The 54,362-nt window shown below is 68.9% G+C and carries 62 protein-coding genes (1 of these 62 running past the window's edge); 31 read left to right on the top strand and 31 right to left on the bottom strand.

Annotated features, from left to right (window positions below; all coding sequences use genetic code 11):
* Together aztC and aztD are read left to right on the top strand one after the other, a co-directional pair.
* Window positions 1–22, top strand: the 3' end of a protein-coding gene (aztC, locus tag E3O60_RS12355; protein ID WP_134498239.1) for a zinc ABC transporter substrate-binding protein AztC. The gene continues 899 nt to the left of window position 1, outside the view; the window shows 22 of its 921 coding nt (coding positions 900–921); the start codon falls outside the window, past its left edge; the stop codon is at window positions 20–22.
* 30 nt (window positions 23–52) lie between these two features.
* The gene (gene aztD / locus E3O60_RS12350) at window positions 53–1,282 is read left to right on the top strand and encodes a zinc metallochaperone AztD (protein ID WP_134498237.1); all 1,230 of its coding nucleotides are present in this window, start codon (window positions 53–55) and stop codon (window positions 1,280–1,282) included.
* Between the two features lie 70 nt (window positions 1,283–1,352).
* On the opposite strand, the gene E3O60_RS12345 is transcribed toward aztD, so the two are convergent.
* The 3 genes from E3O60_RS12345 to E3O60_RS12335 form a co-directional block, all read right to left on the bottom strand.
* On the bottom strand, window positions 1,353–1,586 hold the full coding sequence (locus E3O60_RS12345; protein WP_103460201.1) for a tautomerase family protein: 234 nt from the start codon (window positions 1,584–1,586) through the stop codon (window positions 1,353–1,355).
* A 56-nt stretch (window positions 1,587–1,642) separates the two neighbouring features.
* The gene (locus tag E3O60_RS12340; RefSeq protein ID WP_088457699.1) at window positions 1,643–2,374 is read right to left on the bottom strand and encodes a fumarylacetoacetate hydrolase family protein; all 732 of its coding nucleotides are present in this window, start codon (window positions 2,372–2,374) and stop codon (window positions 1,643–1,645) included.
* Between the two features lie 79 nt (window positions 2,375–2,453).
* Window positions 2,454–3,914: a glycoside-pentoside-hexuronide (GPH):cation symporter gene (locus E3O60_RS12335; RefSeq protein ID WP_088457700.1), complete on the bottom strand. Its 1,461-nt coding sequence runs from the start codon at window positions 3,912–3,914 to the stop codon at window positions 2,454–2,456.
* 430 nt (window positions 3,915–4,344) lie between these two features.
* Here E3O60_RS12335 and kduI point away from each other — a divergent pair, with 430 nt between their 5' ends.
* On the top strand, window positions 4,345–5,175 hold the full coding sequence (kduI, locus tag E3O60_RS12330) for a 5-dehydro-4-deoxy-D-glucuronate isomerase (RefSeq protein WP_088457701.1): 831 nt from the start codon (window positions 4,345–4,347) through the stop codon (window positions 5,173–5,175).
* 4 nt (window positions 5,176–5,179) lie between these two features.
* Here the strand turns inward: kduI and E3O60_RS12325 are convergent, their stop codons facing one another.
* From E3O60_RS12325 to E3O60_RS12315, 3 genes are all read right to left on the bottom strand, one after another.
* On the bottom strand, window positions 5,180–6,418 hold the full coding sequence (locus E3O60_RS12325) for an LCP family protein (RefSeq protein ID WP_240632305.1): 1,239 nt from the start codon (window positions 6,416–6,418) through the stop codon (window positions 5,180–5,182).
* Window positions 6,419–6,543: 125 nt separating this feature from the next.
* On the bottom strand, window positions 6,544–6,999 hold the full coding sequence (locus E3O60_RS12320) for an SRPBCC family protein (protein ID WP_088458170.1): 456 nt from the start codon (window positions 6,997–6,999) through the stop codon (window positions 6,544–6,546).
* A 202-nt stretch (window positions 7,000–7,201) separates the two neighbouring features.
* Entirely contained in the window at window positions 7,202–7,696 is a 495-nt protein-coding gene (locus E3O60_RS12315; RefSeq protein WP_088457703.1) for a Dps family protein, read from the bottom strand.
* Between the two features lie 340 nt (window positions 7,697–8,036).
* On the opposite strand from E3O60_RS12315, the gene E3O60_RS12310 reads away from it, so the two are divergent.
* On the top strand, window positions 8,037–8,546 hold the full coding sequence (locus E3O60_RS12310) for a septum formation family protein (RefSeq protein ID WP_088457704.1): 510 nt from the start codon (window positions 8,037–8,039) through the stop codon (window positions 8,544–8,546).
* 223 nt (window positions 8,547–8,769) lie between these two features.
* On the opposite strand, the gene E3O60_RS12305 is transcribed toward E3O60_RS12310, so the two are convergent.
* A complete protein-coding gene (locus E3O60_RS12305; protein ID WP_166788992.1) occupies window positions 8,770–9,102 on the bottom strand; it encodes a hypothetical protein in 333 nt (110 codons plus the stop codon).
* 354 nt (window positions 9,103–9,456) lie between these two features.
* On the opposite strand from E3O60_RS12305, the gene kdpF reads away from it, so the two are divergent.
* The 7 genes from kdpF to E3O60_RS12265 all read left to right on the top strand — a co-directional run bounded on the left by kdpF (window position 9,457) and on the right by E3O60_RS12265 (window position 18,724).
* Window positions 9,457–9,546, top strand: coding sequence for a K(+)-transporting ATPase subunit F (gene kdpF / locus E3O60_RS12295; protein ID WP_103430925.1), 90 nt, complete (start codon window positions 9,457–9,459; stop codon window positions 9,544–9,546).
* Window positions 9,546–11,219, top strand: a complete 1,674-nt coding sequence (gene kdpA, locus E3O60_RS12290) for a potassium-transporting ATPase subunit KdpA (protein WP_134480966.1) — start codon at window positions 9,546–9,548, stop codon at window positions 11,217–11,219. Before kdpF ends, kdpA begins: the two co-directional genes overlap by 1 nt.
* A gap of 3 nt (window positions 11,220–11,222) precedes the next feature.
* Entirely contained in the window at window positions 11,223–13,406 is a 2,184-nt protein-coding gene (kdpB, locus tag E3O60_RS12285; RefSeq protein ID WP_134480967.1) for a potassium-transporting ATPase subunit KdpB, read from the top strand.
* A 49-nt stretch (window positions 13,407–13,455) separates the two neighbouring features.
* Window positions 13,456–14,088: a potassium-transporting ATPase subunit KdpC gene (gene kdpC, locus E3O60_RS12280; RefSeq protein ID WP_134480968.1), complete on the top strand. Its 633-nt coding sequence runs from the start codon at window positions 13,456–13,458 to the stop codon at window positions 14,086–14,088.
* An 8-nt stretch (window positions 14,089–14,096) separates the two neighbouring features.
* A complete protein-coding gene (locus E3O60_RS12275) occupies window positions 14,097–16,634 on the top strand; it encodes an ATP-binding protein (RefSeq protein ID WP_134498235.1) in 2,538 nt (845 codons plus the stop codon).
* Window positions 16,631–17,332, top strand: coding sequence for a response regulator (locus E3O60_RS12270; RefSeq protein WP_103460188.1), 702 nt, complete (start codon window positions 16,631–16,633; stop codon window positions 17,330–17,332). The genes E3O60_RS12275 and E3O60_RS12270 overlap by 4 nt, the downstream gene beginning before the upstream one ends.
* 99 nt (window positions 17,333–17,431) lie before the next feature.
* Window positions 17,432–18,724 carry an EAL domain-containing protein gene (locus E3O60_RS12265; protein WP_166788991.1) on the top strand — a complete coding sequence of 431 codons (1,293 nt, stop codon included), beginning with the start codon at window positions 17,432–17,434 and terminating at the stop codon, window positions 18,722–18,724.
* On the opposite strand, the gene pepE is transcribed toward E3O60_RS12265, so the two are convergent.
* Window positions 18,663–19,430: a dipeptidase PepE gene (gene pepE, locus E3O60_RS12260; protein WP_134480971.1), complete on the bottom strand. Its 768-nt coding sequence runs from the start codon at window positions 19,428–19,430 to the stop codon at window positions 18,663–18,665. The genes E3O60_RS12265 and pepE overlap by 62 nt on opposite strands.
* Window positions 19,431–19,589: 159 nt before the next feature.
* Here pepE and E3O60_RS12255 point away from each other — a divergent pair, with 159 nt between their 5' ends.
* From E3O60_RS12255 to E3O60_RS12245, 3 genes are all read left to right on the top strand, one after another.
* Window positions 19,590–20,480 carry a D-hexose-6-phosphate mutarotase gene (locus tag E3O60_RS12255; protein WP_166788990.1) on the top strand — a complete coding sequence of 297 codons (891 nt, stop codon included), beginning with the start codon at window positions 19,590–19,592 and terminating at the stop codon, window positions 20,478–20,480.
* Window positions 20,481–20,805: 325 nt separating this feature from the next.
* Window positions 20,806–21,939: an SDR family oxidoreductase gene (locus E3O60_RS12250; protein ID WP_134498231.1), complete on the top strand. Its 1,134-nt coding sequence runs from the start codon at window positions 20,806–20,808 to the stop codon at window positions 21,937–21,939.
* A 39-nt stretch (window positions 21,940–21,978) separates the two neighbouring features.
* Window positions 21,979–22,344, top strand: a complete 366-nt coding sequence (locus E3O60_RS12245; protein WP_134498229.1) for an SdpI family protein — start codon at window positions 21,979–21,981, stop codon at window positions 22,342–22,344.
* Window positions 22,345–22,348: 4 nt separating this feature from the next.
* Here the strand turns inward: E3O60_RS12245 and E3O60_RS12240 are convergent, their stop codons facing one another.
* Complete coding sequence (locus tag E3O60_RS12240; protein WP_134498227.1) at window positions 22,349–22,645, bottom strand: helix-turn-helix transcriptional regulator; 297 nt, start codon at window positions 22,643–22,645, stop codon at window positions 22,349–22,351.
* A 63-nt stretch (window positions 22,646–22,708) separates the two neighbouring features.
* Here E3O60_RS12240 and map point away from each other — a divergent pair, with 63 nt between their 5' ends.
* The gene (gene map, locus E3O60_RS12235; protein ID WP_103460182.1) at window positions 22,709–23,509 is read left to right on the top strand and encodes a type I methionyl aminopeptidase; all 801 of its coding nucleotides are present in this window, start codon (window positions 22,709–22,711) and stop codon (window positions 23,507–23,509) included.
* A gap of 91 nt (window positions 23,510–23,600) precedes the next feature.
* A complete protein-coding gene (gene nhaA / locus E3O60_RS12230) occupies window positions 23,601–24,968 on the top strand; it encodes a Na+/H+ antiporter NhaA (protein ID WP_134498225.1) in 1,368 nt (455 codons plus the stop codon).
* Window positions 24,969–25,021: 53 nt separating this feature from the next.
* Here the strand turns inward: nhaA and E3O60_RS12225 are convergent, their stop codons facing one another.
* The 3 genes from E3O60_RS12225 to E3O60_RS12215 all read right to left on the bottom strand — a co-directional run bounded on the left by E3O60_RS12225 (window position 25,022) and on the right by E3O60_RS12215 (window position 27,494).
* Window positions 25,022–25,372: a VOC family protein gene (locus E3O60_RS12225; protein WP_088457720.1), complete on the bottom strand. Its 351-nt coding sequence runs from the start codon at window positions 25,370–25,372 to the stop codon at window positions 25,022–25,024.
* An 89-nt stretch (window positions 25,373–25,461) separates the two neighbouring features.
* Entirely contained in the window at window positions 25,462–26,760 is a 1,299-nt protein-coding gene (locus tag E3O60_RS12220; RefSeq protein WP_088457721.1) for an ABC transporter permease, read from the bottom strand.
* Window positions 26,757–27,494, bottom strand: a complete 738-nt coding sequence (locus E3O60_RS12215; protein WP_103460180.1) for an ABC transporter ATP-binding protein — start codon at window positions 27,492–27,494, stop codon at window positions 26,757–26,759. The genes E3O60_RS12220 and E3O60_RS12215 overlap by 4 nt, the downstream gene beginning before the upstream one ends.
* Before the next feature lie 320 nt (window positions 27,495–27,814).
* Here E3O60_RS12215 and E3O60_RS12210 point away from each other — a divergent pair, with 320 nt between their 5' ends.
* Together E3O60_RS12210 and E3O60_RS12205 are read left to right on the top strand one after the other, a co-directional pair.
* Window positions 27,815–29,152, top strand: coding sequence for a sensor histidine kinase (locus E3O60_RS12210; protein WP_166788989.1), 1,338 nt, complete (start codon window positions 27,815–27,817; stop codon window positions 29,150–29,152).
* Window positions 29,149–29,820 (top strand): response regulator transcription factor, encoded by a 672-nt coding sequence (locus E3O60_RS12205; RefSeq protein ID WP_088457724.1) that lies wholly within the window; start codon window positions 29,149–29,151, stop codon window positions 29,818–29,820. Before E3O60_RS12210 ends, E3O60_RS12205 begins: the two co-directional genes overlap by 4 nt.
* A gap of 21 nt (window positions 29,821–29,841) precedes the next feature.
* Here the strand turns inward: E3O60_RS12205 and E3O60_RS12200 are convergent, their stop codons facing one another.
* Window positions 29,842–30,414, bottom strand: a complete 573-nt coding sequence (locus tag E3O60_RS12200; protein ID WP_134498221.1) for a YdeI family protein — start codon at window positions 30,412–30,414, stop codon at window positions 29,842–29,844.
* A gap of 139 nt (window positions 30,415–30,553) precedes the next feature.
* On the opposite strand from E3O60_RS12200, the gene E3O60_RS12195 reads away from it, so the two are divergent.
* Window positions 30,554–30,976, top strand: a complete 423-nt coding sequence (locus E3O60_RS12195; protein WP_088458171.1) for a hypothetical protein — start codon at window positions 30,554–30,556, stop codon at window positions 30,974–30,976.
* Between the two features lie 62 nt (window positions 30,977–31,038).
* Here the strand turns inward: E3O60_RS12195 and E3O60_RS12190 are convergent, their stop codons facing one another.
* Entirely contained in the window at window positions 31,039–31,386 is a 348-nt protein-coding gene (locus E3O60_RS12190) for a hypothetical protein (protein WP_088457726.1), read from the bottom strand.
* A 90-nt stretch (window positions 31,387–31,476) separates the two neighbouring features.
* A complete protein-coding gene (locus E3O60_RS12185) occupies window positions 31,477–32,469 on the bottom strand; it encodes a bile acid:sodium symporter (protein WP_134498219.1) in 993 nt (330 codons plus the stop codon).
* Between the two features lie 96 nt (window positions 32,470–32,565).
* Here E3O60_RS12185 and E3O60_RS18520 point away from each other — a divergent pair, with 96 nt between their 5' ends.
* On the top strand, window positions 32,566–32,724 hold the full coding sequence (locus tag E3O60_RS18520) for a hypothetical protein (protein WP_165788003.1): 159 nt from the start codon (window positions 32,566–32,568) through the stop codon (window positions 32,722–32,724).
* 101 nt (window positions 32,725–32,825) lie between these two features.
* A complete protein-coding gene (locus E3O60_RS12180) occupies window positions 32,826–34,247 on the top strand; it encodes a GH1 family beta-glucosidase (RefSeq protein ID WP_134498217.1) in 1,422 nt (473 codons plus the stop codon).
* On the opposite strand, the gene E3O60_RS12175 is transcribed toward E3O60_RS12180, so the two are convergent.
* Together E3O60_RS12175 and E3O60_RS12170 are read right to left on the bottom strand one after the other, a co-directional pair.
* Window positions 34,244–34,849, bottom strand: coding sequence for an Asp23/Gls24 family envelope stress response protein (locus E3O60_RS12175; RefSeq protein ID WP_166788841.1), 606 nt, complete (start codon window positions 34,847–34,849; stop codon window positions 34,244–34,246). The genes E3O60_RS12180 and E3O60_RS12175 overlap by 4 nt on opposite strands.
* The gene (locus tag E3O60_RS12170; protein ID WP_134498215.1) at window positions 34,846–35,400 is read right to left on the bottom strand and encodes an RNA polymerase sigma factor; all 555 of its coding nucleotides are present in this window, start codon (window positions 35,398–35,400) and stop codon (window positions 34,846–34,848) included. The genes E3O60_RS12175 and E3O60_RS12170 overlap by 4 nt, the downstream gene beginning before the upstream one ends.
* A 227-nt stretch (window positions 35,401–35,627) precedes the next feature.
* On the opposite strand from E3O60_RS12170, the gene E3O60_RS12165 reads away from it, so the two are divergent.
* From E3O60_RS12165 to E3O60_RS12150, 4 genes are read left to right on the top strand one after another with little or no spacing between them, the layout of a single operon-like run.
* Window positions 35,628–36,059: an Asp23/Gls24 family envelope stress response protein gene (locus E3O60_RS12165; protein WP_134408624.1), complete on the top strand. Its 432-nt coding sequence runs from the start codon at window positions 35,628–35,630 to the stop codon at window positions 36,057–36,059.
* Window positions 36,056–36,412, top strand: coding sequence for a hypothetical protein (locus tag E3O60_RS12160; protein WP_088457732.1), 357 nt, complete (start codon window positions 36,056–36,058; stop codon window positions 36,410–36,412). Before E3O60_RS12165 ends, E3O60_RS12160 begins: the two co-directional genes overlap by 4 nt.
* A 41-nt stretch (window positions 36,413–36,453) precedes the next feature.
* Window positions 36,454–36,906, top strand: coding sequence for a hypothetical protein (locus E3O60_RS12155; RefSeq protein WP_134408625.1), 453 nt, complete (start codon window positions 36,454–36,456; stop codon window positions 36,904–36,906).
* Between the two features lie 58 nt (window positions 36,907–36,964).
* Window positions 36,965–37,138 (top strand): CsbD family protein, encoded by a 174-nt coding sequence (locus E3O60_RS12150; RefSeq protein ID WP_088457734.1) that lies wholly within the window; start codon window positions 36,965–36,967, stop codon window positions 37,136–37,138.
* 11 nt (window positions 37,139–37,149) lie between these two features.
* Here the strand turns inward: E3O60_RS12150 and E3O60_RS12145 are convergent, their stop codons facing one another.
* Window positions 37,150–38,520, bottom strand: coding sequence for a serine hydrolase (locus tag E3O60_RS12145; protein ID WP_134498213.1), 1,371 nt, complete (start codon window positions 38,518–38,520; stop codon window positions 37,150–37,152).
* Between the two features lie 349 nt (window positions 38,521–38,869).
* On the opposite strand from E3O60_RS12145, the gene E3O60_RS12140 reads away from it, so the two are divergent.
* Window positions 38,870–39,493 (top strand): DUF4232 domain-containing protein, encoded by a 624-nt coding sequence (locus E3O60_RS12140; protein WP_166788988.1) that lies wholly within the window; start codon window positions 38,870–38,872, stop codon window positions 39,491–39,493.
* A 14-nt stretch (window positions 39,494–39,507) separates the two neighbouring features.
* Window positions 39,508–39,849, top strand: coding sequence for an HNH endonuclease signature motif containing protein (locus E3O60_RS12135; protein ID WP_134498209.1), 342 nt, complete (start codon window positions 39,508–39,510; stop codon window positions 39,847–39,849).
* Window positions 39,850–39,903: 54 nt separating this feature from the next.
* Here E3O60_RS12135 and E3O60_RS12130 read toward each other — a convergent pair whose 3' ends face one another.
* Window positions 39,904–41,217 carry an ATP-dependent RecD-like DNA helicase gene (locus E3O60_RS12130; RefSeq protein WP_240632306.1) on the bottom strand — a complete coding sequence of 438 codons (1,314 nt, stop codon included), beginning with the start codon at window positions 41,215–41,217 and terminating at the stop codon, window positions 39,904–39,906.
* Window positions 41,218–41,432: 215 nt separating this feature from the next.
* On the opposite strand from E3O60_RS12130, the gene E3O60_RS12125 reads away from it, so the two are divergent.
* Window positions 41,433–42,503: a hypothetical protein gene (locus E3O60_RS12125; protein WP_088457737.1), complete on the top strand. Its 1,071-nt coding sequence runs from the start codon at window positions 41,433–41,435 to the stop codon at window positions 42,501–42,503.
* A gap of 32 nt (window positions 42,504–42,535) precedes the next feature.
* Here E3O60_RS12125 and E3O60_RS12120 read toward each other — a convergent pair whose 3' ends face one another.
* The 11 genes from E3O60_RS12120 to E3O60_RS12070 form a co-directional block, all read right to left on the bottom strand.
* The gene (locus E3O60_RS12120) at window positions 42,536–44,512 is read right to left on the bottom strand and encodes a cytochrome c oxidase assembly protein (RefSeq protein ID WP_174845064.1); all 1,977 of its coding nucleotides are present in this window, start codon (window positions 44,510–44,512) and stop codon (window positions 42,536–42,538) included.
* A 139-nt stretch (window positions 44,513–44,651) separates the two neighbouring features.
* Window positions 44,652–44,939 (bottom strand): HU family DNA-binding protein, encoded by a 288-nt coding sequence (locus E3O60_RS12115; RefSeq protein ID WP_066598601.1) that lies wholly within the window; start codon window positions 44,937–44,939, stop codon window positions 44,652–44,654.
* 314 nt (window positions 44,940–45,253) lie between these two features.
* On the bottom strand, window positions 45,254–45,559 hold the full coding sequence (gene rpsN / locus E3O60_RS12110) for a 30S ribosomal protein S14 (protein WP_035835254.1): 306 nt from the start codon (window positions 45,557–45,559) through the stop codon (window positions 45,254–45,256).
* Window positions 45,560–45,561: 2 nt separating this feature from the next.
* Window positions 45,562–45,729: a 50S ribosomal protein L33 gene (gene rpmG / locus E3O60_RS12105; RefSeq protein WP_066598602.1), complete on the bottom strand. Its 168-nt coding sequence runs from the start codon at window positions 45,727–45,729 to the stop codon at window positions 45,562–45,564.
* On the bottom strand, window positions 45,729–45,965 hold the full coding sequence (gene rpmB, locus E3O60_RS12100) for a 50S ribosomal protein L28 (RefSeq protein WP_066598603.1): 237 nt from the start codon (window positions 45,963–45,965) through the stop codon (window positions 45,729–45,731). Before rpmB ends, rpmG begins: the two co-directional genes overlap by 1 nt.
* 176 nt (window positions 45,966–46,141) lie before the next feature.
* Window positions 46,142–46,552, bottom strand: a complete 411-nt coding sequence (locus tag E3O60_RS12095; protein WP_134498207.1) for a Fur family transcriptional regulator — start codon at window positions 46,550–46,552, stop codon at window positions 46,142–46,144.
* Complete coding sequence (locus tag E3O60_RS12090; RefSeq protein WP_134408629.1) at window positions 46,546–47,382, bottom strand: metal ABC transporter permease; 837 nt, start codon at window positions 47,380–47,382, stop codon at window positions 46,546–46,548. The genes E3O60_RS12095 and E3O60_RS12090 overlap by 7 nt, the downstream gene beginning before the upstream one ends.
* Window positions 47,382–48,278, bottom strand: coding sequence for a metal ABC transporter permease (locus E3O60_RS12085; RefSeq protein WP_088457740.1), 897 nt, complete (start codon window positions 48,276–48,278; stop codon window positions 47,382–47,384). Before E3O60_RS12085 ends, E3O60_RS12090 begins: the two co-directional genes overlap by 1 nt.
* Entirely contained in the window at window positions 48,279–49,070 is a 792-nt protein-coding gene (locus E3O60_RS12080) for a metal ABC transporter ATP-binding protein (protein WP_241983567.1), read from the bottom strand.
* Window positions 49,071–49,077: 7 nt separating this feature from the next.
* Window positions 49,078–50,139 (bottom strand): metal ABC transporter substrate-binding protein, encoded by a 1,062-nt coding sequence (locus E3O60_RS12075; RefSeq protein WP_241983566.1) that lies wholly within the window; start codon window positions 50,137–50,139, stop codon window positions 49,078–49,080.
* 61 nt (window positions 50,140–50,200) lie between these two features.
* The gene (locus E3O60_RS12070) at window positions 50,201–50,920 is read right to left on the bottom strand and encodes an AAA family ATPase (protein ID WP_088457743.1); all 720 of its coding nucleotides are present in this window, start codon (window positions 50,918–50,920) and stop codon (window positions 50,201–50,203) included.
* A gap of 222 nt (window positions 50,921–51,142) precedes the next feature.
* On the opposite strand from E3O60_RS12070, the gene E3O60_RS12065 reads away from it, so the two are divergent.
* Genes E3O60_RS12065 through E3O60_RS12055 form a run of 3 tightly spaced genes read left to right on the top strand, consistent with a single transcriptional unit; the run spans window position 51,143 to window position 53,371 of the window.
* Window positions 51,143–51,796, top strand: a complete 654-nt coding sequence (locus tag E3O60_RS12065; RefSeq protein ID WP_241993259.1) for a GNAT family N-acetyltransferase — start codon at window positions 51,143–51,145, stop codon at window positions 51,794–51,796.
* Between the two features lie 9 nt (window positions 51,797–51,805).
* Window positions 51,806–52,579 carry a tyrosine-protein phosphatase gene (locus E3O60_RS12060; RefSeq protein WP_134498205.1) on the top strand — a complete coding sequence of 258 codons (774 nt, stop codon included), beginning with the start codon at window positions 51,806–51,808 and terminating at the stop codon, window positions 52,577–52,579.
* 6 nt (window positions 52,580–52,585) lie between these two features.
* Window positions 52,586–53,371 carry a putative protein N(5)-glutamine methyltransferase gene (locus E3O60_RS12055; RefSeq protein ID WP_134498203.1) on the top strand — a complete coding sequence of 262 codons (786 nt, stop codon included), beginning with the start codon at window positions 52,586–52,588 and terminating at the stop codon, window positions 53,369–53,371.
* 40 nt (window positions 53,372–53,411) lie between these two features.
* Here E3O60_RS12055 and E3O60_RS12050 read toward each other — a convergent pair.
* A partial coding sequence (locus E3O60_RS12050) for a dihydrolipoamide acetyltransferase family protein (protein WP_134485903.1) occupies window positions 53,412–54,362 on the bottom strand: 951 nt, incomplete at its 5' end.

Raw genomic sequence — 54,362 nt, 5'->3', positions numbered from 1 at the left:
CACCACCGGGCTCTCCCCCTGATCGGGCGCCCTCCAACACAGAAAAGAAAACATGAGAACACAGCACCGCAGCACGGCCTTCGCAGCCGTCATCGCCGCATCGGCCATCCTCCTGTCCGCCTGCGCCTCCACGGATGCCGCCCCGCGCGACTCCGGCTCGGCCACCGACACCACCACGACCGCCGCACAGCCCCGGGTCGCCCTCACCTACGATGGCGGGCTCTACGTGCTCGACGGCGACACCCTGGACCTCGAAGCCGACCTGCCCCTGGCCGGGTTCAACAGACTGAACACCGCCGGGGACGGCCGGCACGTTCTGGTCACCACCCCCGACGGTTTCCGGGTGCTCGACACCGGCACCTGGACCGATTCCTCCGGCGATGCCCAGACCGCGGACCCCGCGCTCACCGACCTGGTCTTCGAGGCTCCGGCCGCCGGGCATGTGGTCAGGCACGGCGACAAGACCATCCTCTACGCCGACGGCACCGGCGACACCACGATCTTCGAGACCACAGCGTTGCTCGAAGCCCCCGACAAACTGCCGGCCACCGAGGTCATTCCCGCCGAAGCCGCGCACCACGGCGTGTCCATCGAGCTTGAAGACGGCACCCTGCTCAGCACGGTCGGCACCTCGGAGGCTCGCACCGGCATCCGCGTGCTGAACGCCGACCGGGAGGAGACCGCCCGCAACGCCGAGTGCCCCTCGGTACACGGCGAAGGCGCGGCCGCGAACGAGGTGGCCGTGTTCGGCTGCAGCGACGGCGTGCTGGTCTACGACGACGGCAAGATCACCAAGATCGCGGCGCCGGACGCCTACGGCCGCACCGGCAATATGTACGTTTCCGAGACCTCCACCATTGCCGTGGGTGACTACAACTCCGACCCCGACTCCGAGGGCTACCTGCTGAGCGAGCTGGTGCTCGTGGACACCGTGGCCAAGACCTCCACGGTGATCGACCTGCCGACCGGCGTGGAATACACCTGGCGGGATGTGGCCCGCGGCCCGAACGACGAGGCCCTGATCCTGGCCTCGGACGGCTCGCTCTACGTGCTTGACCCCGAGACCGGCGAGCTCGGCGATTCCTTCCCGGTGATCGGTGCCTGGGAGAGCCCTGTCGAGTGGCAGGATGCCCACCCGGCGCTCGTCGTGATCGGCAGCACCGCTTACGTGACCGAACCGGCCACGAACTCGCTGCACGCCGTCGACCTCACCACCGGAAAGGTCGTCACCTCTGTGGAGCTGCCGACCACGCCGAACGAGATCGCGGTCGTCACCGGCTAGCGATCTCGTGGCGGCGGGTCCGCTCAGCCGTTGTAGGCCTGAGCGCAGGACTCGTCGCCGGCGGGTGTTGCTACGAGCTGGCCTCGGGGACGAAACGACTGACGACCTCTGCGCGGCTTTCGTCTTCGCTGGCGAAGACTCCACCGTTCGCGACGATGTCCGGAGTGATCTCCTCGAAAACGATCCGGACGTCGTCGCGACGTGCGCCCAGGGTCAGAACGGCACTGTTGGTGACGTCTTGAACAAAAGCCCGGCGCTGGTTGATGTCGCGGCCCGCGAGTAGTTGAACGGTGATATTGGGCATGTGTGCTCCTTATTGTTGTCGCCCGCTGAATCGGCAGGCAAGTTGGGTTTTTTGGCTCAGGCGATGGTGTTGCTCAGGGTGCCGATGCCGGCGAGGGTGATGTCGACGGTGTCGCCCGGTTGCACGGGGAGGTCGGTGCCGGGGGCTCCGGTGAGCACCACGTCGCCGGGCTCGAGGGTGAGCCACTTCGTCACGTAGACGAGAGTGGCAGCGACCGAGGAGGGTAGGTTGAACGAGCCCGAGTTGGCCACGACGGCTCCGTTGATGACCACCTCGGTGGCGACGTTCTCCGGGTCGGCCAGTTCGGTTTCGATCCACGGGCCGAGCGGGGTGTAGTTCTTGCCGCTCTTGCCCTGAAAGTTGCGCTGGTCGATCGGGCACTGATCCACGTTGGTGACGTCATTGGCCACCGTGTAGCCGAGTACGGCCTCGAAGGCATTCTCGAGAGTGAGGTTCGTGGCCGAGGTGCCGATCACGACGGCGAGCTCGCCCTCGATGTTCACGGTGCCCACGTCGCGCACCGCGTAGATGTCGTCGCCGGAGCCGGCGACGGAGTGCACCGACTTGTGCCAGGCCTGCATGGGCAGGGGGTGGCCCGGCTGGTTGTGGCCGATGCCGACCACCACGCGCGGGTCGACGGATGCGAGGAGCACGGCTTCGTCGGCCGGGATCGAGTCCCCGGTGTAGACCAGGGGCGCGGCGAATGGGCTGGCGATCACGTGCCAGCGGTCACCCAGGGCGACTGCGTGACGGGGGCCGGTGGGAGTGTCAAGCCTGGCGATGCGCATGAGCTGCTTTCCGAAAGAGGAGTGAAAAGACGAACAGGGCGCCGTGCGTGCACACGGCGCCCCTCCTATGGGTGCTGGGTTACTTCGTGGCGAGCGTGGCGCGGGTGCTCTCGCCGATGATGCCGTGTTCCCAACGACCCTCGTTCAGGTCCTTGGCGATGCGACGGTACTTGTCATCGCTCACGTTGTAGACGAAGTAGACGATGACGGCGGCGATGGTGAGAGCGACCGCCGGGTACAGCGTCATCACGGCCTTGATGCCGAGCAGTGTCTCCTCCGACTGGCTGGTGGCCTGGGCGACATAGCCCGAGACGGCCAGCATGCCGGCTCCCACCAGTGCGGCGAGGGACTGCGAGACCTTGCGCGAGAAGCTGAAGGCGGCGTAGGTCATGCCTTCGCGGCGCACGCCGGTGTGCCACTCGCCGTAGTCGATGGTGTCGGAGACGAAGGCCCAGGTGATGCCGTTCGGGATCGACAGTGCGACGTACCCGATGGTGACGAGGATCATGAACGTCCACAGGTTGGTCGGGAGGATGAAGTTCAAACCGTTGGCGACAACCGCGACGGCGAAGCTCACCATGACGGTGCGCTTCTTGCCGAAGCGCACGACCAGCTTGGGGATGAACATGATGCCCACAATGGAGGCACCGATCATGACGAAGTTGAGCACGGCCATCAGGGCGATGTTGCCCAGGTTGAACTCGGCGAAGAAGATCATCATCATGTTGTTCACGTTCATCGAGGAGATGGTGAACAGGCTCATCAGCACGAGACCGAGCAGCGGGCGGTTGGTGAGCACGGCGCGGCCGTAGTCCTTGAGGCTGGTCTTCTCTTTATTGGCTTCCCGGTTCACGACGACGTGTTCCTTGGTGCCCTTGTAGCAGATCCAGAAGCAGATGATGCCGAGCACGGCCATGACGACGGCGGCCCACATGTAGTTCCGGGAGGTCATGCCACCGAGCATCATCATGATCGGGATGAAGGCGATGCCGCAGATCCACTGGGCGCCGAGCGAACCGGCCTGGCGGGAGGTGGCGAGCTGGGCGCGTTCCTTGATGTTGCGGGTCATCACCGAGGCGAGTGAACCGTACGGTCCGTTGGCGAAGGAGAAAGTAGCGCCCCAGATGGCGTAGGAACCGGCGGCGAAGGCGATCTTCCAGCCCATCGCCACGTCGGGCATGGTGAAAGTGACCACGGTCATCACGGCGAGGATGCAGGCGGAGACCATCATGACCGGGCGGAACTTGCCGCGCTTGCCGACCTTGCGGCCGTCGATGAAGAGCGCCGCGACAGTGTCCATCACGGCGTCGAAGAGCTTGACCAGAACAAAGATCAGCGCCACCACTGCCGGGCCGATGCCGGCCGTGTCGATCCAGAACTTGGTCAGGTAGACCTGGCCGAGGTCGAACATGAACCCGTTACCGAGGTCACCGACGCCGTAGGCGACCTTCTCCTTCCCGGTCAGGGTTCCTTCAGCCTCATCGGCTGTGACGACGGGCGCTGCGTCCGGGACGACGTCAATGTTGTCTTGGATACTCATGGGGCGCTATCACTCTTTCCGTTGCAATCAGTGGGTAGTGCGGGCGACGTTGCCGTGAGCGGCAGGCCGGAAGGGTTCCAGGCGCGGCCGCCGGCGTGGCCGGGGCAGCAGGGAGGACGTGGTCAGCCGAAGCTGGTGCGGGCGCCGAGCGCCGGCGAGGTGGGCGTGGATGCGTGCGCGTTCACTGGTTCCTCCTCGTTGAGCTTCAGTGCCAAGAAGCGGATTCCGCTGGGCGGAACGCATGGCCGTGGTACAGACTTAGAGTAAGTGTGCCACGCCCGATCTAAACGGGACTAAAGTCCTATTTTCGCAAAAAGAGTTCCGCTCCCCGGTTAATTACTGGTAGGTTGTTCCGCGAGACGGAACGTCAGGGTCTGCCGCGGCATCCGCCAGCAGATGACCCACACCTCCAGAGGAAATGAGAAAAACAATGCAGTTGCGTCATTCCACCAATCCCGCCCAAATCCGCAGTTTCGATACCGCGGCCCTGCGCGAGAACTACCTCGTCGACGACCTCTTCGCCGATGACGAGTTCCGCGCCACCTACACCCACGAAGATCGCATCGTGCTCGGCGGCGCCCGCCCGGTGACCGGCCCGATCACGCTCGGAAGATACGACGTGCTCCGCACTGACACGTTCTTCGAAAACCGCGAGGCGGGCATCGTCAACGTCGGCGGCGCCGGCACCATCTCGGTCGACGGCATCGCCTACGACCTCGAGCCGGGAGCGTGCCTCTATATCGGGCGCGGAGTGAGGGATGTGGTCTTCGCCAGCGCCGACGGGGCCGCACCGGCCGCGTTCTACCTGTTCTCCGCCACCGCCCACACCGCGTACCCGACCACGCTGGTCGGCAAGGGCCAGGGCACCGTGCGCGAGCTGGGCGACGCCACCACCTCCAACGAGCGCACCATCAACCAGTACATCCACGCCAATGGCGTGCAGAGCTGCCAGGTTGTGATGGGCGTCACGGTGCTGAGCACCGGCAGCATGTGGAACACCATGCCGGCCCACACCCACGACCGTCGCACCGAGTGCTACCTGTACTTCGACCTCGCTCCGGAGCACCGCGTGATCCACCTGATGGGCGAACCGACCGAAAGCCGTCACCTGGTCGTGGCCAACAACGAGGCGATCATCTCCCCGAGCTGGTCACTGCACAGCGGATTCGGCACCGGCAGTTACTCATTCGTCTGGGCGATGGCAGGCGAGAACAAGGCCTTCGACGACATGGACCACGTGCAGCCGGCCGAACTGAGGTAGTCGCTCAGCCGCCGTTCACCTCTGCGCAGGACTCGTCGTCGGCCGTGCGCCCGGTGAGACCGTCCAACGCCACGGGGGTCGGTGTCGGTGTCGCGGGCGGCGCCGCGGCATCCGTTTCGCCGGGGGCCTCTGGGGTCTCGGCCGGCGGTCCGAGGACGAGCGGTTCGTCGGTGGGCGGGGCCGCACCGAGGGTGAACGGCTCGTCGGCGGCGATCTTGGCGAACATCGTGTCGGCGAGGCCCTGCAGCGGAACCACCTTGCCGGGGAAGGCCGGATCCTCCGTGGTGCCCGGATACTGCACGAAGACCAGCCTGTCCAGGTCGATGTCCGCCAACGCCAGCGCCATCGACACCATGGTGTCGGTGTGGGCGAGGCTCGTGGAGAGACTGATATTGCCGGCCGCCGCATTGGCCAGGGCGTACAGCCTGGGCAGATCGGTCAAGGTGCCGTCGCCCCGCACCGTGCGCATGAGCGAGGCCAGGTACAGCTGCTGCGACGAGATACGGGCCAGGTCGCTGCCGTCGCCGACGCCGTAACGGCTGCGCAGGAAGGCCAGGGCGGTATCGCCGGACACGACACTGGTGCCGGCGGGCAGGGAGAGGCCGGCCTTCGGGTCGTCGACGGGTTCGGACAGGCAGATCGGCACGCCGCCGACGGCATCGCTGAGCCGAACCACACCGGCGAATGAGGTCAGTCCCGCATAGGGGATCTCCAGCCCGGTGAGTTCTTCCACGGTGCTGACCACGCAGGGCAGACCGCCGCGGCCCATCGCCTCGTTCACCGGGGCGGCGGCCAGTTCGCCGACCACCGCGCCGGTGGCGCTATCGATACATTCGGGATGCGCCACCACGAGATCTCTGGGGATGCTCACGACCACGGCGGTGCTGTGGTCCGCTGACACGTGCACCAGGATGTTCACGTCGTTGAGGGTGGTCTCCCGCACGCCGTACGTCGCGCCCTGGGCCGAGTCGTTGTCGACACCGACGATGAGCAGGTTGAAACCGTTCTCGTAGCTGCCGATCCCCGGGGCCGGATCGGCGTCGGCGGCGGGTCCGTCGATGTCGATCGAATTGGCGACCACCGCACTGCGGAACTGCCAGAGCGCGAACGCCGTGACGGCCCCGCCGCTGACGAGGAGCACGGCCAGGCCCAGGGCCACCGCGCTCAGCACCCCCGTCACGGCGTGGGACCTCTTCAGTCGTCCATGCCGGGCAATGCCCGTCGTGTGCTGCAGTTCGGTCACCGGTCGGCCCATCCGTTGCACGGCTCGAGACGGAATCTAGCTTGATGCTAGGCCTCTCGCACGGAGCATAGTCTGGCGGGGGAACCGCGGCCAGAGGGTCGACGATGGAGCGAACCGCGGGTGGGTCAGACGGAAACGTCTCCGCGCCAGCCGCCGGCCTGGTTGGCCGGGTTCTCCACGAAGGTCTTGAACTGCTTGAGGTCCTTGCGGATCACGTGGTCGTCGACGCCGAACACGGCACCGACCTTCTCGAGGAAGCCTGCGGCCTCCCAGTCCAGCTGCACGGTGACCCTGGACGTCGTGTCGCTCAGTCGGTGGAAGGTGACCACGCCGGCGTGCTTCTCGTCACCGGAGATGCTCTTCCAGGCGACGCGCTCGTCGGGGTGCTGCTCGGTGATCTCAGCATCGAACTCACGTTCGGCTCCACCGATCTTCACCTTCCAGTGCGTGTGGGTGTCGTCCTGTTGCGTGATGCTCTCGACGAAGTCGAGGAAGTGCGGGAAAGACTCGAACTGGGTCCACTGGTTGTACGCGGTCCGCACGGGAACGTCTACGTCGATTGTCTCGATTACCTGGGTCACGGGATTCATCCTCTATTCCTTGAGCGGGCGCCCCGTCTTACCGATCACGACTCAGTCTCGCCGATCAGGTCTGGCGGACGGGTCACAGCCGGGTGGGCGGACTGGGTAGTGCGATGTGTTCGTCTTACCTATGACGCATTCACGCGCCCATTCGTCACGGCGGCGGCCGAATTCTTAGCCGAATCCGGCCGCCGGAGGCAATTTACGCCTTGCCGACCGGGCGGGTCGAGTCCTTCGCGGTGGGCTTCCGGGGCTTCCGGTCCTCCGCGCTGACCATCCAGATATACTGCTCGAGCTTCAGAATGAAGCCGTTCAGGATATCGGCGCTGGCCGGGTCTTCTTCATCGACAGCCTCGTGAATTTCACGGATGTTGTCGACGGTAGCGGTGAGCAGCGCCGTGACCAGGCCCACGGTTTCGGTGGTGTCGACCTCGCCGGCGGGGAACTTGGGCAGGTGCGTGGTCTTGGTGACGGTTTCCGTGCGGCCGTCGGGCAGGGCGTCGAGGGCGCGCATCCGCTCGGCCAGCTCATCGGTGAAGATTCGGGCGTCGTCGATGATCTCGTCGAGCTGCAGGTGCAGGTCGCGGAAGTTCTTTCCCACGACGCTCCAGTGCGCCTGCTTGCCCTGGACGTGCAGTTCGATCAGGTCGACCAGGACCGACTGCAGGTTGCTGCCGAGTTCTGCGGATGCCTTCATGGAATTCCCTTCGTCACCGGCGGGAATGGATTTCGGCCGAATGGTCGGCCGATGCCCCGCCTGTTCTGAGAGCACACACTAGCAGCGGTCGCCGACAAAACCGCGACTCAGGACACCCTCGGTTCCGGCCTGGGTTTTCGGGGCTTTTGCGGCTACACCTTCGGCGATTCCTGCGAGTGAGCGACGCGGGTGTGGCTTGCGCTGGTGTTTCGGCGTCGGCCAAGATGGAGGCGCCACCAGTGCCAATTTTCTTGGGGTTCGTGCATCGGGTGGCATTTTCTGACTGTGTGCGCACACCGCCCTGCGCTCTGGACCCCAGCATCGGTTGAAAGGCACCACTATGTCCCGCACCACCGCACGCCTGCGCACCGGTTTGCTCATCGCCGCTTTCTCGGTCGGTGCGCTGACCCTCTCCGGGTGCACCGCGATCAGCGACCTGTTTCCCCAGCAAGCGGCACGGGATGCCGAGACTCAGGAGATCAGCGAGGCCGGTGAGGCCGATGTCTTCTCGCTGGCGGTCGGCGACTGCTTCAATGACCAGGACGCCGACGCGGTCGAGAGCGTCACGGCCATTCCGTGTGCGGATGCCCATGACTACGAGGCCTACTTCGCCTTCGACGTGAGCGAGGATGGCGCCTTCCCCGGTGACGAGGCCCTCGCCCAGATCGCGGAGGAACGCTGTGTCGCCGAGTTCGCCACCTTTATCGGCAAGTCCTACGAAGAATCCACCCTGGACTTCAACTACCTCTCCCCCAGCGAGGGCAGCTGGGACAGCGGAGACCGAGAAATTCTCTGCCTCGCCATGGCTGAGAACAAGACCACCGGCTCACTCGCCGGCACCGGCATTTAGCCCCACCCGACCGGGGAACACCGCCGGAGCAGTGCCGCCCACGGCCGGCACATAGAAAACTCTAAGGCGGCGTGCATCGCACATTCAGCCCACAGGGCGTACGGTTACACCTGGAGTTCCCCCACTCCAACGATTGGCCCCGGTGCCAGCTCCCTTTCCCCCAAAGCGTGAGCGGTGCCGGGGCTTTTTTACGCCCGGGCGCTTCCGCCCGCCAGGCAGGGGCTCAGAGCGCGGGGAGAACCGCGGTTTCCGACTCGCTGCAGCGGATGGTGATCTCCCCGGTCGGGTCCAGCCCGGCCGGTGTCGTGAGCACGTGAGTGCGCAGCTTCAGGTCGGCCGTGCAGGCCGGGCCGTCGCCCTGCCCGATCTCGATGCTCAGGGTGCGATTGTCGTCGACGACCATCGACACCGGGCAGCTGGGGCAGCTCGAGCTGCCACTCAGGACGATCGCGAACTGGTCGCCGCCATCGAGCCAACCCGCGGTGGGGAACGGTTCCAGCAGGTTGGCCTCCTCATCTACCGGCGCGGGCGTCGTGATCGCCTCGTCGGGCAGCATCCCGTCGTACGCGGACGCGGCGATCGAACGGCCTGCACGGCCCGGCCGGGGCAATCCATCAGGAGTTATGCCCGATGCCGGGCCGGCGTCGGGTGAACGGTCAGGACGAGGCCGGGCCGCGCAAACCGGCCGGTGTCGGCCGGATGCAGGCCGGGCGTTAGGGGTTCGTTAGGAAACCGTGGGGCGGCACGGCACGGGTGTTTACTCGGTTCGTGCTCGTGCGGAGCACGGATGCCGACCGGTACACCGGCGGCCTACGGATGGAGAGAATCGCATGCTCGACCTTGTCTACGTGCTCGGCGTGATCGCCGTGTTCGCACTGATCGGCCTTGTGGCCTGGGGGGTGGCGAAACTGTGATCGTGTTCGACATCGTGGCCGCCGTACTCGCTGTGGGCGCCATCGGCTACCTGGTCTTCGCCCTCGTGAAACCGGAGCGGTTCTAATGGCTCTCTGGCTGGGCATCCTGCAGGCCCTCACCCTCGTGGCCGTTCTCGTGGTGCTGCACCGCCCGCTCGGCGACTACATGGCCACCATCTACACCTCACACAAGGATCTCGCCGTCGAGCGCGGTTTCTACCGGCTGATCGGGGTGGATGCGCGCGGCCAGCAGACCTGGTCGGCGTACCTGCGCGGAGTGCTCGCGTTCTCGCTGGTGGGAATGCTGTTCGTCTACGCGCTCCAGCGCGCCCAGGCCGTGCTGCCCTATTCGCTGGGCTTCGACGCGGTGCCGGAAGGCCTCTCGTTCAACACCGCGGTGTCGTTCGTGACCAACACCAACTGGCAGTCCTACTCCCCCGACGTCACCCTGGGCTACACCGTGCAGCTGGCCGGCCTGGCGGTGCAGAACTTCGTCTCCTCCGCCGTGGGCCTGGCCGTGGCGATCGCCCTGGTGCGGGGCCTGATGCTGCGCCGCTCGGGCACCATCGGCAACTTCTGGGTGGACCTCACCCGCGGGGTGCTGCGGCTGCTGCTGCCGCTGGCGGTGATCGGCGCAATCGTGCTGCTTTTCGGCGGCGTCATCCAGAACCTCACCGGATTCACCGATGTCACGACACTGACCGGGGCCACCCAGTCGATCCCCGGCGGCCCGGTGGCCTCCCAGGAGGCGATCAAGGAGCTCGGCACCAACGGCGGTGGCTTCTTCAACGCCAACTCGGCGCATCCGTTCGAGAACCCGAACGGCTTCACCAACCTGTTCGAGATCGTGCTGATGCTCGCCATCCCGTTCAGCCTGCCGCGCACCTTCGGCACCATGGTGGGCGACAAGAAGCAGGGCTACACCATCCTGGCCACCATGGCCACGATCTTCGTGGTCTCGCTCACCGCCCTCACCCTGTTCGAACTGAACGGCGCCGGCACCGCCCCCGGGCTGGCCGGGGGTGCGATGGAGGGCAAGGAGACCCGATTCGGCATTCTCGGTTCCACCCTGTTCGCCACCTCGACGACCCTCACCTCCACGGGTGCGGTCAACTCGATGCACGACTCATACACGGCGCTCGGCGGCATGATGCCGATGCTCAACATGATGCTCGGCGAGGTCGCCCCCGGCGGCACCGGCTCCGGCCTCTACGGCATGCTCATCCTCGCCGTGATCGCGGTGTTCGTGGCCGGCCTGCTCGTGGGGCGCACCCCGGAGTACCTGGGCAAGAAGATCGGCCCGCGGGAGATCAAACTGGCCAGCCTGTACATCCTGATCACGCCGACCCTGGTACTCGCCGGCACCGCGCTGTCCTTTGCGATCCCCGCCGTGCGAGCGGATGTGGAGGCCACGTCGATCTGGAATCCCGGCCTGCACGGGCTCTCCGAGGTGCTCTACGCCTTCACCTCTGCGGCCAATAACAACGGCTCCGCGTTCGCCGGCCTCACCGCGAACACGCCCTGGTTCAACACCGCGCTGGGCGTGGCCATGCTGCTCGGCCGGTTCCTGCCGATGGTGTTCGTGCTGGCCCTGGCCGGCTCGTTCGCCGCGCAGGATCGGGTGCCGGCCACCGCGGGCACCCTGCCCACCAACCGGCCCCTGTTCGTGGGCCTGCTCCTCGGCGTGACGATCATCATCACCGCTCTCACCTATTTCCCCGTACTCGCGCTGGGTCCCCTGGCGGAAGGGCTGCAGTAAGCCATGACCACTCTCATAGACACCCCCACTCAGCCGTCGCACAAGCCGGCACCGAAGAAGGCGATCAGCTCCGGCCAGCTCGTGGCCGCGCTGCCCGGCGCGGTGCGAAAGCTCGATCCGCGCCTGATGTGGCGGAACCCGGTGATGTTCATCGTCGAGATCGGCGCGGTGCTCACCACCGTTCTCGCGGTGGCCGAACCGTTCCTCGGCGGCCCGGGCGACTCCGGCGGCTCCGCCGTGCCCGGTTCGTTCACCGTGGGCATCGCCTTCTGGCTCTGGCTCACCGTGATCTTCGCCAACCTGGCCGAGTCCGTGGCCGAGGGCCGCGGCAAGGCCCAGGCCGACAGTCTGCGGCAGACCCGCACCAGCACAAACGCCACCCAGGTGCTCGACTACCAGCCCGACACCAACCCCGGCGCCGAGGGTGCCAGGGTGCAGACGGTCTCCTCGGCCGACCTCGGCCTCGGCGACACCGTAATCGTCACCGCGGGTGAACTCGTGCCCGGCGACGGCGACATCGTCTGGGGCATCGCCTCCATCGACGAATCCGCGATCACCGGCGAATCCGCCCCCGTGGTGCGGGAATCCGGCGGCGACCGCAGCGCCGTCACCGGCGGCACCCGAGTGCTCTCCGACCGGATCGTGGTGCGCATCACCAGCAAGCCCGGCGAGACCTTCGTCGACCGCATGATCGCCCTCGTCGAGGGTGCGGCCCGGCAGAAGACCCCCAACGAGATGGCGCTGAACATCCTGCTGGCCAGTCTGTCCATCGTGTTCCTGGTCGTGGTGCTCACCCTCAATCCGATCGCGAGCTACTCCGCCGCCACCGTGAGCCTGCCCGTGCTCATCGCCCTGCTGGTCTGCCTGATTCCCACCACCATCGGCGCCCTGCTCTCGGCGATCGGCATCGCCGGCATGGACCGGCTCGTGCAGCGGAACGTCCTGGCCATGTCGGGCCGGGCCGTCGAAGCGGCCGGCGACGTCACCATCCTGCTGCTCGACAAGACCGGCACCATCACCTACGGCAACCGGCAGGCCCGCGAGTTCGCGCCGTTGACCGGCGTGACCGAGGCCGAGCTGGTGCGGGCCGCCGCGCTCTCCTCGCTGAGCGACCCCACCCCGGAGGGCAAGTCGATCGTGGACCTCGCCGCCGAACGGGGCTTCCACCGGCCGGAGAGCCTGGCCGGCGACATCGTGCCGTTCACCGCGCAGACCCGCATGAGCGGCATCGACCTCGCTGTCATCGGCGCCGGCGACGGCGCTGGTGGCGGGCAGATCCGTAAGGGCGCCGGCTCCGCCGTGCTGGCCTGGGTGGGCGAGGCCGGCCCGGTGCCGGAGAACGTGAGAGCCGAGCTGACCCTCGAGGTGGAGCGCATTTCCCGGCTGGGCGGCACCCCGCTCGTGGTCGCCACCGGCGCATCAGAAACCGCCGCAGTGTCCGGCGAGCGCACCGTGCTCGGCGTGATCTACCTCAAGGACATCGTCAAGGAGGGCATCAAGGAGCGCTTCGCGGAGCTTCGCTCGATGGGCATCCGCACCGTCATGGTCACCGGCGACAACGCCCTCACCGCCACCACCATCGCGGCCGAGGCCGGCGTCGACGACTTCCTCGCCGAGGCCACCCCGGAGGACAAGCTCGCCCTGATCCGCCGGGAGCAGGAGGGCGGCAACCTCGTGGCGATGACCGGCGACGGCACCAACGACGCGCCCGCGCTGGCTCAGGCCGACGTGGGGGTGGCGATGAACACCGGCACCTCCGCCGCGAAGGAGGCCGGCAACATGGTCGACCTCGACTCTGACCCCACCAAACTGATCGACATCGTGCGGATCGGCAAGCAGTTGCTGATCACCCGCGGGGCGCTGACCACCTTCTCGATCGCCAACGACCTCGCCAAGTACTTCGCGATCATCCCGGCCATGTTCACCGGGGTGTTCCCGGGCCTGGCTGTGCTCAACATCATGCAGCTGAGTTCACCGGCCTCGGCGATCCTGTCGGCGATCATCTTCAACGCGATCATCATCGTCGTGCTGATCCCGCTGGCGCTCCGCGGCGTGACGTACCGGGCGGCGAGCGCGTCGAGCGTTCTCGGCCGCAACCTGCTGATCTACGGACTCGGCGGTGTGATCGCCCCGTTCGTGGGCATCAAGCTGATCGACCTCGTCGTGTCGCTGCTGCCGGGTTTCTGATCACCATGCTCCTGTTCTCATTGCCATACCAACCGAAACGGATCACCTCATGAGCGCCTCCCGCCCCCGCACCGGCCCCCTGGCCCGGCCCTACTGGGTGGCCCTGCGGGCCATGCTCGTCTTCACGGTCGTGCTCGGCGTGGCCTACCCGCTGAGCATCACCCTGGTCGGCCGGCTGGGCGTGCCCGGGCAGGCCAACGGCTCGCTCGTCTCGGCCGGCGACGGGTCACCCGTGGTCGGCTCCAGCCTGATCGGGCAGTCCTTCACGGATGCCGACGGCGCGGCCCTGCCCGAGTGGTTCCAGTCCCGCCCGTCCGCGGCCGGAGACGGCTACGACGCGAGCGCCTCCAGCGGCAGCAACTGGGGGCCGGAGAACCCCGACCTGATCCAGGCGATCGGCGACCGGCAGGCCGCCATCGAAGACCTCGACGGGGTGCCGGCCGACGAGATCCCCGCGGATGCCGTCACCGCGTCCGCGTCCGGCCTGGACCCGCACATCAGCCCGGCCTACGCCCTGCTGCAGGTGCCCAGGGTCGCGGCGGCCCGCGACCTGCCGGAGGCCGAGGTGCGCGCCCTGGTCGAAGCCGTCGAACAGGGCCGTGACCTCGGCTATCTCGGCGAACCGACCGTGAATGTGCTCAACTTGAACCTCGAGCTCGCAACGCTCGATTCCGGTAGGTGAGGTAACCCATGAAACGCGGTCGATTGCGCGTGCTGCTCGGCGCCGCCCCCGGCGTCGGCAAGACCTACAGCATGCTCGAAGAAGGCCGCCGACTGCAGGGCGAGGGCGGGGACGTGGTCGTGGCGATCGTGGAAACCCACGGCCGCGCGGCCACCGCGCTCCTGGCTGAGGGACTCGAGGTGGTGCCGCGGATGCTCGTGCAGCACCGCGGAATCCAGCTGAGCGAACTCGACCTGGCGGCCGTGCTCGCCCGCCGGCCCGAGATCGCCCTGGTCGACGAGCTCGCGCACACCAACGCGCCCGGCTCGGTCAACCCCAAACGTTACCTGGACGTGGAGGCGATGCTGGCGGCGGGCATCGACGTGATCTCGACCGTCAACATCCAGCACATCGAATCGCTCAACGACGTGGTGCAGCAGATCACCGGGGTGCCGCAGCGCGAAACCCTGCCGGATGCGGTGCTGCGCGCCGCCGACCAGGTGGAGGTCGTCGACCTGGCCCCGCAGGCGCTGCGCGACAGGCTCGCCGAGGGCAATGTGTACCCGGCGGCCCGCATCGACGCGGCCCTGTCGAACTATTTCCGGCTCGGCAACCTCACCGCCCTGCGTGAGCTGGCGCTGCTCTGGCTGGCCGACGAGGTCGACACCGCCCTGCAGAGCTACCGGGCAGAGCACGGTATCTCGACCAAGTGGGAGGCCCGCGAACGCGTGGTCGTTGCGCTCACCGGGGGGCCGGAGGGCGACACCCTCATCCGCCGGGGCGCCCGCATCGCGGCCCGCTCGGCCGGCGGTGAGCTCGTCGCCGCGCACGTGATCAGCCAGGACGGCCTGGCCGCGGCGCATCCGGGCGCGCTCGCGACACAGCGGGCGCTGGTGGAGGAGCTCGGCGGCAGTTACCACCAGGTCGTCGGCGACGACATCCCCCGGGCGCTGGTGGAGTTCGCCCGCGCCGCCAATGCCACCCAGCTCGTGATCGGCGTGAGCCGGCGCAACCGGCTCACCGCGGCGCTGTCCGGGCCGGGCATCGGCAGCACCATCACCCGCGAATCGGGCGATATCGACGTGCACATCGTCACCCACTCCGCGGCCGGCGGGAAGTTCGTGCTGCCCAGGCTCGGCGGGTCGCTCACCGTGCGGCGGCGCCTGGCCGGCTTCGCCCTGGCCCTGATCGGCGGGCCGCTGCTGACCTGGCTGCTGGTCAGTTTCCGCAGCGAGGAGTCGATCACCAGCGACGTGCTCAGCTACCAGCTGCTCGTGGTGGTCGTCGCGCTTGTCGGCGGGCTCTGGCCGGCCCTGTTCGCGGCCCTGCTGTCCGGCCTCACCCTGGACTACTTCCTGGTGCAACCGCTGTACACGGTCACCGTGGCCGAACCGCTGCACCTCTTCGCCCTCTCGCTGTACCTCGTCAACGCCCTGCTGGTGAGTTACGTCGTCGACCAGGCGGCCCGGCGCACCCGTACGGCCCGACGGGCGGCGGCCGAATCCGAGCTGCTGGCCACCGTGGCCGGCAGTGTGCTGCGCGGGGAGGACGCCCTGCAGGCGTTGGTCACCCGCACCCGGGAGGCGTTCGGCCTCGACAGAGTGCGGCTGCTCGCCGGCGGCGCGGTGCTGGTCGAGGCGAGCGCGGCGGATGCGGCGGCGCCGGGCGCTTCGGACGTTCCGGCACCCCCGGCCACGATGGTGCCCATCGGCAGCCGGGCCACCCTGGAGCTCTCCGGACCCGACCTCGCCGCATCCGAACGCCGGCTGCTCAGCGTGATCGCGAGCCAGATCGATGCAGCCCTCGAGCACCGCGATCTCGCCCAGACGGCCAGCGAACTCGGCCCGCTCGAAGAGGCCGACCGGATGCGCAGCGCCCTGCTCGCCGCCGTCGGTCACGACTTGCGCCGGCCCCTCGCCGCCGCGACCACGGCCATCAGCGGGCTCAGGGCCACCGACATCACCCTCACCGACAGCGACCGCACCGAGCTTCTCGCCACGGCCGGCGAAAGCCTGGACACCCTCGCCTCGCTGGTGACCAACCTGCTCGACGTGAGCCGGTTGCAGGCCGGGGCGCTGGCCGTGTCGCTGGGGCCCGTCGACCTCGCCGACGTGGTGCTGCCGGCCCTCGACGAGCTCGGCCTCGGGCCGGACACCGTGCATCTGGACCTGCCGGTCGAGACCGCTCCGGTGCTCGCAGACCCCGGCCTGCTGCAACGCGCGGTGGTGAACCTGCTCACCAATGCCATCCGCTTCTCGCCGGCCGGCACACCCGCCAGGGTGTCGGCCAGCCGGTTCGCCGACACCGTGCAGTTGCGCATCATGGACCAGGGACCCGGCATCCCGGCAGACCGGCGGGGCGACGTGTTCGTGCCGTTCCAGCGGCTCGGTGACACCGACAACGCCACCGGTCTGGGTCTCGGCCTGGCCCTGTCCAAGGGATTCGTCGAGGGCATGGGCGGCACCCTCGAAGCCGATGACACCCCTGGCGGCGGACTCACCATGGTGATCACCCTGCCGACCGTCACGTCCACCGCAGTCCCGGCCAGCAACGAGGTCAGCCCATGAAGATCCTGATCGCCGACGATGACCCGCAGATCCTGCGGGCCCTGCGCATCACTCTCGGCGCCCGCGGTTACGAGATCGTCACCGCACACGACGGTCGTACCGCGCTGGCCGCGATCGTGGAGCAGCACCCCGATCTGGTGATGCTCGACCTCGGCATGCCCAACCTCGACGGGCTCGCTGTGATCGACTCTGTCCGCGCCTGGAACAGCGTGCCGATCCTGGTGGTGAGCGGCCGCAGCGGTGCCTCCGACAAAGTGGAGGCCCTGGACCGGGGCGCCGACGACTACGTCACCAAGCCGTTCTCGATCGACGAGCTGCTGGCGCGCATCCGGGCCCTCACTCGCCGGATGCCCACCAGCGGCGACGAACCGGTGGTCACCTTCGGTGACATCACGGTGGACCTGCCGGCCAAGACCATCACGAGAGCCACGGCCGCCGGGCCGGAACACGTGCGGCTGACCCCCACCGAGTGGCAGATCCTCGAGCTGCTGCTGCGCACACCGGGCAAACTGGTAAGCCGGCAGGCGCTCTACGCCGAGGTCTGGGGCCAACACAAGATGACCGACACCGGCTATCTGCGGCTCTACCTCGCCCAGCTGCGGAAGAAGCTCGAGCCCGACCCGTCCCGGCCCCGCTACCTGCTCACCGAGGCCGGTATGGGCTACCGTTTCGCGCCCGACGCGCCGCCACCCGCCTGAGCCGAGCGGATGCCGGCGGCGGCGATCTGCGGGTCAGGGCGGGCTCAGCGCGTCGGTAGACTGCCAGAACGATGCGCCCCGGCGCTGATGGGGGATGCTGTGGGCACGACGACGAGCGAGCGCGAGTCCGACGCCCTGTTTGGCGAGATTCTCGCCGACAGGCTGATCAGCAGCAGGTTCCAACCCATTGTCGAGCTCGACTCCGGCACCGTCGTCGCCTATGAGGCCCTCAGCCGGGGTCCGGTCGACACCGTGTTCCACAATCCGGTCGCGCTCTTCGACCGCGCCCACGAGCTGGGCCGGGTCGGCGATCTCGACCTGGCCTGCTGGCTGTCGAGCGTGCACACCGCCACCGAACAGGGCTTCACCACTCCGCACACGCTCTTCGTCAATGTGGAGCCGGGATCGCTGCGCCGTGCCGACCTCACCACTGCACCGCATCCGCCGGCGCCCGCTGTGCTCGAGGTCACCGAACGCGCACTGATGAACGACCCGGCCGGACTGTTCTACGCCATCGACCGGGCCCGGGCGATGGGTTACCGCATCGCCGTGGACGACCTCGGCGCCGATCCGGCCTCGCTCGCCCTGCTGCCGCTGCTGGCGCCCGACCTGATCAAGCTCGACATGGCGCTCATCCGTGAGCGTCCCGACCAGGACGCCGCCCGGGTGATGAGCGCCGTCGCCGCGCACGCCGAACGCACCGGGGCCGTGGTGCTTGCCGAGGGCATCGAGACCGAGGAACACCGCGTGACCGCTCGCGCGCTCGGAGCCACCTACGGGCAGGGCTGGCTCTTCGGCCGCCCGGTGGCCGAGGTCCCGAACGCCGCCGCACTCGCCGGGATCAGCTTCCCCGGTGACCCCTCGGCGTCGCTGCCGACCAGCGGCACCCCGTACAGTGTGGTGGCTCCGCTGCGCACCTCCCGGTCGTCCAACCGGGCGTTGCTGGTGCAGATGAGTATCTTCCTGGAATCGCGGGCACTGGCCAGCGGCGACTCGGCCGTGGTGCTCTCGACGTTCCAGCACCACCCCAACCTCACCCCCGCCACCCGGCGACGCTACGAGACACTCGCCGAGACGGCCGGCTTGGTGGCGGTCTACGTCGCCGGGGATGCCGGCCTCGACGGAGCCAACGGCATCCGCGTGACCCAAATCGACCCGACCGACCCGTTGCTCGACGAGTGGGACATCGTGGTGCTCACCGCGGATTTCGCCGCCGTCCTGGCCGCCCGCGAGGTCGATCCCGACAACCACGGCGAGGGCGCGTACGAGTTCGTGCTGACCCACGACCGTGACCTCGCCACCGCCGCCGCCCTCACCCTGATCAGCCGGCTCAGCTCACCGCCGTCGCCAGCGGGCGGTCGTACCGGGGGCGCCGCACCAACAGCGGGCTGACGTCGCCGGCGACGTTGTGCGGCGCGCGTCCTCGTTCGAACACGATGCCCGGCTCGGTGGAGAGCAGGCCGGCCGGGCCGCCGCCGACCACGGCGAGGGCGCAGGCGAGGGTCGACGTCACACTGAGGTGGGTGCCCTCGCGCAGGCCCAGCACCGGCACGTCGTTCTCGTCGAGGAACTCGGTCAGGCGGGTTTCCCGGGAGTCTCCGGCGTGGGCCCCGACCAAGTCGGCGTCCACGTAGTGCGGGTTGATCTGGAACGGCACCAGGCCGAGCGCCTCGAACGACTCCGGCTGCACGATGGGCATGTCGTTGGTGGTGCGGATGCTGGGCGCGGTGATGGTGGCGCCGGCGCTGGATCCCAGGTAGGGCAGACCGTTCTGCACCCGCGCGCGGATGACCGGTATCAGTCCGAGTCGCTGCAGGGCGGCGAGCAGGCGGAAGGTGTTGCCGCCGCCGACGAAGAGCGCCTGCGCTGACGCGACAGCGGCGACAGGGTCGGCGGCCTCGTGCAGGCTGCGCACCCCGATGCCGTGCGGCTCGAATGCGGCCCGCACGGTCGCCGTGTACGCTTCGTGGTCACCGCCGGCGAAGGGCACGAAGGTGATCTCGGTCACCCCGTTCAGGAAGGCGAGGATCTCGGGCAGCGCGTGCTCGAGGTAACCGTGGCCGGGGCTGGTGCAGTTGGCGAGGAGGAGCAGTTGCATGGGATCCTTCCGATCGGGATGATTCTCCGGCGCGCCCGTCGTGAGACCCGATACGGCCCATTCCGTCGCTCGAAAGGTGATCCTACCTTCCTCCGCAAGGGGCCCAAAGAGGTCCAGGTTCCTAGGATGGGATCACGCCCATCGACCACGGAGGTCATCATGTCTGCCATCGACTCGCAACTGCCCGAACTGCCGTCATCCGTCGAACTGGGGATGGGTCAGGGCGGCCTCGCCGTGGCCCGCGTGTTCGCCCGCGCCGGCACCGCCGAGATCTACCTCCGCGGCGCACATGTGAGCGCCTGGGCGCCCACCGGCGGCAGCCCGGTGATCTGGATGAGCGAGCAGAGCGAATACGCGCCGGGGGTGCCGCTACGCGGCGGGGTACCGATCTGCTTCCCCTGGTTCGGTGCGCACCCCACGGATGCCACTGCCCCGTCGCACGGGTTCGCCCGACTGGCCGACTGGCGGCTCGCCGAGGCGCGCGAAGCCGGCGATGACGTGGTGCTGGTCTTTGTGCTCACCGACACGGAGGCCACCCGGGCGTCGGCCTGGCCACACCGGTTCGAGGCGCGTTACACGGTCACCGTCGGTGCCCAGCTGGCGCTCTCGCTGCAGGTCACCAACCTCGACACGGCGCAGCTGAGCTACGAGGAGGCCCTGCACACCTACCTCGCCGTCGCCGACATCCGCCAGACCGAGGTGTCGGGTCTGGAGGGCGCCCCGTTCACCGACCGCCTCACCGGCCCGCGCCCCGCCGAGAGCGAGCCGGTGCGCTTCGATGCCGAAACCGACCGGATCTACCTGGACAGCACGGCCGCCACGACGGTGACGGATACCGCAACCGGCCGGCAGATCACCATCACGAAGCAGGGCTCGGCGAGCACCGTCGTGTGGAACCCGTGGATCGACAAGGCCGCCGCGATGGCCGACTTCGGCGACAACGAGTACACCGGCATGGTGTGCGTGGAGACCTGCAACATCCGCGACAACGCGATCACCCTGGCGCCGGGTGCCGGCCACGAGATGAGCGTGCGGTACTCGGTGGCCTGAGCCGGGCGGCGGATGCGGCGCGACTCGGCCCGGCTCGGCCCGGCCCGGCCCGGCCCGCCTGCAGTATGCGGGGTAGGCGCCGTTATGCGGGTGGCGCGCCGCCCGCATAACGGCGCGTGGCCCGCACAACGAGGAACATCACGCCGCGGCAGGCGCCGCGTGGCGCCCCGGCCGACGTCGCACACGGTAGGCGCGCTCCCCCTCTCCGGCAAGGTGCCGGCCGGAGCTGACCCGCCCGCCGCACCACACCACACGGCACGGCACCGCACCGCACGGCACGGCACCGCACGGAATTCCCCGACCGGTCGGGACGTTGCCTCCTGTGATGCCTATTTCCAGCGAAGCCCTGCCCGTTCCAGATCCCGACACCGCCGGCCCCACCGGCACCCCGAGCCAGCCCGGTCGCACCGCCCTCGTCGCGGGCGCAAGCGGCATCGCCGGATCGGCGCTGGTGGACCTGCTCACAGCCGAGGGCTGGAGCGTCATCGCCCTCTCCCGCACCCCCGTCGCCGCGCGGCCCGGCGTGATCCCGGTCAGCGCCGACCTCCGCAGTGTCGACTCGCTGCGCACCGCCCTGGCCCCACACTTGCCCACCCACGTGTTCTTCACCGCGTGGCTCCGACAGGACACCGAGGCGGAGAACATCGTCGTCAACTCCGCCATGGTGCGCGACCTGCTCAGCGCCCTGGCTGACGCCCCGGTGCAGCACGTGGCCCTGATGACCGGGCTCAAGCAGTACCTCGGCCCGTTCGAGGCCTATGGCCAGGGCGAGGTTCCCGACACCCCGTTCCACGAAGACGAACCGCGCCTGTCGGTGGAGAACTTCTACTACGCGCAGGAGGACGAGCTCTGGGCCGCCGCCCGGGCGCGCGGCTTCACCTGGTCGGTGCACCGCGCCCACACCGTGATCGGCCACGCCGTCGGCAACGCCATGAACATGGGCTCCACGCTGGCCGTCTACGCCGCCATCTGCAAGGAACTGGATCGCCCGTTCATCTTCCCGGGGTCCGAGACCCAGTGGAACGGCGTCACCGACATGACCGACGCCGGCCTGCTCGCCGACCAGATGGTCTGGGCCGCCACCACCCCGGCCGCCGCGGACACCGCCTTCAACATCGTCAACGGCGACACCTTCCGCTGGCGCTGGCTCTGGCCGCGCCTGGCCGCTCACTTCGGCGTCGTGCCGGAGGGCTTCGCCGGCGCCCCGCGGCCGCTCGAGACGCAGATGACGGATGCCCAGCCGGTCTGGGACCGCATCGTGGCCGGCCACGGCCTCGTCGAGTCCGACCTGACCCGGCTGGCGTCCTGGTGGCACACCGACGCCGACCTCGGTCGCGCCATGGAGGTGTTCGCCGACATGGGCCGCAGCCGGGCGGCCGGCTTCACCGGTTACCGCAACACCGAGCAGGCGTTCCTGGACCTGTTCGCCAGGTACCGCGCCGAGCGTCTCATTCCCTAGGCGGAGCCGCCGGAGCGAGCCGGCCGATAGTCTCCAGGCATGATCGTTTCGGGAATCGTCCTCATGCTCGGCGGCATCCTGGTGGCGGCGGTCAGCGAGGCCGCCGCTCGCGGGCGACTCGGGGTCAACTCGGTGGCGGGCATCCGCATGCGCGCCCTGATGATGTCCGAGGCGGCCTGGATCGCCGGCCACCGGGCCGCCCGGATCCCGGTGGGCCTGGCCGGACTGGTCATGTTCCTCACCGGCGCCGCCGTCCTCGCGCTGCGTCCGGACGAGGACACGACCGGACCCCTCGTGCTCGCGGCCGCGGCCGTGGCGGTGGTCCTCGTCCTGATCGGTGCGGCCGTGGCAACCCCGGCCGCGCACCGCGCGTTTGAGCTCGTCGACGAGGACGAGCAGCACTAGCGGCTCAGGACGCCAATCGCTCGGAGGCGCCGGCGCCGACTCTGTCAGCGGCACGTCCGGGCTCGCTGATCTCCGCCCACACCGCATCCAGCGAGAGCCCGAGGACCTCGGCGATCGCCGCGATGGTCGGGAACGCCGGAGTCGCGATTCGGCCGGACTCGATCTTCCGAAGGGTCTCCGGCGAGACGCCGGCAGCCAGCGCGGTGTGCAGCATCGAAACCTCCCCCCTGGCCGAACGCAGGAGGGCGCCGAGGCGCGCTCCACGGTCGAGCTCTGCGGGTGTGAGCGGCAATCTGACCATGACACCGATTCTACCGGGATAATATGGCCGGTATAGTTATTGGTTTCCCGCGAAAGGTGCCGCATGATCGAAATCCTGACCCCCACCGAACTGACCCGAGCGCGAGAGTCGGGCGCCCTGGTCGCCGACATCCTGCACACGCTCAAGCGCCGCAGCACGGTGGGGACCAACCTCCTGGACCTCGACAGGTGGGCGCAGGCCATGATCGTCGAGGCCGGCGCATCGTCCTGTTACGTCGACTACGCGCCATCCTTCGGCCGCGGGCCGTTCGGCCACTACATCTGCACGTCAGTCAACGACGCGGTGCTGCACGGGCTGCCCCACGACTACGCCCTGGCCGACGGGGACCTGCTCACTCTCGACCTCGCCGTGTCCACCAACGGGATCGCCGCGGACTCGGCCATCAGCTTTCTCGTGGGTGACTCGAAGCCCGCGGAGAGCGTCACGATGATCGACGCGACCGAACGAGCCCTGGCCGCCGGGATCGCCGCCGCCGCGCCAGGAGCGCAGATCGGGGATATCTCCGCCGCCATCGGCTCCGTCCTCAGCGCGGCGGGCTACCCGATCAACCTGGAATTCGGCGGTCACGGCATCGGATCGACCATGCACCAGGACCCGCACGTGTCGAACGATGGGCGACCCGGCCGCGGCTACCGACTGCGCCCCGGCCTGCTGCTGGCCCTGGAACCGTGGGTCATGGTGGACACGGCTGCGCTGATCACCGACGCCGACGGCTGGACCCTGCGCAGCGCGACGGGCTGCCGCACGGCACACAGCGAGCATACGATCGCGATCACCGAGGACGGCGCCGAGATCCTCACCCTGCCGACACGGACGAACTCGAGAGGCCCCGCGTTTACATGAGGTGATCAGGAGACTTCGGTAAACTACCCTGAGGTGAGCTGGGAAGTCTGGTCAGCATTCGCATGACCGACCCCAAACCCTCTGGAGTGCCTTGCCACACGACACCCCCATTCCTTCCGCCCCGCAGACGGTTCCCTCGCGCGGCAGCTACCGCGAGAAGCTCCGCATCGGCGCGATCCTGCGCAAGGAGACCGTCGGCGGTTTCCTGCTGGTCTTCGCGGCCGCCGTCGCGTTGATCTGGGCCAACTCGCCCGCCGCAGACAGCTACTTCGCCCTGCGCGATTTCCGCATCGGCTATGAGCCGTGGCACCTGGAGCTGAGCCTGGGCGCCTGGGCGGCCGACGGGCTGCTGGCGATCTTCTTCTTCCTGGTGGGCCTGGAGCTCAAGAAGGAGTTCGTGGCCGGTGACCTGCGCTCCCCGTCCCGGGCGATCGTGCCCGTCGCCGCCGCGATGGGCGGCGTGGCCGTGCCCGCGCTGTTCTATGCCGGCGTCAACCTGGTCAGCCCGGAGACCCTGCAGGGCTGGGCTATCCCCACGGCCACCGACATCGCCTTCGCGGTGGCGGTCCTGGCCATCGTGGGCTCGCACCTGCCCAGCGCCCTGCGCATCTTCCTGCTCACCCTGGCCGTGGTCGACGACCTGCTGGCCATCTCGATCATCGCCGTGTTCTACTCCGACGACGTGCAGGTCGGCCCGCTGCTGCTCGCCCTGATCCCGCTGGCCCTGTACACCTTCCTGGCACAGAAGTACCGGCGCTTCTTCGCCGATCGGGCCTGGGCGGCCTGGTTGATCCTGCTGCCGTTGGGCTTCGCCACCTGGGCGCTCGTCCACGCCGGTGGCATCCACGCCACCGTGGCCGGTGTGCTGCTCGGCTTCGCCGTGCCGGTCATCCACCGCCGCACCCGCCCGGGCGTGGCCGCCGAGGAGGGGCCCGGCCTGTCGGAGACCTTCGAACACCGGTTCCGCCCGCTCTCGGCCGGTTTCGCCGTGCCGGTTTTCGCGTTCTTCTCCGCCGGCGTCACCGTGGGCGGCTGGGACGGCCTGGTGGGCGCCCTCACCGACCCCGTCGCGATCGGCATCATCGTGGGCCTCGTGCTCGGCAAGCCCGTGGGCATCGTGGGCACCACCTGGCTGATGACCAGGCTCACCCCGGTGAAGCTCGATCCGGCGCTCCGCTGGATCGACCTGATCGGCGTGGCGGTTCTGGCGGGCATCGGCTTCACGGTGTCGCTGCTCATCGCCGACCTGAGCTTCGGTGCCGGCTCTCTCACCAACGACCACGCCAAGGTAGGTATCCTCGTGGCGTCGATCACCGCCGCCCTGCTCGCCTCGGTGATCCTGCGCGCCCGCAATCGCCTCTACCACCGCATCGAACAGGCCGACGCGGTGGATGCCGACGGTGACGGCATCCCGGGTGCCTACCAGCAGGGCGAACCCGACCGCACCCCGGCCGACTGACGCCGACGGGCCGACGCCGACGGGCCGGCGCCGACGGGCCGGCGCCGGCCGGGTCAGGCGTTCAGGGAGTACATGCTGAGCGCGTTGCCGTCCGGATCGGTGAAGTCGAAGTAGTCCACGGCCCCCGGCACGTGCTCGAGAGTGCCGAGAATCACGCCCAGCCCGGTGAGGCGTTCGTACTCGGCGGAGGCGTCTGGCACGCCCAGCCGCAGGGTGACCTGGGCGCCCGAGCGCTTCGGCGGCTCCTCGCTGAGTTGCAGGTCGATGGGACCGACCACAAATTCGATCACCCCTGGGGCCGGTTCCACCGAGGGAGTGGACACCTCGAACACCCGCCGGTACCAACGCTCGGCGGCCGGCAGATCGCGAACGGGCAGGCCTACGGTTACGCTCGTCACCTTCATACCGGCCATCTCAGCGCGTGGCCGGCGCGCGCGCAAGGGCCCGCACCCGCGTGAGCGGATGCGGGCCCCGAGCGCTGCCGGCTACGCGGCTACTCGTAGCGGAGCGACTCGATGGGGTCCTGACGAGCGGCACGGAGCGCCGGGATGGTGCCGGCCAGGAACGCCAGGCCCATGACCACCAGGACGATCGTGGCGAGCGCCGCCGGGTCGAACGCCACCAGAGTGAGCCCGGGCAGGTCGGCCAGCAGGGTGTCGGCCAGCAGCGCGTTGGCGCCGGTGCCGGCCAGCATGCCCACGGCGACGCCGAGCGCGCTGCCCATCAGGCCGATGAACACGGCCTCCAGGCTGAACAGGCCGAAGATCTTGCCGCCGCCCAGGCCCATGGCCTTCATCAGGCCGATCTCCCGGGTGCGCTCCTGCACGCTCATCAGCAGCGTGTTGACGATGCCGAAGCCGGCGGCCAGCAGGGCGATCACGGCGAAGGCGTTGAGCACCAGCACGATGCCGTCGATGACGGCCTTGAAGGAGCCGATCTGGTCTTCCACCGTGGTGCCGGTGTAGCCCAGGTCGGTCAGGTCGGCCTTGAGCGTGGCCAGGTCTGCCTCGCTACCGGTCGGATCGAACCGGACGACGGCCTGCGCGTAGCTGTCCTTGCTGGTCTCGGACAGGCCCACACTCTGGGCGTCGTAGAGCGCCTCGGTGAGCACCTCGTTGGCCGTGAACGCCGTCGAGCCCGTCAGGCCTTCCTCTGAGACGCCGACGATGGTGGCGGTCAGCTCGGACTGGGTTCCCGTGACGTCGGTGATGGCCAGGGTGAGCGTGGCGCCCAGGGCGTCGGCGTCATCCGCGAAGCCCAGGGGCGCGACGAACGAGACCGGGATGGCGACCTGGTAGTCGCTGCTTTCCGCGTCGGGTTCTGCGCCCGCGGCGAGGTCCAGCGCCATGCCGGGGATGAAGCTCCCCACGTTGGCCTCGTAGGCGGTGCCGTCGGCCACCTGGACGAAGTCGGGCCTCACGCTCAGCTGCGGCTGGACGGAGAGGACGCCGTCAACGGCGCCGATCGTGTCGAGGTCGTCGGAGGTGAGCGCGATCAGGCTGGATCCCGGAGCGCCGGGTGGCGAGTTCGGGGAATCGATGGCGACCGCGGAGGGATCGTACTCGACCGGACCATCCGTGCTGTCTTCGGCCGCCTTGGTGACCGTGATGACGTCGTCGGCGCCGATCGAGGCGACAGTCGTGTCGATGTACTGGTTGATTCCCGTGCCGACCCCGCTGGTGAGGGTGAGGGTGAACGCGCCGATGAAGATCGAGAGCACCGTGAGGGTGGTGCGGGTCTTGCTGCGCAGGCTGTTCCTGACGGCCGAGCGGATCAGGTCGAAGGCGTTCATGCGCGCACCTCCCCGGTGCTCGTGGCCGAGGCCGGGGTGGCGGGCACCGCGTGCAGGCTATCGACGATGAGGCCGTCGCGGATGTACACCCGACGGTCGCAACGCGCCGCGAGGTCTTCGTCGTGGGTCACGATGATCAGGGTGATGCCGTTGTCCTTCTGCAGCGAGAACAGGATGTCCTCCACGACCTTGCCGGTGGCGGAGTCGAGGTTGCCGGTGGGTTCGTCGGCGAAGATCACGCTGGGATTGTTCACCAGCGCCCGGGCGATCACCACCCGCTGCTTCTGGCCGCCGGAGAGGTCGGTGGCCTTGTTCTTGGCCTTGTCGGCCAGTTCCAGCTGCTCCAGGGCCGCCATCCCGCGGCGTTTGCGTTCGGCGCCGCCGATGCCGGCGATCTGCAGCGGCAGTGTCACGTTGTCGAGCACGCTGGTGTTGGGGGTGAGGAAGAACTGCTGGAACACAAAACCGAAGGTCTCGTTGCGGGTCTGGTTGACGACCTTGCCGCTCAGCGCGCTGGCATCGCGGCCGCTGAGCTCGACAGCACCGGAGCTGGGGTTGTCGAGCAGCGCCAGCAGGTGCATCAGGGTGGACTTGCCCGACCCGCTCTTACCGACGATGGCGATGGACTCGCCCTGGTGGATGTCGAGCGAGACCCCCTTGAGGGCGTCGAACCGGGTGGCGCCGCGGCCATACGACTTGTGTATGTCGCGGGCGGCGAGAATGGGCACGGTCATGGCTGGGCTCTCCTGTGGATGCGGCGGGTGCCGCTGTGTTGTGCGGGCTGCGCGTCGGCGGGCAGCGGGGGTTGGCGTGCCGTTCAACCGGCCACTTCGCGACCGGCCCAACGACACGACTCCAGTCTCCCGGACGTGTCCAGGCCCCGGCGTCCTCCGGCCGTAGGAACCTGCCGGTACCGCCGCTGACACGGTTTCTGCCGGTGCCGGCCCCGGCGTACCACCAACGCAGTACGCCGGGCGCCCGCGCCCGCGGGCTGCCTCCGCCCGGATCGATTGACAGAATGGGTCTGACCCGATCCGCGGGCGGGAGGAACAGTATGCCGAGCCAGCGCACGCGTGCATCCGAGACCGGCCCCGGCCTGCCACTCCCCCGCCGCGGCAGTACCGATCCGGCCCCTGGCACCTTTTCGCCGTTGTCGCGGCTGCCGTTCTGGCTGCGCGACCTGCTCGCGGTTCTGCTCGTACTCGGCCCCGGTTTCGCGGGCACCGACTTCAGCGGCACCGTGTTCTCGAGCCCCGCCGCCGCTGTGCTGGTGGCTGCCTCGGCCGGGTCGATGTTGTTGCGCCGGCGGGCGCCGCTGGTCGGCGCATCCGTGGCCGTGGTGGCCTGCGTGCTCGGCCTGGCGGTGGACGGGCCGATCGTGTCGTATCTGCTGGCCGTTCTGGTCGGGGTGTTCTCCGTGGCCGCGCGGATGCCCCGGCGCACCTCGCTGCTCTTCTCCGGCTGCACCGTGGTGCTCCTGGCCGGCGCCACCCTCGCCTTCCTCGACTCGTCCTGGCACGACGCCCGCGCGATGCTGCAGCTGGCGGCGTTCGTGGGCTTCGCCACCGCCGCCGGCGATGCAAACCGGTCGCACGCCGCCTACATCCGGGGCATCACCGAGCGGGCCCGCCGTGCCGAGGAGACCAAGGAGTCCGAGGCCCTGCGCCGGGTGGCGGAGGAGCGCCTGCGCATCGCCCGCGACCTGCACGACCTGCTCGCGCACCAGATCGCGGTGATCAACCTGCACTCCAGCGTCGCCTCCCAGGCGCTGCCCGACCGGCCGGACGACGCCGAGACGTCGCTGGCCACCATCCGTGCGGCCGCCCGCACCGTACTCGGCGAGATCGGCAGCCTGCTCAACGTGCTGCGCGCCACGGATGCCGGCGGAACCGGCCTGGCGTCGGCTCCCGTCGCCGGGCTCGCCGACCTGGAACCGCTGTTGATCGACTTCGAACGCAGCGGGCTGCGCGTGGAGCACCGGCTGGCCGGCACCCCGAGACCGCTCCCCGGCGCCGTCGACATGGTGGCGTTCCGGGTGGTGCAGGAGGCGCTGACGAATGCGCACAAACACGGCGCCGACCACACCGCGTTGCTGCACCTGGACTACCGGCCGGCGGGCCTGGAGATCACGGTGACCAATACCGTGGCCGCGCAACCCCGCGTCGGATCGGCGGCGGCGGACACCGCGGCCGGCGCCGGGCACGGTCTGCTCGGCGCCAGGGAACGAGTGGGGTCGGTGGCCGGCCGGCTCACCGCCACCAGGGGCCCCGGCCCGGTCTTCAGGTTCACCGCCTGGCTGCCCACCGATCCCGCCGACACCATGACACCGGCCGGTGCCGACGCACCTGTTCCGAGAGAACCCGCAGACCCCCGACCGAATGGTGCCTCATGATCTCCGTGGTTCTCGCCGACGACCAGTCCCTGATCCGCACAGCCGTGGCCGAGCTCGTGTCGCACGAGCCCGGCTTCAGCGTGGCCGGGCAGGCCGGCAACGGGCGCGAAGCCGTGGATCTGGTGCGGGCGCTGCGCCCGGACATCGTGCTGATGGACATCCGGATGCCCGTGATGGACGGCATCCAGGCGACCGCGGCGATCTGCGCCGACCCGGAGCTGGCCGGCACCCGCATCATCGTGCTCACCACCTTCGAGGAAGACGAGTACGTGCTGCAGGCCCTGCGCGCGGGCGCCAGCGGATTCGTCGGCAAGGGAACCGAGGCGCCCGACCTGATGAACGCCATCCGCACGGTGCACGGCGGCGACGCCCTGCTCTCGCCGCGCGCCACGAAGGCCCTGATCGACAGGTACACGGCGCCCGTCGAGCCGGCCGCGCTCTCGGTTCCGCCGGCACTGGCACTGCTCACCGAGCGGGAGCGGGAGATCCTGCTGCTCGTGGGCCGCGGCCACGCCAACAGCGCGATCGCCGAGGAGCTGGTGATCTCCCCGCACACCGCCAAGACCCACGTGAACCGCATGATGACCAAGCTCGGCGCGCACGACCGTGCCCAGCTGGTGATCGTCGCCTACGAGTCGGGCCTGCTCGTGCCCGGCGGGACGGCGTAGCCACCCGCGGGCAACTCGCCGTCAGCGGTAGTGCTGTTCGCCGCGGGCGGCCTTCTCGACCACGTCCCGGACACGTGCGGCCCGCACCGCGGGGGTTTTGATGTTGGCCAGCCGGAAGTAGATCCGGAACCGGTCCACCTTCGTCAGCGAGGCCAGGTACGCGGCCGCCGCCGGGTCGGCGTCCAGGGCCGCCTGCAGGTCCGGCGGGGCGACGGCATCCCGTTGCCGGTAGGCGGCGTCCCACCGGCCATCCGCCTGAGCCCGCTCGATCTCCGCGATCCCGGCCGGCCGCATCCGCCCCTCGTCGATGAGCCGCGCCACGTGCTCCCGGTTGATCTGCGACCACGGGCTGTTCTTGCGTCGCGGTGAGAAGCCGGTGAGAGTGTAGTCGTCATCGAGCCGGTTGGTCTGACCGTCGATCCAGCCGTAGCAGAGCGCCACGTCCAGGGCCTCCGACCAGGTCATTCCCGAAGCTTTCGAGTTCTTCTTACGCAGCTTCAGGCGCACGCCGCCGTCATCGGGCTCGCCGGCCAGGTAGGCCTCCCATTCCTGAACGGTGACGTCGAGGATGACTCGGTCCTGCATTCCCACCATGCGCTTATTTTACGGATGCTCGCGCAGTGCATTTCTCCTGACTTCGCGGCGCCCGCGGCGTAGCATCGGCCGTGGCGGGCACCGCTGACGGCATCGGGATGGGCCCGGGCCCGGTCTCCCGCGAAGGAATGGTGTGACGATGACGAACACGACCATGCAGATGATGGAAATGCACATGAAGGACATGCCCATGCAGGGGATGGACATGATGCTGATGCAGGAATGCATCGAGGCGTGCTCAGCCTGCGAGCAGGCCTGCACGATGTGCGCGGACTCGATGATGGGTGAGGGTATGGCGACGGGGCGAAGCCTGTGCGCCACCATGGCCGACCTGGCAGGCACCATGATGCGTGCGATGCTGCGCCCGAACGGGATGCACATGGAGGGCATGATGGCCATGCACACGGCCACCATGACGATGGCGACCGCCTGCGCCGAGGAGTGTATGAAGCACGCCGGCATGAGCGAGGACGCTCGGATGTGCGCCGAGGCGTGCCGTCAGTGCGCGATGGCCTGCCAGAAGATGATGGACGCCATGACCGGGATGATGCCCACGAGCTGACCCGTGGCCGAACCGACCGCTGCGAGTGGGCCGCTTGGAGGGCTGAGTGCCGGGAGGGCTGACTAGAGCCGCACGACGCTGACACGGCTGCGGCCGCTCGCGAGCACGTTGTAGACGGAGTGCAACGCCACCGGCGCTCCGGCGCTGAGGTGCGCCGTCAGGTCGGCGTGGTTCCAGACCCACACCGTGGCTGTGTCGCTGTCGGCGGCGGTGTCGTCGGGTCCGAACAGGGCGATCCCGATCCACCCGTCGGACGTCGCACGCAGCACGATGCCGTCGGCCCACTTGCTCGGGGTGGCCTCGGCGACCCGCACGTGGATGGGTTGGGTCGCGTGGCCGGCTCCGTGGTTGACGCAGCCATCGCCACCCGTGCTGTTGCACTGCAGGATGTGCAGCGGTTGCGTGATCATTGAGCCTCCTTCACGATCGGCGTTCGTTGCCTCGAGTGTAGGTTCGCGATTTTGGGCTGTCACGCCGGTGCCGTCACAGAACGACACAGACTACGAGCGGTCAGCACCCGACGGGGAACCCGGAACCAGTCGCGGCACCAACCCCACCAGGATCACCATGCCGACCAGCTCGACCAGAGTCTGCGTCACCACGGCCAGCGGCGCCAGGGCCAGGGAGGCCGGCAGGGCGAGGGCCAACGGCAGTACCACCAGCGAGTTGCGGGTGGCGCCGCTGAAGATCAGGGCGCGGGAGGCCGGCACGTCGAGGCCGGCGAGCCGGGCGGCGACCATACCGACCCCGACCAGGATGACCAGGAAGGCGACGTAGAGCGGGACGAGGGTGAGCAACGCCGCGGCCTGGGCCCCCACTGCTGCCAGCTGCGACCCGACGACCACCGCGAGGGTGGCCATCATCAGCGGCACCATGAGCGCCTGCAGGAGGGCCACGATGGCGCGGGCCGCCCCGGCCACCCGTCGCCTGCGGGCACCGAACTGCACCGCCGCCGCGGCGGCGAGGGGCAGCACGATCAGGGCCAGGAACGCCTCGACGAACGGGCCCACCTCGATCAGCGCCACCGCGGCAGGCCCGGCGAACAGCGTCAGGTAGACCGGCAACAGCACGATCTGCAGCAGCATCAGCAACGGCGTGGCGGCCAACAGCTTGTCGCGGGCCCCACCGGCCAGCCCGGTGAACACGATCACATAGTCCACGCACGGGGTGAGCAGCACCAGCAGCACCCCCAGGAGCAGGGCCCGGTCGGCGGCGACGAACCGGCTGAGGCCGAAGACCACCACGGGTACGATCCCGAAGCTGACCGTGAGGACGGCACCCACAAAGCGGAGGTCCAGGAACGATCGCCCGACGCTCACGAGCGGCACACCCAGGAAGGTGGCGAACAGCAGCAGCCCGAGCAGCGGGGTGATGGCGACCGAGAGCATGGGGGCCGTGCCGGGGGCCAGCCAGCCGACCAGGGCGCCGAGCGCTATCGCGGCCAGGTACAGCGCCACCTGGCGGTGTTCCAGCCGCTGCACGATCCCCGCCATGCTCCCACCCTAGAGGCGGGCGAGAGGCCGGGCGGATACGGCGACGCCGGGTCACCGGCCCGCCCAGGTGTCATCGTCGCTGCCTATAGTGGTGGGATGACTACCGACAACACGAAGAACCCGAAGATCCCCGACGGCTCCACGGAGGTCAGCAGCGAAGAGACCGAACGCACCGAGAAGCTCGCGGACGGATCGCAGAGCGACGACAGTTCCCCGACCGAGGACGACACAGCGTCCGGCGGTCCGGCAGACTGACCTGCCGCCTGACCTGCCGCGCCGTTCCCGGCGCCCCACAGCCGCAACCCGGCACGACCCACGCCATACGTTCCGCCAACAGAATCGGTAACACTCGCACCATGATCGACGGCTCCCCCGACTTCCGCGACAGCGGCCTGCAGTTCCCCGATTCCTTCGTCTTCGGTTCCGCGACGGCCTCGTATCAGATCGAGGGTGCCGTCGACGAAGACGGCCGCGGCCCCTCGATCTGGGACACCTTCTCGCACACTCCGGGCGCGGTGCAGAACGGCGACACCGGCGATGTGGCCGACGATCATTACCACCGGCTCGAAGCCGACCTGGACCTGATCCAGAGCCTGGGCCTGGACGCATACAGGTTCTCGATCGCCTGGCCGCGCATCCAGCCGACCGGTCGCGGACCCGTGAACGCGGCCGGCCTTCACTTCTACGAACGACTCGTCGACGGACTCATCAAGCGCGGCGTGACCCCGGTGGTCACCCTGTACCACTGGGACCTGCCGCAGGCTCTGGAAGACGAGGGCGGCTGGACCAACCGCGACACCGCATACGCGTTCGCGGACTACGCGCGGCTCGTCGGCGCGGCACTCGGCGACCGGGTGCCGGTGTGGACCACCCTCAACGAACCGTGGTGCTCCGCCTTCCTCGGCCACGGCTCCGGCGAGCACGCACCTGGCCGGCAGGACAACGCCGCCGCCCTGACCGCCGCGCACCACCTCAACCTGGCCCACGGGCTCGGTGTGAGTGCGCTGCGGGAGGTCGTGCCCGCGACCGCGCAGATCTCGGTCACCCACAATCTGCACGTGATCCGCGGGGACGCCGACTCGGTGCGGCGCATCGAGGCCGTGGGCAACCGGATCTTCACTGGTCCGATGCTGCACGGCGCCTATCCCGCCGACCTGATCGAGGACACCGCCGCCATCACCGACTGGGCGTTCGTGCGGCCCGGCGACGAGGAGCTCATCCACCAGCCGATCGACGTGCTGGGCATCAACTACTACAACACCACCCTGGTGGGGCCGGCCGCGGGAGCGGCCCACGCGGCAGACTCGGCGGCGGGAGCCGCCTCGCGCGCTTCGGCCTTCCCCGGCACCGACGACATTCCCCGGCTCGACCAGCCCGGCCCGTTCACCGAAATGGACTGGAACATCGAACCCAGCGGGCTTCTGCAACTCCTCGAGGCGATGCGGGACGAGTTCCCCGGCCTGCCGCTGATGGTCACCGAGAACGGGGCGGCGTTCGAGGATGTCGTCACGATCGACGACCAGGGCGTGGCAGCGGTGCACGACGACAACCGGGTGGACTACCTGCGTCGGCACTTCACGGCGGCGCATCGTGCCATCCAGAACGGCGTCGACCTGCGCGGCTACTTCGTCTGGTCGCTGATGGATAACTTCGAGTGGGCCTACGGGTTCTCGAAGCGATTCGGTATCGTTCGGGTGGACTACGAGACCCAGGAGCGCACCCTCAAGGACAGCGCCCTCTGGTACCGCACGCTGATCGAAACCCGCCGGCTCCCCTAGCCGTTCGGGGCCGAGCGGTCCTCGTCCTTCGGATTCCGGCGCAGGTGCACGTCGGTGATGGTGACGTTCACCGCGACGATGTTCAGCTCGGTGTGGTGCAGCAGGGACGTCGTGATGGCCTCCCGCAGCTGCTGCGCGGTCTGCGGCATCCGCTCGCCCCAGAACATGCTCGCCTCGACGTTCACCGTGACCGGGCTGCCGGGGGTCGCCACGTCGCCCTCCAGACGGCAGCGACCGATGAAGGTGCCGGCGACGGCGTCGCCGGCCGAACGGATCAGGCCCCTGACGGCGCCTTCGGTCAGGCTCAGGTCGGCCTTGGGTGAGGAGTGCGAGACCGGGATCGAGCGTCCCGCCCTGGCCTCCCGGTGGATGTTGCTGAGGATGCCGGTGACCCAGCTGTCGTCGCGTTCGGGCTCGGACGCGACGTCGTCGTCGAGGATGTTCTTGGCCATCGCCCGGAATCGGGTGAGCGCGTCGAAGGCGATCCGGTTTTCCGGCGCCTTGTTCAGGAAATCGTCCGTCGGGGACTCGCCGCGGTCCATGATTTCGCTGAGCTGCTCGAGGAGGTCTTTGTCGGCGTCGTCGTCGTGACGTGGTGTCATCGCCATTCCTCCATCTCCTGCATCAGCTTCTGCCTGGCCCTGGCCAGGAGACCGCGAACCGTCGACGGAGGCAAATCAAGTTCCTCGGCGATCTCGGCGTAACTGTGCCCGCCAATCTCCCGCAGCGTCCAACACTCCCGCTGCGCTTCGCTCAGAGTACCGAGTGCACGCGTGAGCCGCTCGCGCTGCGATGCCGCTTCGGCCCTCTGGTGGGGAGATTCCGACTCCGGTGCCGGCGCATCCCACTCACCCAGGGGCTGGTCCTGCTTACGCGCACGGATGCGGTCGATCGCCTTGCGGCTGGTGATTCTCATGAGCCAGGCCTTCGTGGCGGCGGGGTCCTGCAACTCGGGCAGACGTTCCCAGGCGGTGATGAAGGTCTCCTGAACCACATCGTCGGAATCGCTGTTGGAGCCCAGAATGCGAGTGGCATAGGCGCGCATCAGCGGCCCGTGGCGGCGGACGAGCACCTCGAAGGCGCGCAGGTCGCCATCCGCGGCACGGGCGGCGAGTATCGAGTCTGCGGCGTCGCCGAGGGGCGCACGCTCCATCGACCCCGTACCTGCCACCGGAGACCTCTCTCTACTCAAGACCAATCTCGCCGACGGATTTCGTGACGAACCGGCCGTGAGATGCGTCTGAACAGTATCAATGAGAATCGGCAAGAGAAAAATCGCCCACCGCACTCTTCGTGCAGCATAGTGACTATCTCACCATCCAGCTTTATTGTCACAGCAGTTCCGCGCCAGCGCGGTCGACGAGCACAGGAGCCCGCCTCATGACCAGCCTCACCCCCGATATCGGTTCGGTCCGCACCGATCTGCCCGCCGGCACATCGCGCGGCAGCACCGTCATCAACGATGCCGTTGTCGCCAAGATCGCCGGCCTCGCCGTCCGCGAGGTCACCGGTGTGCACGCCCTCGGCGGCGGCGCCGCTCGCGCCCTCGGTGCCATCCGCGATGCGATCGGCAGCACCGACCGCAGCCAGGGCGTGAGCGTCAAGGTCAACGGGCCGCACGTCGCCGTCGACCTGAGCATCGTGGCGGAGTACCCGCTGCCGCTGCAGCAGGTCGCCGACGATGCCCGGACCGCGATCATCGACGCCATCGAGACTCTCGTGGGCCTGGACGTCACCGAGGTCAACGTCACCATCAACGACGTGCACCTGCCTGACGAAGCCGACGAGACCGACGAGGTTTCGCAGCCATGAGCGGTTCGAGCGTGACCGTCACCCCGCACGGCGCAAACCGCATCACCGCGCGCGCGATGACCAGACTGGTCTCGGCCGTGGCCGCCGACGCCCTCGCCGTGCAGCCCAGCCAGGTCAAGGTCGACGTGGCCGACGCGGCCGGCCGCCTGGACCTCACCGTGCGCACCCCTCTCCGCCTGCTGCCGCTCGACCGGGGCGAGACGGATACGTCGGTCGACGATGCCCTCGACCGGACCGAACGCGCGCAGCACGACATCCGCGGCACCGTGGCCACCCTCACCGGGGCGGACATCGCCGGGGTGACCGTGCGCCTCACCGGCGCCGGCAGTCGACCGCCCACACCGGTGGACTGACCTCCCTCCCTCCGCACGACACCACAAAGGAACACCACGCCATGACCCGCACGATCCCCTCCTCGGCCCCCGGCACGCTCGCAGCGCGCCAGGCCGTTGCGGCACTGCAGCTGCGTCACCCGGCGGGCCGGGCCACCCGGTCCACGTACACTCAGCAGCCGCGCCGGGAGATCCCCTCGTCATGGTCGGTCGTTGCCATCGCGCTGGCTTCGGTCATCATCGCCGGATGCCTCTACTTCGGCGCCGAACTCGTCCTCGCGCTGCTCGACCGGCCCGCGCTGATCGCTGCCCCCGGCGATGTCCTGCGCTACCTGGGCCAGGTGAACCTGAGCACACCGGTCATGGTGATCCTGGTGGCGGGCGTTGGCACTGTGCTCGTGCTGGCGGCGCTGCTGCCCGAGCGTCAGGAACGACCCGAGGTTGAGGCCATCACCTACGACTCGTTGCGACCGACCCTGCTGCCCACGGTCATGATCCGCCGCATGGACCTGTGACCGACCCAACAACCAAGCCGACCATCCCGAACCACCCCCAAGAGAAAGAGAGAACACGATGAGTGCATCAGACAAGGCCGAGAACACCGCCCAGGACCTCAAGGGCAAGGCCAAGGAAACCCTCGGAAAGGTCACCAACGACGACTCCAAGGTCGCGGAGGGCCGGTCAGACCAGGCCGGCGCCAACCTCAAGCAGGCCGGCGAGAACGTCAAGGACGCGTTCAAGAAGTAGGCTCCTACCGGTCACCCGACCGGCGCCGCCGGATTCCCGGTTGTGCCGGTCGGACAGGCCGCGTTCACGCGCATCTGGGCCGTCGCCGCCTCCGCCGTCCAGGGCAGCTCAAGCCCCGCATCCGATTGCCCCTCCGATACGGGCATCTCCGCAGCGATCGCCGCCAGGCGCTGCGCCAGGGCCAGGGCGAACTCCGCACCCGCGCTGGAATCGTTCACCATCACCACCACGGTCAGGCCGCTCTCCGGGTCGGAGAGCGTCGCCGACAGGAAACCGGGGATCGCGCCGCCGCCGCTGCGCATCGGGCCCAGCTGCTCCGCCCCCAGCCCGTATCGCCGCCACTGGGGGGCGCCCTCTTCCCGCACGCTCCGCCACTGCTGTTCCGCTGCGTCTGGGGAGAGTAATCCTCCGGTGGCCAGCGCCTGCGACCAGGTCTTGAGATCAGCCAGGGTGGACACGGCCCCGCCGGCCACCCCGCTCATGGAGTTGGACAGCCGCGTCACATCGACCGGACGCGTGCAGGCCGGGGTGCCTTCGGTGTCGAGAGCGGCGGCCCATCCCCGCGGGTGGTCGCCCGGCAGGTCGAAGTCCTGCGGATCGGGATACGACGTGTCGCGCAGCCCCAACGGCTCGAACACGTACCGTCGGTAGAGTTCCGGCCAGCTGTCGCCCGTCGCCTCTTCCAGCGCCATCCCGAGAAGTTGCACACCGGCGTCGGAAGGGTTCCACACCCGACCGGGCTGTCCGGTCCTGGTGGATCCGAGCCCGCCGGAGACGAGTTCGAGGGGCGGCCACTGTCGGGTGGGATTGTTGACGAACTGCGGCTCGAGGTTCGGCTGGCCGAGGCCGGCGGTGTGCTGGCACAGCTGACGCAGGGTGATGCCCTGCACCCCGGGCAGGCGGGTCAGGTATGACGACACGGGGTCGTCCAGGCCCACGCGCTTCTCATCCACGAGTCGGAGCAACACCGTGCAGGTCATCGCGCCCGTCAGGGTGCCGATGCGAAATCGCATGTCGGTGGTGAGCGCCCCGCCGCCGGCCGGACGGCCGGTGGTGGGGTCGATGCCGGAGCCCTCGGCACCCGGGCTCGCCAGCCACTGCCCCGCCCACGGCGCCCACACGCCGGCGATAGCGCCGGTCGCGCCGGCCAGGTCCATTCCCTCGTCCAGTGCGGCGTCGAGCGAAACGACGGTTTCGGGGGCCAGTGCGCCCGACGCCGTGTCCGGGCCGATGGGAAACAGTGCCGCCGCATCCACGCAACCCGCCAGGGGAAGCACCAGGGTCACCGTCAGGAGGGCCACCGCGGCCACCCCCGGCCGCCGGTGCCGCCGGTGCCGCCGGCCCAGCGCGTTCAGCCGGCTCATTCCACTCAGCCGGCTCATTCCACTCAGCCGGCTCATTCCACTCAGCCGGCTCAGTCCACTCAGCCGGCTCAGTCCACTCAGCCGGCTCAGCCGGCTCACGGTGCCGGTTCGGCTCCGCGGAAGTCCTCCCCGCTGTCGTGCCTTCTGACCTGTCATGACGACCCGCTGCCCATCCCGTGCCCCCTGCATTCCACCCCCGCGGGGAATGCCGGAAGAGCCCATTGCCGGGAGTGTACCCAGGGCGCGCGCCCGTCGCGCCCGCGGCGCCTAGAAGCCCAGTCGGTGCAATACTGGGCGCATGATCCGCGTAGGGACGGGTCGCTCGCGCGGCTTCACGGCCCGACGACTCGGCACAGTGTTTCTCGTAATGGTCGGCGCCGCAGTGACGCTGACCGCCTGCGGAGTACCGCTGATCCCCACCCTCGACCCGACGGACACCCCCACCGCCCTCCCCTCCGCAGCCCCGGTGCCCACGCCCACGCCGTCGAGCGTCCCCTCGCCCGAGCCGACCGGCGGTCCCGGTTCGCCGGGGTCGCCGGGTGAACCGGGTGCCGCATCCGCGTGCACCACCGACAGGCTGTCTTTCGCCCTGCAGGAACGCCCGGGCGACAGCGGCGCGGGCAGCTTCTTCTGGGACCTCTCCGTGACCAACTCCGGCGCCGTCGCCTGCACCGCCAATGGATATCCCCGCGTGCAGTTGGTGTCCGCAGACACCGGTCAGCCCATTGGTGCCGCTTCGGGCCTGGAACCGCGTACGGCGCCATCCGCCGTGCTGCTACAGCCGGGCGATTCGGCGTTCAGCCTGCTGCACCTCACCCGGGCCGGAGCATACGGCTGCCCACTCATCCCGGTCACCGAGCTCGCCGTGACGCCGCCGAACACCGACCAGAGCAGCCGGGTCGCCACCCCCAACCCCATCGACGGCTGCGCAGACCCCGCCATCCAGCTCGCGCGAACCGGCGCCTTCGCCGCGAGTCCGGTGGTCTTCTAGCCCGCGCTCATTCCGTGACCCCACCGGCCAACCCCTCGACGTCGGCCGCGAAGAACGCCTCTTCACCCCCGCACAACGTCGCCCTAGCCGCCCGAGACGGCGGCTGCCGATGGGGCGACTGCGACAAACCACCCACCCTCACCGAAGCCCACCACATCCAACACTGGGCCCGTGACCACGGCAGCACCGACCTCCGGCTCGGCATCCTGCTCTGCAACCCCCACCACCGACTACTACACACCCGAGGCTGGCAAATCCTCGAACACCAGGACCAATACTGGCTACGACCACCGGCAACCATCGACCCCGGCCAAACACTCATCGAAATGCCCAGCAAGAACCCAGCCACGCAGTGAGCACCCGTGGCCTTCATATGGTTGGGCCGAATCGATGGGTTGTCCGGGAGGGGGTCAGGCGCCCTCGACGGCGGGGGTGACGCGCAGGCCCTCCATGAAACGGAGCACGTTCTCGTCGACGATGATGTCGCTCGGGCGCAACGGCCGGGTGAGGTAGAGGCCGTTCAGGCTGGTCAGCCGGCTCAGCGCCACATAGGTCTGGCCGGGGCTGAACACCCGGGTGCCGAGGTCGACGATCGCCCGCTCGTAGGTGGCGCCCTGCGACTTGTGGATCGTGACCGCCCAGGCCAGCCGCAGCGGGAACTGGGTGAACTCGGCCACGACGTCCTTGCTGAGCTTCTTCGTCGCCGCGTTGTAGGTGTACTTGAACTTCTCCCACACCGTGGGCTCCACCTCGTGGGTGGTGCCGTCGATGTCGACGTACACGGTGGAGTCGACCCGTGTCACGGTGCCGATGGTGCCGTTCACCCAGCGCGGACCTCCGTCGAGCGGGTTGTCGTTGCGGAGGAACATCACCTGGGCACCGACCTTGAGTTCGAGAACCTCGTCGGCCGGGTAGGTGCGTCCACCGAAGTCGCCGGTGACCTCGGCTTTGGCCGAGAGGGACTTGCCGGACAGCCGCTTGAGCGCGGCAGCGTTGATGCGATTGACCGCGTCATTGCGGGTGGCCAGCGTGATGACTCCCTCGCTCGGCGGGGTGCGGGCACCCGCACCGTTGAGTGCCCCACCGATCTCGGGCGTCACCTGGCCATAGCGCACCGCATTGAGCATCGTCTTGAAGCCGGCGTCGTGCTGGCGGTGGATCTCGGTGAGTTCGAAGATCTTCAGCTCGGCGCTCTGCCACACCTTCGCGTCGAAGAACCACATCGAGCGGTAGGTGTCGGCGAAGTAGGCACGTTCCTCGGGATCCCCCGGCACCGGAGCGAGCTGGTACGGGTCGCCGAAGAGCACGATCTGCACGCCGCCGAAGGTATCGTGCGGGCGTTGCCTGGCCTGACGGAGGCTGCGGTCGATGGCGTCCATCAGGTCGGCGTTGACCATGGAGACCTCGTCGATGACCACGGTGTCGATCGTGTTGAGCAGCTTGCGCAGTTGATCGTTCTGGTCGATCGCGTGATCGGCGATGACGCCGATCGGCAGCCGGAACAACGAGTGCAGGGTCTGACCGCCCACGTTCAGGGCGGCGACGCCGGTCGGCGCCGCGATGACGATCTGCTTACTGGTATTCCAGGAGAGGTGGTTGAGCAGCGTGGACTTACCGGTTCCGGCCCGACCGGTGACGAAGACGTTCTGCTTGGTGCCCTCAATGGCGGCGAACACCTCGGCCTGCTCGCGCGAAAGCGGAATTTCGGGGGGAAGCGCGGTCACAGGGAACTTTCGGTGGGATGCGGGGCGATGCGGCGCGAAGGCACGAGGAGCATCGCGTTTCCCTTCCACTGTAACCGTCCGGCCGGGCCCACAACCCGCGCCCAGGCCCGCCGGTGGATAACTCACCGAGCTCGGCCCGGTGCACCGGTCAGCCCGGCCCGCATCAGGCGGCGCAGCCGCACCGAGCTTGGAGGTGGTCCCCGTAGGATGTGGAGGTGAGCTACGGGGTCGGTAACGGGGAGCGGCGGGCGCGCTATCTGCGTGCCACGCTTGCGGTCTGCGTTATCTGCGCCCTGCTCGGCGCCGCCCTGGTCGCCACCATCGGCGCTCTCAACCGCGATCTGTACAGCGCCGGCGGGTTCGTGCGGCAGTACCTCGACGCGCTGGCCACGCACAACACCGACACCGCGCTGGCACTTCCCGGCGCCGAACCGACGGATGCCGACCTCGAAGCGGCCGGTCTCCCCCAAGACCTGCCGCGCACTCTGCTACGTCCGTCGGTGCTGGGCTCGATCACCGACATCGAATTCGTCAGCGACACGGCCAGCTCCGCGGACAGCGAGGTGGGCCAGAAGAGCCAGCACACCGTGGTGTTCGACTTCCGACTGGACGGCACCGAGACCTCGATGGAGTTCACCGTGGAACGCCTCGGCACCGTTGCCGGTCTGTTCAGCACCTGGGGCTTCGCCGCGAGTCCCCTGGCGGTGCTGCAGGTGACGGTGCTGCACGAGGCCGACTTCTCGGTGAACGGACTCACCCTCGATACCCGGGCCCATGCCGCGGCCGACGCACCGATCACGTTCTCGAACCGGGGTGCGTACTTGGCCTTCGCTCCTGCGGTCTACGACATCTCCCACGATTCGACGTTGCTGACCGCGCCCGTGCAGAGTGTGCCCGTCGTGGCCTCCGGTGCCGCCGACGTCACGGTGGACGCGGCGCCCAACACGACCTTCACCGGCCAGGTGCAGACCAAGCTCAATGAGTTCCTCGACGAGTGCGCCACCCAGCAGGTGCTGCAACCGTCGAACTGCCCCTTCGGCATCGAGATCGACAACAGGGTCAAGTCCGCCCCGGCATGGTCGATCGCCCAGTACCCGGAGGTCGTACTCACCGCCGGCGAGACGGCCTTCGACATGCCCAGCACCGGTGGCCAGGCTCACATCGTGGTCGACGTGCAGTCCCTGTACGACGGCGATCTGAGCACCCGCGATGAGGATGTCCCGTTCTCGGTGGCCCTCTCCGTCACGATCCAGCCCGACGGCGCCCTGGCCATCCAGCTGCGCTAGCGGCGGGTGCCGGCTCCGGGCCCGGTCCGGCGCTATCTGTCGTGCGCGGCCAGGCGTGCGAGGCGGTCGTTGTAGTCGTTGAGCTCGGCCTCGCCGGTGCGGTCGGCGTTGCGGTCCCGGCGCTTGGTTTCCTTGTCGTCGCTGCGACCCCACTGGATGGCCACGATGATGGCCAATGCGATGGTGGGGATCTCGCCGACGCTCCAGGCGATCCCCCCGCCGGCCTGCTGGTCGGCCAGGGCGTTCAGCCCCCAGTCGCGGCCCATGGCGCCGTACCAGTCCGCGAGGAGCAGGCCGGTGCCGGTCATCAGGGCCAGGCCGAAGAAGGCGTGGAACGCCATGGTGCCCAGCAGCAGCAGCAGCCTGAACGTGTACGGCAGACGGAACGGCACCGGGTCGATGCCGATCAGTGACTGCACGAAAAGGTACCCGGTGATCAGGAAGTGCACGATCATCCACTGGTGGCCGATGTGGTCCGTCGTCGCCCAGCTGAACAGCGACGTGTAGTAGAACACCCACAGCGACCCGGCGAAGAGCACCGCGGCCACGATCGGGTTCGAGATGATGCCGGCGAAGCGCGAGTGCACGGCCAGCAGGATCCACTCACGGGGGCCCCGGCTGCCGTCGCGGCGCATCCGGATGGCGCGGGCCGCCAGGGTGACCGGAGCGCCGGGAACCAGCAGTACCGGCACCAGCATCGTCAGGGCCATGTGCGCGAGCATGTGGGTGGAGAAGAGGTACTTCTCGTACACGTTCACGCCGCCGTTGGTGATGTAGAACAGGGTGACCATGCCCAGCGTCCAGAAAATGGTGCGGTGCAGCGGCCAGCTGTCGCCGCGGCGGCGCAGCCGCCGCACCCCGGCGAGGTAGAAGAAGATGCCGAACGCGCAGAACAGCACCCAGGCGAGGTCGAAGTTCCACTCGGTGAAGTACCTGGCGAAGGTGAGCTCGGGCGGCAGGGGCTCGCCGGTGAGGATCTGCGCCGGGGTGGCGGTGGGGATCGCCGTGGTGACCACCTGGGCGACCGGGGTGGCCGTTCGGGCGAGGGCAGCGGCCACGCCGCTGGCCAGGCCCATGAACGCGATCTCGCCCACCACGAGCCACCAGAAGAAGGTGTCGGTGCGGCCGGCGCCGGTGCGCATCCGACCGATCAGGTACCGGCGCTGCAGCACGCCGAAGCCGCCGAGCACGAGCAGCAGCGCCACCTTGGCGAGCACCAGGATGCCGTAGCCGGTGAGGAGGCGGTCCCAGCTGCCCACGCGCAGCTCGGCGCTGACGTAGCCGGAGGCGGCGACGACCACGAAGCTGACCAGCGCGAGGGTGGAATACCGGCCGACGACCTCACGCAGGCGCGTGGACGACAGCCGCTTGTGCAGCAGGATGATGGTGAGAATTCCGCCCAGCCATACGGCTGCGAAGATTAGGTGCAGGCCCAGCGCCGTGATGGCCGCGTCATGGCCCTCTGCGCCGGCGGAGTGGCCCTGCTGGGCCATCGGCAGCAGCGCGAGCAGGGCGAGCACGGTGACGAAGACCAGCGCGGTCTGGTTGCGCACGGCGAAGCAGAGCACGGTGACGGCGGCGGCGATCAGGGTGGTGGACAGCCAGGCCTGACCGAGCTCGATCTGGCTGAAGAACTGACCGACCGTGGCGCTGAAGGTGTCGTTGAAGCTGATCGTCGCATTGGTGACCTGGAGGAAGGTGAGGAAGCCGGTGACAGCCGACGCGATGGTGAGGAACGCGGCGGAGCCGGCGGCCAGGTCGATGGCGGTGCCGTACTCCCGTTCCTTCGGGCTCAGGGCGAAACAGGTCAGGACCAGGGCACCGATGGTGCCGGCCGCGCCGAGGTTGACGAGCAGCTTGGCCACCGGAAGGCCCCATCGCACCACAGCGCCGGGATCGGCAAGCAGCTGGGCCTCGGCGCCGCCGCCGTAGACCAGGCCCGCCACCGTCGCCACAATCGCGGCCAACAGCAGGGCTGCCGGCCCGATGATTCGCACATAACGGGGCACCACTCCAGCTTAACCGGCGGGGGAAGCCGAACCCGCCGTGGCCGGCCACCGCGCAGCCGGGCGCCTTCGGGCGCCGCCGGTTAACGAGCGGTGGGCGCCGACCGAAGTCGACGCCCACCGGCACTACAAAAGCTGAAACCTACTTGGCGGCAGCCTTGAGCTTGCTACCAGCGGTCAGCTTGACGCGGTGGCCGGCAGCAATGGCGATTTCTTCGCCGGTCTGCGGGTTGCGGCCCGTGCGAGCGGCGGTTGCGGTGCGCTCGACGCCGAGCCATCCCGGGATGGTGACCTTGCCGTCGTTCGCAACGGTGTCGGCGAGGGTTGCAAAGAAAGCGTTCAGAACGCCGTCGACAGCAGCCTGGCTCTGGCCAGAATCTGCGGCAACCTTGGCAACGAGCTCGGTCTTGTTCAGCGACTTGTCAGCCATTGAGTGTCCTCCTCGGACCTTCGTCTGTAAAAAAACAGGTATTCACGTGAAGCGGGCGACGTTGAGACAACGCCTCCGTTGGTCGGTTCGACCGCGTTGAATCTAGCATTGATCCGCGAGATTCCGCGGATTTACGGCGTTTCGGGACGCTTTGCCCGGCGGATTGGGGTGTGTTTGTGCTGTGCGCGAACTGTGCGCCCCCGTACGGGGACGACGGTGCCGTTCGGCGCAGACACAGAACAGGGGATGACCGACCGAAGTCGGGCATCCCCTGTTGATACTGCGCTGTTCGCGGTTACGCGATCAGTAGCTGGTTACCAGCTGGACTTGGTGATGCCGGGCAGCTCGCCGCGGTGCGCCATGTCGCGGAAACGTACGCGCGAGATGCCGAACTTGGAGAGGTGGCCACGGGGACGTCCGTCAACCGCGTCGCGGTTGCGCAGGCGAACCGGCGAGGCGTTGCGGGGCAGCTTCTGGAGGCCCTTGCGAGCCTCTTCACGGGACTCGTCGGTGCCGGCCGGGTCGACAAGAGCCTTCTTCAGCTCGAGGCGCTTCGCGGCGTAACGCTCAACGATGACCTTGCGCTGGTTGTTCTTGGCAATCATGCTCTTCTTCGCCATTTTTAGCGCTCCTCACGGAAGTCAACGTGCTTGCGCACTACGGGGTCGTACTTCTTGAGTACGAGACGGTCGGGGTTGTTGCGACGGTTCTTCTTGGTCACGTAGGTGTAACCGGTTCCTGCCGTCGAACGCAGCTTGATGATCGGACGTACGTCCTGAGCCTTAGCCATTAGATTTTCTCCCCACGTGCGAGCAGGTCCTTGACGACCGACTCAATGCCGCGAGCATCAATAACCTTGATGCCCTTTGCCGAGAGGGTCAACGTGACGTTGCGGCGAAGCGACGGCACGAAGTACTTCTTGGTCTGCACGTTCGGGTCGAAACGACGCTTGGTGCGCCGGTGCGAGTGCGAAATGTTGTGCCCAAAGCCGGGAACGGCTCCGGTCACCTGGCAGGTTGCTGCCATGGTTTTCCTCCAATACCGAAGGGCGAATGCCCTTCCCAAGATCTCTTGTCGGCCGGTTCGCGTTGGATTCCACCCTGAAGCGGCCTGCCGAAAGGTGAGTTTCAGCGGCTGATTCGGTGGGAGGAAAAGTCACGAACAAGCAATGCACGCACAGATATGCGCAGCAGCTACTCAGCCTACGGGGTGGGGCGTTCCGGTGCAAGCGCGGTGCACGCCGCGCACAGGCCGAAGATGTCGATCACGTGGGCGGCTTCGGTGAAACCGTGCTTGGCCGCCTCCTCGGTGGCCCAGTTCTCGATGGCGTCCACCTCGATCTCCACGGTGAGTCCGCAGTTGCGGCAGATCAGGTGGTGGTGGTGATCCGTGGTGCTGCACGCCCGGTACAGGCTCTCGCCGTCGGGCGACTGCAGCGAATCGGCGTCGCCCTCCAGCGCCAGGTCGGCGAGCGCACGGTAGACCGTGGCCAGGCCGATCGGGGAACCGCTGGTGTGCAGGGCCGAGTGCAGGCCCTGGGCGCTGACGAACCCCTCGACGCGGCCGAGCTCGGTCCGCACGGCCTCTCGCTGCCAGGTGTTTCGCTTCATGATTTCAACCGTAGCCCGGCGCGGACGGGAGTGGGAACGCCTCCGACGCGCGCACGCAGTGAGCGTGCCCCCAGTGCGAGAAGGAAGCAGGCGGCGGCGGTGAGCGCGATGGCGGGCCCCGCCGCCACATCGAGAATGCGGGACAGCAACACACCGACAACCCCGGATCCGGCGCCGATGAGAGGCGCGAGCAGGACGATGCCCGGCGCGGTCCGCATCAGCAGTCGGGCGGCCGCGGCGGGGGCGGCGATCAGGGCGATGGCGAGGATGGCGCCCACCGCGGGCATCGCCGTCACGACAGTGGCGGCGATGAGCACCAGCGTGAGAAGTTCAATCGGCCACTCCCGGTACCCGGCCGCCCGGAAGCCGGTGCGGTCGAAGGTGGAGAACAGGATCTCCTTGCCGAAGAGAATGGCCGCGAGCACCGCCGCGGTCAGAACCGAGGCGGCAAGAAGCACGTCGCCGTCGGTGACGGTGAGGATGGAGCCGACCAGGTAGGACTCCACGTGCACGGGCAACGACGGGTTGAGCGCCTGAAGCAGCACACCGAGCGCGAACCCTGCGGTCAGCATGATGCCCGACGCCACCTGGCTGCCCTGGCGGCGCACCCGGCCGAGGAGGGTCATCACCGCCACGATCACGGCGCTGGCAACGGCGGCGCCCAGCGGGATGCTCACTCCCAGCAACGCCGCCGCGACGGCGCCGGGAAACGTGGCATGGGTGAGCGCCTGGGCGAAGAAGGTGCGCCGGCGCAGCAGCACCAGGGTGCCGACCAGGCCGCTCAGCGCGCCGATGACGGCTGCGGCCAGCAGGGCCTTCTCGAAGTAACCCATCAGGCGGTCACCGGTTCCGGATCGACGGCCGGCTGGGCGGGGCGGCGCATCCGGTCAACCGCGAGGCGGCAAAGGAGCACCAGCAGGTAGCCGGCCACGAGTACCAGCACCACGGTGGCGCCGCTGGGCAGGTCGATGCCGGCCGAGACGGAGGCTTCGAAGCCGAGCGTCAAGCCCAGCCAGGCGCACAGGGCGGCGAAGCCGGCCGCGAGAGGGAAGAGAGCCCACAGCCGCACCGTGACCAGCCGGGCGACGGCGCCGGGCACGATGAGTACGGCCAGGACGAGCAGATTGCCGACGGCGCTCGATGCGGCGACCACCACGAGGGCGATGGCGACGTTCAGCACCAGGTCGAGCAGCAGCGGCCGGTAGCCGGCCGCGGCGAACGCGGTGCGGTCGAACGCCCGGAACACCTGCTGCTTGAGGGTGAGGCCCACTAGGAGCAGGGCGATCGCGCAGATGACCAGCGTCTGGGTCACCTCGGCGGCCGTGACCGTGAGCAGCCGGCCGAACAGCAGCTGTTCGAGCTGGCCGGCATAGTTGGTCTGCCGGGAGACCACCAGGATGCCGATGCTGAACATGGCCGTGAAGACGATCGCGATCGCCGCATCCCCCGACACGGCGCGCCGGGTGATCACGGTGAGCACGACCGCGGCCAGGATGGCGGCGATCATGGCGCCGACGAAGAGTCCCTCGCGGCCGCCCCAGACGAAGCCGATGGCGATGCCCGGGAAGACCGAGTGGGTGAGGCCGTCACTGATGAATTCGAGGCTGCGCAGGTTGACGAGCACGCCGACGATGCCGGCGACCAGGCTGAGGGCGAGCAGCACCACCAGCGCCCGCGCCATGAACGGCAGGGCGAACGCGGTGAAGAGGGGTCCGAGCAGGTCGGCCATTCAGTGGCCTTCGTGGCCGGGAACGACGAGCGTGTGCTGGTCCATCTCGACGCCGACCTCGTGGAAGGTGCGCTGCACGTTGTCGAGGGTCAGCACACTCTCGCGTGGTCCGAAGGCGACCTGGTTGCCGTTGAGCAGCAGCACTCGCTCGCAGACCGCGCGGGCCAGTTCGAGGTCGTGGGTGGACACGAGCACGGCGACGCCCTCGGCCTTGAGCCGTTCGACGGTGCCGACGAGGGCCTCCCGGTTGGACTGGTCGAGCCCGTTGAAGGGTTCGTCGAGCAGAAGCAGCCGGGGGCCGGCCGCCACGGCGCGGGCGAGCAGGCCGCGCTGCTGTTGGCCGCCGGAAAGTTCGCCGAACCGGGTTTTGGCGAGGTGGTCGAGGCCGACAGTCTCCAGCGCCGCGGCCACGGCCTTGCGGTCCTTCCTGCCGGGCAGGCGCAGCCAGCCGAGCTCGCGGTAGCGGCCCATCATGACAACCTGTTCGAGACTGACCGGGAACTCGGGGTCGAGCTCGTCGGTCTGCGGCACGTAGCCGACGGTGCCGGCCGGGGCGGTGGCGTGGCCGAGCACCTCGACGGTGCCCTCGGTGCGGTGGAGCAGGCCCAGGATGCCCTTGAGCAGGGTGGACTTGCCCGAGCCGTTCGGCCCGATCAGCGCGACGGCCTCACCGGGATGCAGATCGAAGTCGATGCCGGTCAGAGCCGGGGTCTGGGCGTAGGCGAACGAGGCCCCGGAGACGCGGAGGGCAAGCGGTGCGGGCATCCGCTGCTGAGAAGGGTTCTCGTTCACTGTTCAACTATTGCAGGTCGGCGGGTACGGCGCTGGGCGTCACACCCCAGGACTCGAGGATGAGGCGCACATTGTGCAGCTGGCTGGCGATGTAGGTGGCGCCGGCGCTGTCGGCCGGGCCCAGCGAATCGCCGTAGAGGGCGTCGTCGCCGGAGTACACCGCGACGCCGGCCTCTGCGGCGATGGTGTCGGCCGCCTTCGGGTTGATGGACGCCTCCGAGAAGACGGCCTTGACCCCGGTGGTCTTGACGGCGGCCACGAGGGCGTCGATCTCGGCGGCGCTCGGCTCGGCGTTGTCGTCGAAGCTGGGGATGACGCTGCCGACATAGGTGATGCCGTAGGCGGCGGTGAAGTAGCCGAAGGCGTCGTGGTTGCTCACCAGTAGGCGCTCGCTGGACGGGACGGCGTCGACGTTCTCGCGGATCCAGCCATCCAGCTCGGCGAGCTGGGCGCTGTAGACGGCCTCGTTGGCCTCAAAGTCGGTGGCGTGGCTGGTGCTGGCACCGGCCAGGCCATCGGCGATGGTGGCGACCATGGCCTCGGCATTTTTCACGTCGGTCCAGATGTGCGGGTTGCCGCCGGCGTGGTCGTGCTCGGCCTCATCTTCGTGGCCGGCCTCCTCCTCCTGCGCGGCCTCATCCTCGTGAGCGGCCTCCTCCTCGTGGCCGGCCTCCTCCTCGTGGCCGGCCTCGACACCCTGAATGGTGATGCCCTCATCGGAGTCGATGGTGACCCCGTCGAAGCCGGAAGCCTCGATGGCGTCGTCGAGCCACTCTTCGAGCCCGACGCCGTTGATCACGAGCACATCCGCCGCGCCCAGGGCGGTGAGGTCGGCGACCGACGGGTCGTAGCTGTGCGCGCTCTGGTTGGGCTGGATCAGCTGGGTGATCGTGACGCCGTCGGCGTCGCCGACGACGTTGCGGGTGAGGTCGGCGATCTGGGTGGTCGTGGCGACGACCTTGAGGTCACCGTCCGATCCCGCGGCGTTGGTGGCGGTCGTCGAGCATCCGGCCAGCACGAGGGCGGCGGAGGCGGCCAGGGCGGGGAGGAGGAGTCTGGGGGTCTTCACGATCGAAACGCTACGCCTATTGATAATGATTGTCAAAACCATTAGAGCCGATGGTGGCGGGTCAGAGGTGCCGCAGGTACCGCTCCGGGGCGTCGAGGAAGCCGGCCCAGTTGGTGACCAGGTCGAGATCGCGCCAAGCCATCTCGCGCAGCCCCCACTCGCCCACCTCGAGGATCCGGGCACCGGGCAGCGCGGCGAGCAACGGCGAGTGCGTCGACATGATCACCTGCGAACCGCCCGCGGCCAGCAGCTCCTTGAGGTGGCCGAGCAGCGCCAGGCAGCCCGAGAACGAGAGCGCGGATTCCGGCTCGTCGAGCACCCACAGGCCCCGGCCGCGGAACTTGTCGATGGCCAGCTCGAGGAACGATTCCCCGTGCGAGATCTCGTGGAAGCGCGGCTCAGGCCCGCTGCCCGGGTTCTCCTCCAGGTAGGTGAAGAAGCCGTGCATGGTCTCGGCGCGCAGAAAGTAGCCGCGGCGGGTGCTGCCGCCGCTGCGCACCAGGCGCAGGTGGTCGTGGAGCGAGGATTCGCTGGGCCGGGTGGAGTTGCGTGCGCCGGTGGAGCCACCCTCCGGGGAGAGACCCCAGGCCAGGGCGATGGCCTCTACGAGCGTGGACTTACCGGCGCCGTTCTCTCCGACGAAGACCGTGGCCGGCCCCAGGTCGATTCCGGTCTCGAGTAGCTGGGCCACCGGCGGCAGGGTGGCTGGCCAGGCGTTCCTGGGCAGCGGATGCTGCGGGTCTTCCTCGATCCGACGCAAAGGTGTGCTCTCGAAGGCCATGCCCCATCCTCCCCCGCCGGCCGCGATTCGCGCATCCGGTTCGCCGCCGTGCGGCGGCCCCGACTTGCGGCAAACACCCCCGTCAGCGGTGTCGAAGGGGGATAGTGCGGCAACTCGGCGCTGCGCCCGACGGTGACATCGGGCACACTCCCGCTTCAGAGCCCGCACAGGGGGATAGTGCGGCAAGTCGCGGTGGCGACGCCCGCCGTCTACTCTGTTGCCATGAGAGCACGCGCCGGAAAGGGCACCGTCCCGCCCGCAAGGAGCCTGCCCCCACGCACTCGCCTCGGTCGGACCAGTCAGACCAGCCGTGACAGGTCGGTGCCGCCCGTCCCGGTGGCGATGCTGCGCCCGTGGCGGCTCGACGACGCGGCAAGTCTGCAGACCGCCTTCACCGTGAGCGGCGACCTGGCCGCCCAGGTCGGTGCGATCGAGCTGTCGACGGTCGCGCGCTGCGAGAGTTTCATCACCGAGAACCTCGCCCCCGCGACGGTCTCGCGGCAGAACTTCGCGATCAGCCTCGACGGCGTCGCGGTGGGCAACGTTGGTGTGGGCAGCATGGAACACCGGCACGGAACCGGCTGGGTCTACTACTGGGTTTCGGCCGAGGCCAGGGGCCAGGGCCTGGCGACGCTCGCCCTCGCCTCGATCGCCGACTGGGCCTTCACCGAGCAGGGCCTGCACAGGCTGGAGCTCGGACACCGCACCAACAATCCGGCCTCCTGCCGGGTCGCCACCACAGCGGGTTTCGCGGCCGAAGGCATCGAGCGGCAGAAACTGAAGTACGGCACCGAGCGCTTCGATGTGGAGACCCACGCCCGGCTCCGCACCGATCCGCGTCCCCCGGTCCGCCTCCTGTCCACCGTCACCTTCTAGGCCGAGTCGATGGACGAGCCGTCGTCAACACCGCCGTCAGCACCGGCACCTGCCCGCGCGGCCGACCGGCTCCTGGCGGTGGCTGGGTTGGCGAACGCCCGCGACCTGGGCGGCATCCCGTACCGCACCGGCGGTACGACCGCGGCGGGCGTGTTCTTCAGGTCGGAGAACCTGGACCAGACCACCCGCGCCGGCTGGGATCAGCTCTACGCGGCGGGCATCCGTACCGTCGTCGATCTGCGCCAACCCGGCGAGCGCGCCCAAGACAGCCAACCGCGACCGGACTGGCTCACCACGGTGCCCATCGACCTCGACGGGCTGGAGAACACCGCATTCTGGGCGGACTACTGGGACAACGGCCTGGTCGGCACCGCGCTGTACTACCTGCCGCACCTGGCCGCGATGCCGGAACGGTCGGGGGCCGCGCTGGCGGCGCTGGCCCGGGCGGCACCGGGCGGCGTGCTCTTCCACTGCGCGGCGGGCCGGGACCGCACCGGGCAGATCGCCCTCCTGCTGCTCACCATCGCCGGCGCCGAGCCCGAGGCCATCGTGGACGACTACCTGGAGACCGTGCGCCGCGGCGACCAACGGGCCGTCGCATCCGGTCGGGCACACGAGGAGGCCGAAAGCGAGGCGCTCTGCCGATCCTTCGGCACCACAACGGAGGGCGCCTTTCGCACGGCCCTGGCAGGCCTCGACCTGCCTGCAGTGCTCGCCGCGGCGGGCATCACCGACACCGAGCTGGCCACCCTGCGCAGCTGGCGACAGAGCCGCACGGTCTGAGCCGCGATGTCGCCGCGCCGAGCCGCCCCGCTTGAAGTGATCGAACGCCTGCGCGCGGCCGGCTGCGTCTTCGCCGAAGACGAGGCCCGGTTGCTGACGGCGGCCGCCGGAACACCGGCCGAACTGGAGCAGCTGCTCGGCCTGCGCGAATCCGGTCTGCCGCTCGAACAGGTGCTCGGCTGGGTGGAGTTCTGCGGGCTGCGGATCATCGTCCGGCCGGGCGTTTTCGTGCCGCGTCGACGCACCGGCCTGCTGGTGCGGCGGGCGGCCCGGCTCCTCCGGCCCGGCTCTGTGGCGGTCGACATGTGCTGCGGCACAGGAGCCGTGGGGGCCGCACTGCTCGCTGGCGAGCCGGGGCTGACGCTTTACGCCGTCGACATCGACCCGGCGGCGACGATCTGTGCCCGGGAGAACATCGAGCCGCTGGGCGGTATCGCCCTCACCGGCGACCTGTTTTCCCCATTGCCGCGCACCCTGCTCGGCCGGGTCGACGTCATTGTGGCCAACGCCCCTTACGTGCCCACGGATTCGATAACTCGGATGCCGCCCGAGGCTCGGCTGCACGAGGCCAGGGTCGCTCTCGACGGCGGCCACGACGGCCTCGACGTTCAGCGCCGGCTCGTGGCGGCGGCCCCGGAGTGGCTGTCCCCCGGGGGCCGGCTGCTCGTGGAGACCAGCGCCGGGCAGGCGCCGGAGACCCTGGCGATCTTCGCCCGGCACGGTCTCAGCCCGCACGTCACACACTTCCGGGCGCTGGATGCCACCGTCGTGATCGGTATCCGTTCGGCGTGACCGGAGTCCGTCGCCGGCCTCAGCGATCTCGCCAGGTGAACTACTCCAGGAGCAGCGCCGGCTCCTCGATGATGCTGGCCACGTCGGCCAGGAACCGGCTGGCCACGTCGCCGTCGACCACCCGGTGATCGAAGCTCGCGCCGATGGTGGTGACGAAGCGCGGGCGCACCTCGCCGTCGACGACCCAGGGCTTGAGCTTGATCGTGCCCAGCGCCACGATGCCGGCCTCGCCGGAGTTGAGGATCGGGGTGCCGGTGTCCATGCCGAAGACGCCGATGTTGGTGATCGTGATGGTGCCGTTGGCCATCTCGGCCGGGCTGGTCTTCCCGTCCCTGGCCGTGAGGGTGAGCTTCTCGAGGGCGCCGGCCAGCTCCAGCAGGCTCATGTCCTGGGCTTCCTTGATGTTGGGCACGATCAGTCCACGCGGGGTGGCCGCGGCGATGCCGAGGTTGACGTAGTGCTTGATCACGATCTCCTCGTCGGTGAAGACCGAGTTGACGGTGGGGTTGCGCCGCACGGCCCAGATCATGGCCTTGGCCATGATCAACAGCGGCGACACCTTGACGCCGGCGAAATCGGTGGAGACCTTGAGCCGCTTGACGAACTCCATGGTGCGGGTGGCGTCCACGTCCACGAACAGGCTCACGTGCGGGGCGGTGAAGGCGCTGCGCACCATGGTCTGCGCGATCACCTTGCGCACGCCCTTCACGGGGATGTGCTCCTCGCGGTCGGTCGGCCACTCCGGCGTCTGGATGTTGCGGAACACGCTGGCCTGGGTGGCCTCGCGCAGCACGTCCTCGCGGGTGACGTCGCCGAACCGGCCGGTGGGCTCCACCTGGCTGAGGTCGACGCCGAGGTCCTTGGCCAGCTTGCGGATCGGCGGCTTGGTGATCACCGGGCCGGCGGGGCGTGCGGGGGCGCCGGCCGGCTTGGCGGATACGGCGGGCGCGGGCGCCGGTCGAGCCGGCGGCGTGGCACGAGCCGGTCCCGT

It is taken from the genome of Cryobacterium sp. TMB1-7 (assembly GCF_004402435.1).
Taxonomy (GTDB): Bacteria; Actinomycetota; Actinomycetes; order Actinomycetales; family Microbacteriaceae; genus Cryobacterium; species Cryobacterium zongtaii.
This window is presented reverse-complemented; position numbering and strand designations above follow the sequence as displayed.

Coding starts and splice junctions, on each gene's coding strand:
- aztD (WP_134498237.1), top strand. CDS start 53: ATGAGAACACAGCACCGCAGCACGGCCTTCGCAGCCGTCATCGCCGCA.
- E3O60_RS12345 (WP_103460201.1), bottom strand. CDS start 1,586: ATGCCCAATATCACCGTTCAACTACTCGCGGGCCGCGACATCAACCAG.
- E3O60_RS12340 (WP_088457699.1), bottom strand. CDS start 2,374: ATGCGCATCGCCAGGCTTGACACTCCCACCGGCCCCCGTCACGCAGTC.
- E3O60_RS12335 (WP_088457700.1), bottom strand. CDS start 3,914: ATGAGTATCCAAGACAACATTGACGTCGTCCCGGACGCAGCGCCCGTC.
- kduI (WP_088457701.1), top strand. CDS start 4,345: ATGCAGTTGCGTCATTCCACCAATCCCGCCCAAATCCGCAGTTTCGAT.
- E3O60_RS12315 (WP_088457703.1), bottom strand. CDS start 7,696: ATGAAGGCATCCGCAGAACTCGGCAGCAACCTGCAGTCGGTCCTGGTC.
- E3O60_RS12310 (WP_088457704.1), top strand. CDS start 8,037: ATGTCCCGCACCACCGCACGCCTGCGCACCGGTTTGCTCATCGCCGCT.
- E3O60_RS12305 (WP_166788992.1), bottom strand. CDS start 9,102: ATGCTGCCCGACGAGGCGATCACGACGCCCGCGCCGGTAGATGAGGAG.
- kdpA (WP_134480966.1), top strand. CDS start 9,546: ATGGCTCTCTGGCTGGGCATCCTGCAGGCCCTCACCCTCGTGGCCGTT.
- kdpB (WP_134480967.1), top strand. CDS start 11,223: ATGACCACTCTCATAGACACCCCCACTCAGCCGTCGCACAAGCCGGCA.
- kdpC (WP_134480968.1), top strand. CDS start 13,456: ATGAGCGCCTCCCGCCCCCGCACCGGCCCCCTGGCCCGGCCCTACTGG.
- E3O60_RS12275 (WP_134498235.1), top strand. CDS start 14,097: ATGAAACGCGGTCGATTGCGCGTGCTGCTCGGCGCCGCCCCCGGCGTC.
- E3O60_RS12270 (WP_103460188.1), top strand. CDS start 16,631: ATGAAGATCCTGATCGCCGACGATGACCCGCAGATCCTGCGGGCCCTG.
- pepE (WP_134480971.1), bottom strand. CDS start 19,430: ATGCAACTGCTCCTCCTCGCCAACTGCACCAGCCCCGGCCACGGTTAC.
- E3O60_RS12255 (WP_166788990.1), top strand. CDS start 19,590: ATGTCTGCCATCGACTCGCAACTGCCCGAACTGCCGTCATCCGTCGAA.
- E3O60_RS12250 (WP_134498231.1), top strand. CDS start 20,806: ATGCCTATTTCCAGCGAAGCCCTGCCCGTTCCAGATCCCGACACCGCC.
- E3O60_RS12245 (WP_134498229.1), top strand. CDS start 21,979: ATGATCGTTTCGGGAATCGTCCTCATGCTCGGCGGCATCCTGGTGGCG.
- E3O60_RS12240 (WP_134498227.1), bottom strand. CDS start 22,645: ATGGTCAGATTGCCGCTCACACCCGCAGAGCTCGACCGTGGAGCGCGC.
- map (WP_103460182.1), top strand. CDS start 22,709: ATGATCGAAATCCTGACCCCCACCGAACTGACCCGAGCGCGAGAGTCG.
- E3O60_RS12225 (WP_088457720.1), bottom strand. CDS start 25,372: ATGAAGGTGACGAGCGTAACCGTAGGCCTGCCCGTTCGCGATCTGCCG.
- E3O60_RS12220 (WP_088457721.1), bottom strand. CDS start 26,760: ATGAACGCCTTCGACCTGATCCGCTCGGCCGTCAGGAACAGCCTGCGC.
- E3O60_RS12215 (WP_103460180.1), bottom strand. CDS start 27,494: ATGACCGTGCCCATTCTCGCCGCCCGCGACATACACAAGTCGTATGGC.
- E3O60_RS12210 (WP_166788989.1), top strand. CDS start 27,815: ATGCCGAGCCAGCGCACGCGTGCATCCGAGACCGGCCCCGGCCTGCCA.
- E3O60_RS12205 (WP_088457724.1), top strand. CDS start 29,149: ATGATCTCCGTGGTTCTCGCCGACGACCAGTCCCTGATCCGCACAGCC.
- E3O60_RS12200 (WP_134498221.1), bottom strand. CDS start 30,414: ATGGTGGGAATGCAGGACCGAGTCATCCTCGACGTCACCGTTCAGGAA.
- E3O60_RS12195 (WP_088458171.1), top strand. CDS start 30,554: ATGACGAACACGACCATGCAGATGATGGAAATGCACATGAAGGACATG.
- E3O60_RS12190 (WP_088457726.1), bottom strand. CDS start 31,386: ATGATCACGCAACCGCTGCACATCCTGCAGTGCAACAGCACGGGTGGC.
- E3O60_RS12185 (WP_134498219.1), bottom strand. CDS start 32,469: ATGGCGGGGATCGTGCAGCGGCTGGAACACCGCCAGGTGGCGCTGTAC.
- E3O60_RS18520 (WP_165788003.1), top strand. CDS start 32,566: ATGACTACCGACAACACGAAGAACCCGAAGATCCCCGACGGCTCCACG.
- E3O60_RS12180 (WP_134498217.1), top strand. CDS start 32,826: ATGATCGACGGCTCCCCCGACTTCCGCGACAGCGGCCTGCAGTTCCCC.
- E3O60_RS12175 (WP_166788841.1), bottom strand. CDS start 34,849: ATGACACCACGTCACGACGACGACGCCGACAAAGACCTCCTCGAGCAG.
- E3O60_RS12170 (WP_134498215.1), bottom strand. CDS start 35,400: ATGGAGCGTGCGCCCCTCGGCGACGCCGCAGACTCGATACTCGCCGCC.
- E3O60_RS12165 (WP_134408624.1), top strand. CDS start 35,628: ATGACCAGCCTCACCCCCGATATCGGTTCGGTCCGCACCGATCTGCCC.
- E3O60_RS12160 (WP_088457732.1), top strand. CDS start 36,056: ATGAGCGGTTCGAGCGTGACCGTCACCCCGCACGGCGCAAACCGCATC.
- E3O60_RS12155 (WP_134408625.1), top strand. CDS start 36,454: ATGACCCGCACGATCCCCTCCTCGGCCCCCGGCACGCTCGCAGCGCGC.
- E3O60_RS12150 (WP_088457734.1), top strand. CDS start 36,965: ATGAGTGCATCAGACAAGGCCGAGAACACCGCCCAGGACCTCAAGGGC.
- E3O60_RS12145 (WP_134498213.1), bottom strand. CDS start 38,520: ATGAGCCGGCTGAGTGGAATGAGCCGGCTGAACGCGCTGGGCCGGCGG.
- E3O60_RS12140 (WP_166788988.1), top strand. CDS start 38,870: ATGGTCGGCGCCGCAGTGACGCTGACCGCCTGCGGAGTACCGCTGATC.
- E3O60_RS12115 (WP_066598601.1), bottom strand. CDS start 44,939: ATGGCTGACAAGTCGCTGAACAAGACCGAGCTCGTTGCCAAGGTTGCC.
- rpsN (WP_035835254.1), bottom strand. CDS start 45,559: ATGGCGAAGAAGAGCATGATTGCCAAGAACAACCAGCGCAAGGTCATC.
- rpmG (WP_066598602.1), bottom strand. CDS start 45,729: ATGGCTAAGGCTCAGGACGTACGTCCGATCATCAAGCTGCGTTCGACG.
- rpmB (WP_066598603.1), bottom strand. CDS start 45,965: ATGGCAGCAACCTGCCAGGTGACCGGAGCCGTTCCCGGCTTTGGGCAC.
- E3O60_RS12090 (WP_134408629.1), bottom strand. CDS start 47,382: ATGGGTTACTTCGAGAAGGCCCTGCTGGCCGCAGCCGTCATCGGCGCG.
- E3O60_RS12085 (WP_088457740.1), bottom strand. CDS start 48,278: ATGGCCGACCTGCTCGGACCCCTCTTCACCGCGTTCGCCCTGCCGTTC.
- E3O60_RS12070 (WP_088457743.1), bottom strand. CDS start 50,920: ATGGCCTTCGAGAGCACACCTTTGCGTCGGATCGAGGAAGACCCGCAG.
- E3O60_RS12065 (WP_241993259.1), top strand. CDS start 51,143: ATGAGAGCACGCGCCGGAAAGGGCACCGTCCCGCCCGCAAGGAGCCTG.
- E3O60_RS12060 (WP_134498205.1), top strand. CDS start 51,806: ATGGACGAGCCGTCGTCAACACCGCCGTCAGCACCGGCACCTGCCCGC.
- E3O60_RS12055 (WP_134498203.1), top strand. CDS start 52,586: ATGTCGCCGCGCCGAGCCGCCCCGCTTGAAGTGATCGAACGCCTGCGC.